The sequence below is a fragment of the Kitasatospora sp. NPDC059160 genome, assembly GCF_042755465.1.
Taxonomy (GTDB): Bacteria; Actinomycetota; Actinomycetes; order Streptomycetales; family Streptomycetaceae; genus Kitasatospora.
On record NZ_JBHZCN010000019.1, the window covers coordinates 1 to 57,671 of the forward strand.

The 57,671-nt window shown below is 76.4% G+C and carries 28 protein-coding genes and 1 pseudogene (1 of these 29 running past the window's edge); 19 read left to right on the top strand and 10 right to left on the bottom strand.

Annotated features, from left to right (window positions below):
- The 3 genes and pseudogenes from ACFXOZ_RS10690 to ACFXOZ_RS10700 form a co-directional block, all read left to right on the top strand.
- A pseudogene (locus tag ACFXOZ_RS10690) lies at positions 1 to 1,210 on the top strand (hypothetical protein); the annotation flags it as partial.
- The gene (locus tag ACFXOZ_RS10695) at positions 1,207 to 1,389 is read left to right on the top strand and encodes a hypothetical protein (protein WP_380589331.1); all 183 of its coding nucleotides are present in this window, start codon (positions 1,207 to 1,209) and stop codon (positions 1,387 to 1,389) included. The pseudogene ACFXOZ_RS10690 and the gene ACFXOZ_RS10695, both read left to right, overlap by 4 nt.
- Positions 1,386 to 2,375, top strand: a complete 990-nt coding sequence (locus tag ACFXOZ_RS10700) for an ABC transporter ATP-binding protein (RefSeq protein ID WP_380526129.1) — start codon at positions 1,386 to 1,388, stop codon at positions 2,373 to 2,375. Before ACFXOZ_RS10695 ends, ACFXOZ_RS10700 begins: the two co-directional genes overlap by 4 nt.
- A 12-nt stretch (positions 2,376 to 2,387) precedes the next feature.
- Here the strand turns inward: ACFXOZ_RS10700 and ACFXOZ_RS10705 are convergent, their stop codons facing one another.
- Both ACFXOZ_RS10705 and ACFXOZ_RS10710 read right to left on the bottom strand, forming a co-directional pair.
- Positions 2,388 to 2,570, bottom strand: a complete 183-nt coding sequence (locus ACFXOZ_RS10705; RefSeq protein WP_380399440.1) for a hypothetical protein — start codon at positions 2,568 to 2,570, stop codon at positions 2,388 to 2,390.
- Positions 2,571 to 2,720: 150 nt separating this feature from the next.
- Positions 2,721 to 4,265, bottom strand: a complete 1,545-nt coding sequence (locus tag ACFXOZ_RS10710) for an AMP-binding protein (RefSeq protein WP_380589334.1) — start codon at positions 4,263 to 4,265, stop codon at positions 2,721 to 2,723.
- 184 nt (positions 4,266 to 4,449) lie between these two features.
- On the opposite strand from ACFXOZ_RS10710, the gene ACFXOZ_RS10715 reads away from it, so the two are divergent.
- From ACFXOZ_RS10715 to ACFXOZ_RS10735, 5 genes are all read left to right on the top strand, one after another.
- A complete protein-coding gene (locus ACFXOZ_RS10715; protein WP_380589337.1) occupies positions 4,450 to 5,097 on the top strand; it encodes an AAA family ATPase in 648 nt (215 codons plus the stop codon).
- 11 nt (positions 5,098 to 5,108) lie between these two features.
- The gene (locus ACFXOZ_RS10720) at positions 5,109 to 5,684 is read left to right on the top strand and encodes an O-methyltransferase (protein ID WP_380589340.1); all 576 of its coding nucleotides are present in this window, start codon (positions 5,109 to 5,111) and stop codon (positions 5,682 to 5,684) included.
- A gap of 42 nt (positions 5,685 to 5,726) precedes the next feature.
- A complete protein-coding gene (locus ACFXOZ_RS10725) occupies positions 5,727 to 6,269 on the top strand; it encodes a GNAT family N-acetyltransferase (RefSeq protein ID WP_380589343.1) in 543 nt (180 codons plus the stop codon).
- Between the two features lie 106 nt (positions 6,270 to 6,375).
- The gene (locus tag ACFXOZ_RS10730; RefSeq protein ID WP_380589346.1) at positions 6,376 to 7,617 is read left to right on the top strand and encodes a serpin family protein; all 1,242 of its coding nucleotides are present in this window, start codon (positions 6,376 to 6,378) and stop codon (positions 7,615 to 7,617) included.
- A 132-nt stretch (positions 7,618 to 7,749) separates the two neighbouring features.
- A complete protein-coding gene (locus ACFXOZ_RS10735; protein ID WP_380526117.1) occupies positions 7,750 to 8,502 on the top strand; it encodes a thioesterase II family protein in 753 nt (250 codons plus the stop codon).
- 72 nt (positions 8,503 to 8,574) lie between these two features.
- On the opposite strand, the gene argJ is transcribed toward ACFXOZ_RS10735, so the two are convergent.
- The gene (gene argJ, locus ACFXOZ_RS10740; RefSeq protein ID WP_380589349.1) at positions 8,575 to 9,729 is read right to left on the bottom strand and encodes a bifunctional glutamate N-acetyltransferase/amino-acid acetyltransferase ArgJ; all 1,155 of its coding nucleotides are present in this window, start codon (positions 9,727 to 9,729) and stop codon (positions 8,575 to 8,577) included.
- A gap of 299 nt (positions 9,730 to 10,028) precedes the next feature.
- On the opposite strand from argJ, the gene ACFXOZ_RS10745 reads away from it, so the two are divergent.
- Positions 10,029 to 11,267 (top strand): styrene monooxygenase/indole monooxygenase family protein, encoded by a 1,239-nt coding sequence (locus ACFXOZ_RS10745; RefSeq protein WP_380589352.1) that lies wholly within the window; start codon positions 10,029 to 10,031, stop codon positions 11,265 to 11,267.
- 46 nt (positions 11,268 to 11,313) lie between these two features.
- Here the strand turns inward: ACFXOZ_RS10745 and ACFXOZ_RS10750 are convergent, their stop codons facing one another.
- Positions 11,314 to 12,804 carry a carboxylesterase/lipase family protein gene (locus tag ACFXOZ_RS10750; protein ID WP_380589354.1) on the bottom strand — a complete coding sequence of 497 codons (1,491 nt, stop codon included), beginning with the start codon at positions 12,802 to 12,804 and terminating at the stop codon, positions 11,314 to 11,316.
- Positions 12,805 to 12,919: 115 nt separating this feature from the next.
- Here ACFXOZ_RS10750 and ACFXOZ_RS10755 point away from each other — a divergent pair, with 115 nt between their 5' ends.
- The 6 genes from ACFXOZ_RS10755 (at position 12,920) to ACFXOZ_RS10780 (ending at position 18,496) form a co-directional block, all read left to right on the top strand.
- On the top strand, positions 12,920 to 13,537 hold the full coding sequence (locus tag ACFXOZ_RS10755; protein WP_380589357.1) for a TetR/AcrR family transcriptional regulator: 618 nt from the start codon (positions 12,920 to 12,922) through the stop codon (positions 13,535 to 13,537).
- Between the two features lie 102 nt (positions 13,538 to 13,639).
- Positions 13,640 to 14,686 (top strand): TIGR03617 family F420-dependent LLM class oxidoreductase, encoded by a 1,047-nt coding sequence (locus ACFXOZ_RS10760; protein ID WP_380526108.1) that lies wholly within the window; start codon positions 13,640 to 13,642, stop codon positions 14,684 to 14,686.
- A gap of 212 nt (positions 14,687 to 14,898) precedes the next feature.
- Positions 14,899 to 15,327 carry a hypothetical protein gene (locus tag ACFXOZ_RS10765; protein WP_380589360.1) on the top strand — a complete coding sequence of 143 codons (429 nt, stop codon included), beginning with the start codon at positions 14,899 to 14,901 and terminating at the stop codon, positions 15,325 to 15,327.
- Positions 15,324 to 17,114, top strand: a complete 1,791-nt coding sequence (locus ACFXOZ_RS10770) for a GMC family oxidoreductase (RefSeq protein WP_380589363.1) — start codon at positions 15,324 to 15,326, stop codon at positions 17,112 to 17,114. The genes ACFXOZ_RS10765 and ACFXOZ_RS10770 overlap by 4 nt, the downstream gene beginning before the upstream one ends.
- On the top strand, positions 17,111 to 17,953 hold the full coding sequence (locus tag ACFXOZ_RS10775) for a hypothetical protein (protein ID WP_380589366.1): 843 nt from the start codon (positions 17,111 to 17,113) through the stop codon (positions 17,951 to 17,953). The genes ACFXOZ_RS10770 and ACFXOZ_RS10775 overlap by 4 nt, the downstream gene beginning before the upstream one ends.
- A gap of 69 nt (positions 17,954 to 18,022) precedes the next feature.
- A complete protein-coding gene (locus ACFXOZ_RS10780) occupies positions 18,023 to 18,496 on the top strand; it encodes a hypothetical protein (protein ID WP_380526100.1) in 474 nt (157 codons plus the stop codon).
- On the opposite strand, the gene ACFXOZ_RS10785 is transcribed toward ACFXOZ_RS10780, so the two are convergent.
- The 5 genes from ACFXOZ_RS10785 to ACFXOZ_RS10805 form a co-directional block, all read right to left on the bottom strand.
- Positions 18,462 to 19,505, bottom strand: coding sequence for a bile acid:sodium symporter family protein (locus tag ACFXOZ_RS10785; RefSeq protein WP_380589369.1), 1,044 nt, complete (start codon positions 19,503 to 19,505; stop codon positions 18,462 to 18,464). The two genes, ACFXOZ_RS10780 and ACFXOZ_RS10785, sit on opposite strands and share 35 nt — an antisense overlap.
- Entirely contained in the window at positions 19,502 to 19,819 is a 318-nt protein-coding gene (locus tag ACFXOZ_RS10790) for a hypothetical protein (RefSeq protein ID WP_380589372.1), read from the bottom strand. The genes ACFXOZ_RS10785 and ACFXOZ_RS10790 overlap by 4 nt, the downstream gene beginning before the upstream one ends.
- Positions 19,816 to 20,700: an oxaloacetate decarboxylase gene (locus ACFXOZ_RS10795; RefSeq protein WP_380526094.1), complete on the bottom strand. Its 885-nt coding sequence runs from the start codon at positions 20,698 to 20,700 to the stop codon at positions 19,816 to 19,818. The genes ACFXOZ_RS10790 and ACFXOZ_RS10795 overlap by 4 nt, the downstream gene beginning before the upstream one ends.
- 414 nt (positions 20,701 to 21,114) lie before the next feature.
- Positions 21,115 to 21,990: a class I SAM-dependent methyltransferase gene (locus ACFXOZ_RS10800; RefSeq protein ID WP_380526092.1), complete on the bottom strand. Its 876-nt coding sequence runs from the start codon at positions 21,988 to 21,990 to the stop codon at positions 21,115 to 21,117.
- 236 nt (positions 21,991 to 22,226) lie between these two features.
- Positions 22,227 to 22,778 (bottom strand): PadR family transcriptional regulator, encoded by a 552-nt coding sequence (locus ACFXOZ_RS10805; RefSeq protein ID WP_380589375.1) that lies wholly within the window; start codon positions 22,776 to 22,778, stop codon positions 22,227 to 22,229.
- 147 nt (positions 22,779 to 22,925) lie between these two features.
- Here ACFXOZ_RS10805 and ACFXOZ_RS10810 point away from each other — a divergent pair, with 147 nt between their 5' ends.
- Positions 22,926 to 24,263 (top strand): MATE family efflux transporter, encoded by a 1,338-nt coding sequence (locus ACFXOZ_RS10810; RefSeq protein WP_380589378.1) that lies wholly within the window; start codon positions 22,926 to 22,928, stop codon positions 24,261 to 24,263.
- 65 nt (positions 24,264 to 24,328) lie between these two features.
- Here ACFXOZ_RS10810 and ACFXOZ_RS10815 read toward each other — a convergent pair whose 3' ends face one another.
- Positions 24,329 to 24,817 (bottom strand): flavodoxin family protein, encoded by a 489-nt coding sequence (locus tag ACFXOZ_RS10815; protein WP_380589381.1) that lies wholly within the window; start codon positions 24,815 to 24,817, stop codon positions 24,329 to 24,331.
- Between the two features lie 1,074 nt (positions 24,818 to 25,891).
- Here ACFXOZ_RS10815 and ACFXOZ_RS10820 point away from each other — a divergent pair.
- The 3 genes from ACFXOZ_RS10820 to ACFXOZ_RS10830 form a co-directional block, all read left to right on the top strand.
- Entirely contained in the window at positions 25,892 to 27,274 is a 1,383-nt protein-coding gene (locus ACFXOZ_RS10820) for a serine hydrolase domain-containing protein (protein WP_380589384.1), read from the top strand.
- Between the two features lie 165 nt (positions 27,275 to 27,439).
- The gene (locus ACFXOZ_RS10825) at positions 27,440 to 46,240 is read left to right on the top strand and encodes a non-ribosomal peptide synthase/polyketide synthase (protein ID WP_380589387.1); all 18,801 of its coding nucleotides are present in this window, start codon (positions 27,440 to 27,442) and stop codon (positions 46,238 to 46,240) included.
- A 13-nt stretch (positions 46,241 to 46,253) separates the two neighbouring features.
- Positions 46,254 to 57,671 carry the 5' portion of a non-ribosomal peptide synthase/polyketide synthase gene (locus ACFXOZ_RS10830; RefSeq protein ID WP_380589389.1) on the top strand. 8,700 nt of this gene lie beyond the right edge of the window, so 11,418 of the gene's 20,118 nt are visible here — the first part of the coding sequence; it begins with the start codon at positions 46,254 to 46,256; its stop codon lies off the right edge, out of view.

A 57,671-nucleotide genomic window follows, 5' to 3' on the forward strand; every position in this document is an offset into this window, starting at 1 on the left:
GCTGCCGCTGCTCGCGCTGCTGATCGCCGTGACCACCACCGGTTTCGGTGCCACCGTGCTCGACACCGTCGACCACGTCCGCACCCGGGCCGCGCAGATCGCCACCGGCGGGGACATCGGCGTCTCCCTGCCCGACTACGCGACCCTCACCGAGTCCTTCACCAAGGCCGCCGACGCCCTGCCCGGCGTCCACGCCTCCACCGGTGCGTGGGTCGAGCCCAAGGCCCGCTTCGTCGGCGCCGACCAGGACTACACCGAGGCCTACCTGGTGGTGGTGGATCCGGCGGCCTACGCCGAGATCTCCCGCACGGTCGGGGTCGGCGAGTTCGACGCGGCGAAACTGGCCGGCACGTCGGGCGGCCGGGACACCCCGGTGCCCGCCCTGGTCAGCCGTGACCTGGCCAAGCGGCTGGCCGCCGGGCCGCCCCAGGTGCGCACGCCCAACGGCAACGCCCTGCGCCTGAGCGTCGTCGCGACCGTCGCGGCGACCCCGGCCCTGCCGGACCCGGGCAAGCCCTTCGTCGTGGTTCCGGCCGGTCCCGCCTGGGAGCGGCTGCCGGACGCGAAGCGGGTGAACAAGTGGTTCGCCGTCGGGGACATCGACCCCGAACGGGTCAGGTCGACCCTGCGGGACAACGGCGGCGCCCAGCCGACGGGTCTGGCCAAGCTGGTCGCGGACGACGCTGCGGCCGCCGGCAAGGGCACCCACGGCCTGCCCGTGGGGTACACGGTGCACAGCAGCGCGGAGACGGTCACCGTGCTCGCCGACGATCCGTTGCAGCACGCCGCCGAGCGGCTGTTCTGGTACGCGGCCGCCGCCGGAGCCGGCTACGCCCTGCTCGCCGTCCTGCTGACGCTGTTCCGCGCCGCACCCGACCGCACCGCCGTCCTCGCCCGCCTGCGCACCATGGGCCTGCGCCCCCGCCAAGGACTCGCACTGATCATCACCGAGGCACTGCCGCAGACCCTCGCCGCCGCCGTCGGCGGCGGCCTGGCCGCCCTCGCGGCCGTCGCCCTCCTCGGCGGCGCCTTCGACATCTCCACCCTCGTCGGCGCCAAGGTCGGCGACGCCATCACCCCCGTCCTGCTCCCCGTCCTGCTGCCCACCACCGGCCTCGCCCTGCTGGTCGGCCTCGGCATCGTCCTGGAGACCCTCATCGCCGGCCGACGCCAGATCGCCACCGAACTCCGCGCCGGGGAGCAGGCATGAAGCCGCGAGGGCCGGCCCGCGCCGCCGCCGCGGGAACCATCGGCACCGGCCGCGGCGTTCGGAGCTGCCGGACCATCGGCACCGGACCGACCGACCGGGCCGCACACGCCGACCGGACCGCACAGACAGACCGCACCGACCGGGCCGACCGGACCGTCGAGACAGGAGAGCAGCCGTGAAGAGCACCCCCCAGGAGCGGCCGGCGGTCGAGGCCCCCAGCCTCCAGGAGCTCCGGCAGCGGGCCCTGGCCGCCGCCTCGCCCAAGGCCTACGGAGCGGGCTCGGCCATCGTCTGCGACCGGCTGGTCCGGATCTTCAGCGCCGAGGGCATCGAGGTCCAGGCGCTGCAGGGTCTGGAACTGACCATCCAGCAGGGCGACCTGGTGGGCCTGGTCGGTGCCTCCGGCAGCGGCAAGTCGACCCTGCTGACCATCCTCGCCGGACTCGACGTGCCGACCGCGGGCACCGCCACCGTCGCGGGCTGCGACCTGCTGGAGATGTCCGCCAAGGAACGGCTGCGCTACCGCCGCGAGGTGGTCGGCTTCATCTGGCAGCAGACGGCCCGCAACCTGCTGCCGTTCCTGACCGCCGCCGAGAACATCGCCCTGCCGATGCAGTTGCGCGGCCGCCGGAGCGGGGGGACCGGCCCGAAGCAGCAGGCCGCCCGGGTGGCCGAGCTGATGGAGGCCCTGGAGATCGGGGAACTCGCCCACCGGCGCCCCAACGAGCTCTCCGGCGGCCAGCAGCAGCGGGTCGCCATCGCGGTGGCGATGGCCAACAACCCGCCGGTGCTGCTCGCCGACGAGCCGACCGGTGAGCTGGACTCCGAGACCGCGGGGGTGATCTTCGAGTCCTTCCGCACCGTCAATCGGGAGCTCGGCACCACCGTCGTGATCGTCACCCACGACCCGATGGTCGCGGGCGAGGTCCGCCGCACGGTGGCCATCCGGGACGGGCGGACCAGCAGCGAGGTGCTGCGCCGCACCGTGACGGACGAGCACGGCGAGGAGTCGGTCAGCGAGCGCGAGTACGTGATGCTCGACCGCGCCGGCCGGGTCCAACTGCCCGTCAAGTTCCTGGAGTCGCTCGGCATGGAGCACCGGGTGGCGGTCGACCTCGCGGCCGACCACATCGAGGTCCGTCCGGACGACCTCGCGGGGAGCTGAGGGGGCGGTTCCTCAGCCGTCGCCGCCCGTCCGCTGGAAGAGGCCGCTGCCCTCGGCCTCCTGCCGGAGGTCGGGTGGCGCGGCTCCGCCGGTGCGCTCCCCCCGGGAGGGGGCGGTGCAGCGGGCGAAGAGGAACAGGGCACCGGCCGCCGCGGCGAGGATGCCGAGTGCGGTCAGGACGCGTAGCCAGGTCAAGGGGTGCCTCCTGGGGGCGGTGCGAGGGAGCGCCGCCGGGGTGTATCGGCAGCTCGGCCCGCACGGTCGAGTGCCCACCGTGGGGTTCTTCCCGTCGGCTGGTGCGCAACAGGTGGCCTACGCGGGCGCTCGAAGCACCGGAGGGGCGCGTCACATGGTTTCGCGCGCCCCTGTGGCGATGACGGTCCGCCCGCGCCGCTCCTCGGCCAGCGTGCGCAGGGCCGGCAGGTCGGGCTTGCCCAGCCCGGTCAGCGGGATCGCGGGGAGCAGCAGGACGGTGTCCGGGACGCACCGGGCGTCCCCGCGCTCCCGGACCCAGCGGCGCAGCTGGTCCGCCGTCACCCGGGCGCGCGGAGCCACCGCGACGGCGGCGTGGACGCGCTCCAGGCGGTCCGGGTCGGTGCTGGTGAACATCACCGCCTCGTGCACGTCCGGATGGCTGCGCAGCGGCTCCTCGACCTGGTGGGGGAACACATTGTGCCCCTCGACAACGGCCATCGCGTCCCGTCGGCCCGCCACCGTCAGATAGCCCGCCGCGTCCAGGCTGCCCAGGTCCCCGGTGTGCAGCCAGCCCTCCCGCAGCACCCGCGCGGTCAGCTCCGGGTCCCGCCAGTACCCGGCCATCGCGGTCGGGGTGCGGACGCAGATCTCCCCGGTCCGGCCCGGCGGCAGCGGCGCGCCCTCCTCGTCCAGGATCCGCACCCCGGTGTCCGGGTACGGGCGCCCGGCGGTGCTCAGCAGCCTCGGGTCCAGGTGCTCGTCCGGACTCAGCCGGGAGACCGGCCCGCACTCCGTCAGGCTGTACGTCTGGTGCAGCACCCGGCCCAGCCGCCGGGTCGCCTCCGCCAGCCGGCGCGGCGAGGGCGGACAGCCGGTGTAGCCGACCCGGCGCAGGCTGCCGGTGTCCGTCCCGGCCAGCAACGGGTGGTCCAGCAGCCGGTAGAGCAGGTGCGGCGGCAGGTACACCCGGGACACCCGGTGCCGCTCCACGGCCGCGAGCACCTCCTCGGCCGCGAAGCCCTCCTGCAGCACCACCGTGCCCCCGGCCGCCAGGGCGAGGTCCGCACTCGTGCCGCCGCCGTGCGCGAGCGGGGTGCAGAGCAGGAAGGACGCCCCGGACAGCAGCGCGGGCCGGGGCGGACGGGCGAAGCGGCGCAGCACGCCCTTCGGCCGGCCGGTGGTGCCACTGGTGAACCGGATCGCCATCACGTCCTCGGGGCGGCAGCGCGGCTCCAGCGGGGCGGCGGAGCAGGCCGCGGCGAGCTCGACGAGGTCCGTGCCGAAGGCCGTCGGGCCGAGGGCGAACACCCCCGCGGCGGGCAGCGCCCGCGCCACCGCCCCGGCCGCCGCGGCGTACCGGAGGGGGTCGAAGACCAGCGCCGCGGTCTCGGCGAACCCGGCCAGCGCCACCACGTCGGCGACCGGGAGGTCCGGGCCGGGCATCGCCACCCGGCAGCCCAGCAGGTTGGCCGCCAGCCGGACCAGCACCGCCTCCGGGGTGTTCCCGGCGAGCACGGTGACGCCGTCCCCGCGCCCGAGCCCGGCCCGGTCCAGCGCGCGGGCCGTCCGGAACACCGCGTCCAGGCACTCCCGGGCGGTCAGCGCCGTGGTGCCGCGGGACAGGGCCGTCCGCCCCGGATCCCGCGCGAGTCCGTCCAGCACCAGCCCGGTGTACGTCCCGCCGGCCTCTGTCATGCCCACCCTTCCGCCGTCTGACGAGGCGTCAGTCTAGGGTGCGGCGCCACCACGGGTGCCCGGTGGGTGGGGCCCGCTCCGTACGACGGTGCGGGCGCCCGGCTTGTTAGGGTCGGCGGTCGATCGGACAGGGAACAGGGGAGCGGTGGACAGCGGCGAGTCGGGGACGACAGGGACGGCGGAGATGACGGGGGCGGCGGTGCTGGCGCCGCGTGGGGTGCTGGACCTGCGGGGTGCGGCCGGGGAGCGGTTCGTCGTGGAGTACCCGGCCGGGGCCGTGGTGGTGGTCTCGGGCCTGCCCGGGGCCGGCAAGAGCACGCTGCTGCGCCGCTGGTCGGCCGGCGGCGGGGCCGCGACGGTGGACCCGCGGACGGTGCACGAGGCCTGCGAGGCGGTGATGCCCGCGCGCCTGCCGTACGCCGTCTACCGGCCGTGGGCGCGACTGGAGCACGTCCGGCTGCTGCGGAGCTCGGTGCGGCGCGGTGGACCGCTGCTGGTGCACGACTGCGGCAGCCGCGCCTGGATGCGACGCTGGCTCGCCCGGGAGGCCGGCCGGCAGGGCCGCGAACTGCACCTGGTGCTGCTCGACGTCGGCGCCGCCACCGCCCTCGACGGCCAGCGGGCCCGCGGACGGCACGCCTCCGCCCGGGTGTTCGCCCGGCACCACCAGGGCCTGGCACGGCTGTCGGCGGCGTTCACCCGGCACACCCGGTCCGGCGGACCGCCGCCGACCCCGGAGGCGGCCTCCGTCCTGCTGCTGGACGCCGTCTCCCGGTCGAGGGCGGAGACGGTCGCCTTCGGGACGGGCGGCATGATGGCCCGGAACCGGTGAAGGGGTGGCGGATGGTGGACGACGGGGAACGGGGCGTTCCCGAGCGGGTGTTGGCGGCCGAGCGGGGCGCCGCCCGGCTGGGGTTCGGGAAGAGCTGCACCCGGGAGGTCGGCCGGCTGCTGGCGTTCGCCGCGGCGGCCAAGCCGGGCGGGACGGTCGCCGAGAGCGGCACGGGTGCGGGCGTCGGTACGGCCTGGCTGCGCAGCGGGCTCGGGCCGGGCGGGCGGCTGGTCACGGTCGAGCGGGACGGGCGACTGGCCCGGGAGGCCGCGGCGCTGTTCGCGGGGGACGAACGGGTGCGGGTGCTGCACGGGGACTGGCGGCTGCTGGCGGAACACGCGCCGTTCGACGTGTTCTTCTGCGACGGCGGCGGCAAGCGCGACGACCCCGACCGCGTGGTCGACCTGCTCGCCCCCGGCGGCCTGCTGCTGATGGACGACTTCACGCCCTCGCCGCACTGGCCGCCCCGCTACGGCGGTGAGGTCGACCGGCTGCGCCTGCACTACCTGACGCATCCGGCGCTGGCGGCGAGCGAAGTGCTGACCACGCCCGGCAGTTCGGCCGTGCTGGCGGTGCGACGGGCCTGACCCCGGCCCGGTGGCGGGGATGAACGGGGGGATGATGGGCGGATGGTGACGATCGAGACCTCCCGGCTGGTCCTGCGGCGCTGGCGCGAGAGCGACGTGCCGGTGATGGCCGAGGTGCACGCGGACCCCGAGGTGATGCGGTGGATCGGCGACCGGCGCGTTCTCGGCCCGGAGCTGAGCCGGGCGGCGGTCGAGCGGTGGGAACGGGCCTGGGAGGACGAGGGGTTCGGCCTGTTCGCGGTGGAGCTGCGCGAGACCGGTGAACTCGCCGGGTTCGCCGGCCTGGCGGTGCCGCTGTTCCTGCCCGAGGTGCTGCCCGCCGTCGAGATCGGCTGGCGGCTCGGCCGGTCGTTCTGGGGCCGGGGCATCGCCACCGAGGCGGCGACGGCGGCGCTGCGGTTCGGCTTCGAGGACTGCGGGTTGGAGCGGGTCGTCAGCATCGCCCAGATCGGCAACACCGCCTCCGAGCGGGTGATGGCCAAGCTCGGTCTGCGGGTCGAGCGGGAGACCACCGTCCCCGGCAACGGCAACGCCGTCCGGGTCCACGAACTGACCCGTGCGCGGTACCTGGGCCGGGAGTCCTGACCGGGAGTCCTGACCGGAGAGCCCCGGCCGGGAAAACCGCTGGCCCTGCCCGGTGCGACGGTCCTAGAGTCTGCGCGCACCGGAACCAGCGAGCACGGGGGAGCAGATGAGCAGGGCCGAGGCCGTACGGGCCGCGAACGCGTTGGGGGAGCGCTGGGTCGGGGAGGCCGGTCTGCGGCAGGGGTCCGTCCTGATGCCGGCCGGCGTCTGGCCGCTGCTCGGGCTGCTGGCCCCGGCCGGAAGCGCCCCCGTCCAAGGCGAGTTGGCGCAGGCGCTCGGGGTGCCGGCCGCGGCCGCCGCCGAGCGCGCCCGCGAACTGCTCGGCCTGTTGCGGGACATCCCCGCGGTGCGCTCCGCGCTGGGGGTCTGGACCGACGACCGGCTGCGGCTGCGCCCGGAGTGGCGGGCCTCCGTCCCGGCGGACCTGGTCGGGCGGTTGAGCGGTGACACGGAGCAGGACAAGAAGCTGCTGGACGCCTGGGCGAGCGAGCAGACCGACGGAGCGATCGACGAGATGCCGGTCGGGTTGAACCCGGACAGCCGGCTGGTGCTGGCCTCGGCGCTCACCCTGCGGACGGACTGGATCCGGCCGTTCCAGGACTTGGGGGGAATCGGCGGGAACCACACGGACGACTGGGGCCGGCCTGTCCGCTACCTGACCGGGGCGACGCGCCTGCTGGACCGTGCAGCCCTGCTGGAGACGCCCGCGGGCCCGGTCACCGAGTTCCAGGTGCTGGGGTACGGCGACATCACCGTGCACCTGCTGCTCGGCGAGCCGACGGCCGATCCCGGCAGCGTGCTGGCCGCCGGGATCGGGTCGCTCTCGCAGCGCCACCGCCGCACCACCGCCGACCGGTTGCCGGTCGGCACCACCGGCCCCGGGCTCTCGGTCGGGGCGCTGGCGCGGTACGAGCCGGAGGACCTGCTGACCGTGGGCGTCCCGCAGTTCACCGTGGCGGCCGAGCACGATCTGCTGGCCCGCAAGGAACTCTTCGGGCTGACGACGCTCAGCACCCCGTCCGCGACGGAGGACCGGCTGCCCGGCCTCCAGGTCGGCGGGCTGCCGCTGTTCGCCGACAGCGCGCGCCAGAAGGCCACCGCGACCTTCGGCGCCCGCGGGTTCCGGGCTTCCGCGGTGACGGCGATCGGGATCATGGCGGGCGGCGCCGCGGCCGTGTCGCGGCCGCCGTTCCTGCAGCGCCACGTCAGCGTGGAGTTCGGCGGCCCGTTCGGCTTCCTCGCCGTCCACCGGCTCTCCCGGCTGGTGCTGGCGGCGGGCTGGGTGACCGAACCGGACGCGGCCGTGGACCCCAGGGGAGACTGGTCGGAGGAGGACGAGGACTGGTGAGGACGGGCAGGTGTCGGCGCGGTGTCCGGAGCGCCGGAATCCGGGTCGCCCACCGTAACCGCCCCCGGTGGCGCGGGTGCACTGCGAGACTGGGGTGAGCAGAGTCCGTCACGGAGAGAGGTCACACCCCGCATGCCCAGCAGCGCAGCCGTCGACAACCCGTGGTTCCGCCGGTTCAACCCGTCCGACTTCGCTCCCGCCCGGATCGTGATCTTCCCGCACGCCGGCGGATCGGCCAGCTACTACATGGACTACACCAACGCGCTGGCGCCGTACGCCGACGTGCTGGCCGTCCAGTACCCGGGCCGGCAGAACCGCTACGCGGAGCCGACGATCGACTCGGTGCCGGAACTCGCCGAGCAGGTCTACCAGGAGCTGCGCGGCTGGATGGACCGCCCGGTCGTGTTCTTCGGGCACAGCATGGGCGCGGCGGTCGCCTTCGAGGTCACCCGCCGCTTCGCCCGGGACGGCCTGGCCGGGCCGGAGCGGCTGTTCGTCTCGGCCGGCCGCGCGCCGTCGCTGCCCCGGGACAGCGCGGTGCACCTGAGGTCGGACGACGGCATGCTGGAGGAGATCGTCCGGCTCGGCGGTACGGACGAGCGGATCCTCGACGTGCCGGCCCTGCGCGAGCTGATCCTCCCGGCGCTGCGGGCCGACTACACCGCCATCGAGACCTACCTCGCCGCGCCGGACGCCGTCGTCCCGCAGCCGATCACCGCCCTGGTGGGGGAGAGCGACGCCAACGCCACGGTGGAGCAGGTCGCCCAGTGGGAGCGGCACACCACCGGGGGGTTCAGCCTGCGGGTCTTCCCGGGCGGGCACTTCTACCTGGCGGAGCAGATCGACGCCGTGGTGCGGCTGCTCACCGCGCACCTGCGGGGCTGACGGTACGTCCCGGCCCCGCCCCGGCCCGGGTTCCGGCCCCGTCCCGACGGGGAGCGGGGCCGGGCCGGGGCGTCAGGTGGTGTAGGCGGAGTTGAGCCGGACGTACTCCTCGGTGAGGTCGCAGCCGTAGACGGTGAAGGCGCCGTCGGCGATGCCCAGGTCGATCCGGATCACCACCTCGTCGCCGCCGAGGTAGCGGCGGGCCTGGTCGAGCAGGGCCTCGCCCGGCTCCTCCGGGTACATCGGGAGCTCGTCGAAGCCGATCCGGACGGCGGCCGGGTCGATGTCGGTCTCGTCCCGGAGCTTGCCGACGGCCATGGTGATGCGGCCCCAGTTCGGGTCGGCCCCGTGCACGGCGGCCTTGACCAGCGGGGAGTTGACCACGCTCTTGCCGACGCGCTTCGCCTGGGCGGCGTCACGGGCACCGGTCACCCGGACCTCGATCAGCTTGGACGCGCCCTCGCCGTCCGAGGCGATCTCCCGTACGAGGTGCAACGCGCACTCGTCCAGGGCCTGTTCGAAGGCGGCCGGGTCGACCGGGCCGGCCAGTCCGTTGGCGAAGAGCGCCGCGGTGTCGCTGGTGGAGGTGTCGGTGTCGATGCTGAGTGCGTTGAAGGTCCGGTCCATGACGCGCCGGAACAGGGTGTCGAGCCGGTCGGCGGGAAGGTCGGCGTCGGTGAAGAAGAAGGTCAGCAGGGTCGCCATGTCGGGTTCGATCATGCCGACGCCCTTGGCGATGCCGACCAGGACGGCGTCGCCGCAGCGGACCCGGACCTCCTTGTGGCGGGTGTCCGTGGTCATGATGGCCTTGGCCGCCGCGGTGTAATCGGCCGCCGGGAAGGGCCAGTTCAGGGCGGAGAGCCCGGCGCGGATGCCGTCCATGGGGTACGGGCGACCGATCACGCCGGTGGAGGCGATGACGAGTTCCTCCGGGGGGATCCCGACGATCCCGGCGACCCGGTCGCGCACCTCGGCGGCGCTGTCCGCCCCGGTGCGCCCGGTGGCGACGTTGGCGTTGCGGGACAGCACGACCATCCCGCGACAGGCCCCGAGGGCGGCCGCCCCGCGGCTGAGCAGGACGCTGGGGCCGGCGAAGCGGGAGCGGGTGAACACCGCGGCCGACCGGCAGGGGACTTCGGAGACGACGGCCGCGAAGTCGTCCTCGACGTCCTTGAGGCCCATGTTGGTCGTGACGGCGCGGAAGCCGCGGGGTGCGACGGGCTGCATGGTGGATCGATCCCTCTCCGAGTGGTCCCGGTGCGGGGCGCGGTGGGCGGCCTCGAACCGGGAGTCGGTGAATAGATTTGCGGAGAACTGAATACATCAAACATCTCGGCGTGGTCAATGAGTTGTCTCACTGCATGACTATGCGAACGGGTTCGACGGTCGGAGCAGCTCGGGAGAGGGCTCGGGGTTCCGTCGCGTCCGGCCCCTGCCGGTGGCCCGGCGGCTCGACTACTGTGCCTGGTTGATGGACCGTCAACGGATCGTCAACGGATCGTCGACAGAGCCCGGGAGGCCGCCGCATGCGCCGGATCGCCGTCGTCGGAGCGGGCCAGGCCGGCCTCCAGCTCGCGCTCGGGCTGCTGGCCGACGGCTGCGAGGTGACACTGGTCGCCGAGCGCACCCCGGACCAGCTGCGGGACGGGCGGGTGCTGTCCACCCAGGCGATGTTCGGCCCGGCGCTGCGGATCGAGGCGGCGGCCGGGCTGGACCTGTGGGCGGCCGAGGCCCCGGCGGTGCACTCGGTGGACGCGGCGCTGGTGGTGCCGCCGGGCGTCCGCGCGCTGGAGTTCACCATGACCCTCGACGAGCCGGCCCGGTCCGTCGACCAGCGGATCAAACTGTCCCGCTGGCTGGAGCTGTTCGCCGAGCGCGGAGGCTCGGTCGAGTACCGCTCCCTGGACCGCGCCGGACTGCACGAACTGGCCCGCCGGCACCAGCTGACCGTGGTCGCGACCGGGCGCGGCGAGCTCGCCGGGATCTTCCAGCGCGACCCCCGTCGCTCGCCGTTCGACCGGCCGCAGCGCGCCCTGTCCTGCCTCTACGCGCACGGCGTCGGGGCGCCCGACCCGGCCGCCGGGCCCAGGGCCCGGATGCACGCCCTGCCCGGCCTGGGCGAGCTCTACCTCCAGCCGGCCCTGACCCTGACCGGCCCGTGCGACATCCTGCTCTGGGAGGCGCTGCCCGGCGGCCCGCTGGACGTGTTCGGCGACGGGCCCGCGCCCGACGTCCACCTCGACCGGATCCGCGCCCTGCTGGCCGAGCACCTGCCCTGGGAGGCGGAGCTGTGGCGGGAGGCCGAACCCACCGACGCCGGGGCCGGGCTGTCGGGTGCGGTCACCCCGACCGTCCGCCGGCCGGTGGCCGAACTGGGCTCGGGCGTCGACGCCGTGCACGTGCTGGGCATGGGCGACGCGGCGGTGGTCAACGACCCGATCACCGGTCAGGGCGCCAACGGCGCCGCCCGCGCGGCGCAGGCGTACCGGCGGGCGATCCGCGAGCACGGCGACGCCCCGTTCACCGCGGACTGGATGTGCCGCACCGCCGAAGGGTTCTGGCAGCGGCACGCCCGCCACGCCGTCGACTTCACCACGGCCCTGCTGACCATGCCGGACCACCTCCAGGGCGTCTTCGCGGCCGCGGCGGAGCACCCGGAGGTCGCCCGTCGGCTGGCCAACACCTACGCCGAGCCGAGCGACCACGCCGCCTGGCTGGCCACGCCCGAGCTGACCGCCGGGTACCTGGCCTCGGTCGGGCGCTGAACGTCCATACGGGCGGGGGGAGGACCCCGCCCGGGCCGGGGGAGCGTCAGAGCAGGTCGAAGCGGGTCGGACCGCCCTGCGCCCAGATGCCGCGGGAGGCCTGGTCCGGGTAGCGGACGGTCTCCGAACGGGCGCTGAGGACCCGGGTGAGCTGCTGCTCCGGCTCGTGGGCGGCCCAGCCCGGGTCGCCGGTGCCGACGAAGCGGACCCAGGCCTGCTGGAGCTCCCGGGAGACCGCGACGGCCTCCGGGGCGGGCGGGTCGCCGAGGAAGTGCCGGCCCATCGGGCTGTCCAGGGAGCCGAAGGCCAGCGGGACGTCCAGGCCGTGGCAGGCGCCGAACGCCCCGTCCAGGGCCGGGGCCGGGTAGGCGAGTTGGAAGAGGTGGGAGGTGCCGCCGGCCGCCGTGTTGCCCTCGGCGAGGTGGAGCGAGGGGATCCGGAACAGCGCGTCGGAGAAGACGGCCCCGACCAGGGTGTCGGGCGTGGCGCCGGGGAAGGCGGCGCGGTAGGCGTCCGGGCCGCCCGGGTGCGGGGCGAGCAGCGCCAGCGCGGTGCGGGCGTCCTCCTCGGTGAAGGCGCCGTGCCGGCCGGCCAGGACGGCGAACAGCCGGAACTCCTCCCGGGCGTGACCGACCAGCAGCTCGATGCCCTCGGCCCGTCCGGCGGCCAGTGCCGTCCAGGGCTCCTCGGTGAGGAGCTCGCCGTCGACCACCGGCACGGTGGGGACGCCGGTCTGGGCGAGCCGGCCCCAGCGCGCGAGGTGCCCGGGGAGGGCGGCGCCGAGCCCGGTGACGGCCTCGGCCAGCTGCCAGGGGTCGGTGCCGGCGAGGCCGGCCGCGGTGGGGGCGGCGCCGAGCCGCTCCGCCAGGGCGGCGGTGATCTCGGCGGCCAGCGCGGGGGTGGCGAGGTTGCCGCCGACGGAGTGGGCGATCGCCCGGTGGAACAGGCCGCGGGCCCGCGGCACGGCCAGCAGCGCGGCCACCGAGGAGGCCCCGGCCGACTGGCCGGCGACGGTGACCCGGGCGGGATCGCCGCCGAACGCGGCGATGTTGTGCCGCACCCACTCCAGGGCCGCGATCTGGTCGAGGAAGGCGCGGTTGGCCGGGGCGCCGTCGAGGAGGGCGAAACCCTCGGCGCCCACCCGGTAGTTGACGGTCACCACGACCAGGCCGGCCCGGGCCAGCTCGGTCGGGTCGTACAGCGGGTCGCCCGCGGTGCCGGAGATGAAGCCGCCGCCGTGCAGCCAGACCAGCACCGGCAGCCCGGCCGAGTCCGGGTGCGGGGTGCAGACGTTGAGCGTCAACCAGTCGGTGCCGGTGGTCGGTTCGGCCTGGAGGGGGCCGGACTGGGGGACGACGGGGCCGTACGCGACGGCCTCGCGGACGCCGTCCCAGGGCTCGGGCGGTACGGGGGCGGCGAAGCGGAGCGGGCCGACCGGGGGCCGGCCGTAGGGGATGCCGCGGAAGGCGGCGAGGCCGCGGTCCACGAAGCCGCGGACGGCTCCTGCGGTGGTGCGGGCGACGGGCTGCACGAGCACGGGACGCTCCTCCCTCGGAATGCCTCCAGCGTTGTCGGTCAGTTGTATTATGTCAAGCGTATGGAAAAAGCCGGTCGGAACGGGCCGGGCGGGAGCCGTCGAGGAGTGCCGGGACATGCCCAAGCAGGTGGACCACCGGCAGCGCCGCGAGACCATCGCCCGCGCGCTGTGGCGGATCGTGGAGCAGCGCGGCACCACCCAGCTGACCCTGCGCGAGGTAGCCCGGGAGGCCGGGATCTCGCTCGGGCAGCTCCAGCACTACTTCGCCTCCCGGGCGGAGCTGCTCGGCTTCGCGATGGACCTCGCCGGGGAGCAGAGCGGCCTGCGGGTCGCCCGGGCGCTGGCCGGGCTGGGCGAACGGCCGCACCCGCGCGCGGTGCTGCGGGCGATGCTGGTCGAACTGCTGCCGCTGCGGCCGGACTCGCGGGTCACCAGCCGGATGGGCGCCGCGTACGTCCTGGAGGCGCTGCACGACGAGGAGGTCCGGGCCCGGGTGCGGGGCGGGCTGGTGCAGGGGCGCGCGGAGGTCGAGCGGGTGGTGCGGCAGGCGATCGCCGACGGGTCGGTGGCGGCCGACCGTGACCCGGCGGTGGAGACGGACCTGCTGCTCGCACTGACCGGGTTCACCACCCTGCTGGAGCTGGGCGTGGTCGAGCCGGACGCCGTGCTCACCGCCGTCGACCGGCACCTGGACCGGCTGTTCGCCGGGGAGGGCCGACCGGCCGGCCCGTGACGGCGTGGCAGGCTGGGCGGGTACCGCCGCCGCGCGGCACCGCACCAGCCCGGCACCGCACGGCGCGAGCCGGACCCCAGCCCCGCGACCAGGAGCACCCGCATGGACCGACCCGCCTCCCTCCGCCTCGACGCCACCGCCTCCGGGCACCCGGCCGGCATCCTCGACGCCGCCGAACAGGCCGAACGCCGGGGCATGGACCGGCTGGTGGTCGCCGAGACCGCGTACGACCCGTTCCTGCAGCTCGCCCGCGCGGCCGACCGCACCGCGTCGATCGAGCTGGCCACCGGCATCGCGGTGGCCTTCGCCCGCACCCCGATGACGCTGGCCTACCAGGCTTGGGGACTGCACGCGGCCTCCGGCGGACGGGCCGTCATCGGGCTGGGCTCGCAGGTCAAGCCGCACATCGAGAAGCGCTTCGGGATGCCCTGGGACCGGCCGGCCGCCCGGATGCGGGAGTACGTGCACGCGGTGCGGGCGATCTGGCACAGCTGGCAGACCGGTGAACGGCTGCGGTTCCGGGGCGAGTTCTACACCCACACGGTGATGACGCCGGTGTTCTCGCCCGACCCGGTCCCCTCCGGGGTGCCCCGGATCCTGCTCGCGGGCGTCGGGCCGCTGATGACCCGCACCGCCGGGGCGGTGGCGGACGGCTTCCTCGCGCACCCGTTCTCCTCCACCGCCTACCTGACCGAGCAGGTACTGCCCGGGCTGGTCGAGGCGCGGGCACGGGCGGAGGCCGAGGGGGCGGAGTGGACCGGGCGGCCGTTCGAGACGGTCGGCAATGTGCTCACCGCCACCGGCCGGACCGAGGAGGAGCTGGCGGCCAACCGGGCGGGGGTGCGCGAGCGGCTGGCCTTCTACGCCTCCACCCCGGCCTACCGCCCGGTGCTGGCGCAGCACGGCTGGGAGGGGTTGCAGGAGGAGCTGCACACCCACTCGGTGCGCGGGCGCTGGGCCGAGATGACGGCGCTGGTCTCCGACGAGGTGTTCGACGCCTTCGCGGTCTCCGGCACGGTCGAGGAGGCCGCCCGGGAGATCCACCGCCGGTACGCGGGGCTGGTCACCCGGCTGTCCGTCAACCTGCCCGAGGACGCGGATCCGGCGCTCGGCCTGGACGTGCTGGCGGCGGTGCGCGCGCTGGGCTGAGCGGAAACGGTCCAGGAACTGCCGTGCAGGGATGGTGATCGGTCGTGAACTGATCAAGATGCGTCACATTCGGGCAAGCCGCCCTCGGTGGTCCGCCCGGGAGGGAGGATCACGCTGAGCAGGCGGACCGTGCCCGGTGGGCAGCGGCCTGTCATGTCTTGGCCATCCGCTCCTGGCCGTCCGCCGACGATCCCGGGGGTGCCCGCGTGTCCGTGTCCGACGATCGCACCGCAGCCGACGACCCGTACGGGCCCTGGGGGCCCGTCGAGGAGGACGAACTCGCCGACCTCGACGAGTTCCTGCGCGTCAGCGCCGAACTCACCGGCTTCGACGTCCCCGAACTCCGCGCCACCGGCATGGCCGACGAGCACCACCGCACCACCCTGGCCCACCGGGTCCGCGACGAGCACGCCCTGGTCCACCTCTGGTACGTCGGCGCCTGGCCCGGCGAGGCCCCGAGCTCCACCCGCGCCCACGACCACGGACTGGTCTGGCGGACCTTCCGGGGCAGCCCGCCCGGCGCCGCCGCCCCCGGGTACGGCAGCTGGGCCGAGGCCCCGTCCGGCAGTGCCGTGCCCAGCAGTGCCCCGTCCAGCAGTGCTCCGTTCGGCGGCGCGTCGTCCGGAGGTGAGCAGCAGTGAGCGCCCACTGGGACGCCGTCGTGGTCGGGGCCGGCTTCGCCGGCAGCCTGGTCGCCCAGCGCCTCGGCGCCCGGGGATGGCGGGTCCTCGTCCTGGAAGCCGGCCGGCCCGCACCGGGCAGCGCCGAGACCTCCGCCGCCCACCGCGCGGCCGGCGGCGGCCCGCCCACCTCGCCCTACCCGCACAACCCCGACGCCCCCTCACCCGACGTCACCGACCTCACCGGCCACCCGGACGGCGGCTACACCGCCGACGGGCACCTGCGCCAGTACGGCCCGCTGCCCTACGCCAGCGGCTACCTGCGCGCCAACGGCGGCACCGGACTGCTCTGGACCGGCCTCACCCCGCGCATGCACCCCGAGGACTTCCGCACCGGCGACCTCGGCCACGGCCGCAGCTGGCCGATCGGCTACCACGACCTGGAACCCCACTACCGCGACGCCGAACAGGAACTCGGCGTCGCCGCCGACGCCGAGGAACAGCGCCGCGCCGTCGGCCTGCCCCTCCCCGCGGGCTACGCCTACCCGATGCGGGCGATCCCGGCCAGCCACCTCGACCGGCAGCTGGCCCGCGCCCTCGACGGCCGGACGGTGCGCGACCCCGCCATGACCGACCCGGCCCGGCTCGCCGTCACCCGCACCCCGCACGCCCGCAACGGCCTGCCCACCCGGCCCGGCACCGGCCACGGCGCGCCCTGCGCCGGGAGCGCGAGCTGCGTCCCCGCCTGCCCGGGCGGCGCCAAGTACACCCCGCTGCGCACCCAGGCCCGCTGGGCGCCCGCCGTCGAACTGCGCACCGAGGCCGTGGTCAGCCGGGTGCTCGCCGACCCGGGGACCGGACGGGCCACCGGGGTCGAGTACCTGGCCGGCGGCACGGCGCACCGGGTGACCGCCGACCTGGTGGTGATCGCCGCGCACGCGATCGAGAACGCCCGGCTGCTGCTGCTGTCCGGCCTGGCCAACCGCAGCGACCAGGTCGGCCGGAACCTGATGGACCACCCCGCGCTGCTCACCTGGGGGCTGATGCCCGGCCAGGTCGGCCCCTACCGGGGGCCCGGCTCCACCAGCGGACTGGAGGCCTTCCGCTTCGGCGGGGCCCGCCGGCACCGGGCGCCGTTCCGGATCGAGATCGGCAACTGGGGCTGGTCCTGGGCCGGCGGCGACCCGGCGACCGAGGCCGCCGCGCTGCTCGCCGCCGGGCTGCGCGGCAAGGAGCTGCGCGAACGCCTCGGCGACCGGCTCGGGCGGCAGTTCTCGCTCCAGTTCGAACTGGAGCAGCCCGCCGACCCGGCCAACCGGGTCACCCTCGACCCGCAGCGGCGCGACCCGCTCGGCCTGCCCGCCCCCGCGATCCACTACGACCTGGACGGCTACGTCCGCGAGGGCATGGCCTCCGCCCGGGCCGTCTCCGACCAGCTCTTCGCCCTGCTGGGCGCCGAGGACCACACCGCCTACCCGGGCGCGGGCTGGCCCGGCCGGCTGGAGCACCGCGGCGCCGTCCACGGCTACCGGGGAGCCGGCCACGCCGGCGGCACCCACCTGATGGGCGATTCCCCCGGCAACTCCGTGGTCGACCAGTGGCAGCGCTGCTGGGACCACCCCAACCTGTACGCCGTCGGCTGCGGCTCGATGCCCTCGCTCGGCACCTCCAACCCCTCGCTCACCATGGTTGCCCTCGCGCTGCGCAGCGCCGAGCGGATGCACCAGGACCTGCTGGAGCTGCGGCGGCCGGCCGCCCTCTCCCCGCCCCGCACGCCCGTACCCCCCTCGTTCTCGGAGCCCTCATGACCGGCCTGCCGCTGCCGCCCGTCCCGGAGCCGTACCACCTGCCCTTCCACTACGGCGCGCTGCACAACATCGGCGTCGACTACCTGGTGGACCCGGAACGGGCCCGCCGGCTGCTCGACAAGCGCCACCCCGGGCTGAGCGCCGCGACCTTCGACGGCGGGGCCTGCGTCTCGCTCAACTACCAGCTGTACTTCGCCCAGTACCCGAACGGCGGCGGCAGCACCGAGGAGCTGGAGATCAACCTGATCGCCCACCCGGTGTTCGCCGAGGACCGCATCCCGGTGGTCAACTACGGCCAGTACGCCCGGGGTTACGACCAGACCAAGCTGCTCGGCATCGCCCGGCTGCACGTGCTGTGCGACAACCCGCTCGCCATCGACGCCGGGCGCCGGCTGTACGCCGAACCCAAGCACCCCGGCTGGTTCGAGACCACCCTGCCCTCCCTCAACGCGGCCGCCGTGCGCGAACGGTGGAGCATCTCCTGCCGCCGGGGCGAACTCGGTCCGGAGGGGCTGCGCCGCCACCAGGAGGAGATCCTCGCCCTGGACGTCGACCTGGTCGGCCTCACCCCCGAGCCGGTGAACAACACCCCGATCACCGGCTACGGCACCGACGACGAGGGCCGACTGCTCGCCGGACCGCTCAACGTCCACCAGCCGTACCGCTACTACGCCCTGGACGACCGCACCGCCGACCGGGTCCGGCTCGACCTCGGCAACCCGGCCGAGGAGGCCGCCCGCGACCTCGCCCAGCTGATCGGCGAGGCCCCGGCGGCCGGCGTCTGGACCTACCAGTCCGCGCCGGTGGCCGCCCACCACCGCGCCTACTACGTCCGGTGACGGCACGCCCCTCTCCGGAGTGAAACCGCGTCGCCGAGGAGGACGGGCCCCGCTAGTCTCGCGTCCGACATGGACGACACCCACGAGATCGACGGGCTGAGCGACTTCGAGGCGCTCGACCACCTGCACGAGCCCGGGGCCTACCTGCGGCTGGCCCGACGGACCGCCCAGCCCGGGGTGCTGCGCGTGCTGGCCCGGTGCGAGTACTCCTTCGTCTGGCACGAGATCGCCCGTAACTCCGCTGCGCCCGTCGATGTGCTGGTCGCCCTCGCACCCCGGCGGCACGACAGTTGGGACGACAACTGCCTGCTGCGGTTGTTAGCCGCCCGCCCAGAGCTCACCGGCGAGGCCCTGGACGGGGTGGTCGAGCTGGTGGCCGAGCGGCTGCGGGAGGGCGAGCGGCCGTACGCCGCGGTGCTGCTGCTGGCCCGGCGGCCGGGTGTGACGGAGGAACGGCTGAGCCGGCTGGGGCACCTGCCCGGTGCCTCCAGCCGGCTCCGCCGGGGGATCAGCCGTGCGCTGGCGGCCCGCCCGCCGGGCTGAGTTCGGCCGCGGGCTGCCCGCCGGTCGCGGCCGGCTCGGGTGCCCGGGCGGCCCAGCGCCCGGCCAGGACGGTGCCGACCACCAGTTGGAGCTGGTGGTAGGCCATCAGCGGCAGCACCATCACCCCCGCCTCCGACCCGAACAGCACGGTGGCCATCGGCAGCCCGTTGGCCAGGCTCTTCTGCGAACCGCACAGCATCGCCGCGATCGCGGCCGGGCGGTCCAGCCCCAGCCCGCGCGCCCCGAGCCCGGTCGCCGCCAGGGTGGCGGCGAGCAGGGCCATCAGCACCACGACCATGCCGAGCAGGGCGAACGGCGTCGCCTGGTGCCAGATGCCCTGGGCCACCGCCGCGCTGAACGCCGTGTAGACGACCAGCAGGATCGAGCCGCGGTCCACCGGGGTCAGCAGCCGTTTGTGACGGGCCACCAGGCCGCCGATCCACGGCCGCAACACCTGCCCCAGCAGGAACGGCGCCAGCAGCTGGAGCCCGATCCGCAGCAGCCCGTCCGCCGACAGCCCGGCGTGCGAGCCGAGCAGTCCGGCGACCAGCAGCGGGGTGAGCACCAGCCCGGCCAGGCTGGAGTACGTCCCCGCGCAGATCGCCGCCGGGACGTCGCCCCCGGCGGCGCCGGTCAGCGCCACCGAGGACTGCACCGTGGACGGTACCAGGCAGAGGAACAGCACCCCGGCCTGCAGCTGTTCGGTCAGCGGAACCGGCGTCAGCAGCGCGGTGGCCAGGCCGAGCAGCGGGAAGAGACCGAAGGTGGCGGCGAGCACCAGGCCGTGCAGTCTCAGGTGGCGCAGCCCGGCCAAGGTCTCCCGGGTGGACAGCCGGGCGCCGTACAGGAAGAACAGCAGGGCCACGGCGAGGTCGCAGGCCGTCGCGGCGAACCGGGCCCCGGCGCCGGAGGCCGGGAACAGCGCGGCCAGGCCCACCGTGCCCGCCAGCGCCAGCAGGTACGGGTCGAACCTGCGCCACCACGGCGGGCGTCGGGCGCGGGCCGTCACGGCCCGGCTCCGCCGCCGACCGGGCTCCTGGTCAGACCCCCGGTCAAGCTTCCGTCCAGGCCTCCGACCAGGGACCCGGCGCCGTCGTGGTCGCTGCCCGCGGAGCCGCCGCCCTGTTGGAGGTTGGCCGTGCGGTCGACCTCCAGCCAGGAGTCGGCGTGCGAGTTGTCGACGACCGTGATCAGGCTGCCGCCCGCGGCGGCCGGGGCCGCGCCGACCGCGAGCAGGGCGCACGCCCCGGTCAGCCCCAGGACGGTGGCCCGCAGCGCGGCGGCCGCCGAGGACGGGGCGGGCCGGCGCGGCCCGGGGCTCAAGCCGTCACGTCCGCGAGCCGCCGGGAGCGCGTGATGTTGCGCTCCAGCAGTTCGGTGGACTCCCGCACGCCGACCGGCTTGGCCAGCTCGGCCTGGGAGGGCAGGCGCCCGTCGGCGCTCTTGAGGCCGGTGAGCGCCTCGTCGATCGCCCGGTGGGCGGCGAACAGGCACGGCGTGCTGTAGATCGCGACATCCACCCCGAGCTCGGTGAGCTCGGTGAGGGACAGCCGGGGGGACTTGCCGCCCGCGATCTGGTTGAACAGCAGGGGCTTGTCGCCGACCTCCTTGCGGATCCGGCGGATCCACTCCTCGCTGCGCACGCCGTCCACCAGGACCACGTCGGCGTCCGTCTCGGCGAGCGCGCGGGCGCGGCGCAGGATGTCCGCCTCCTCGGTGGCGTCGGTGCGGGCGACCACCAGGAGGTCGGTGCGGTCGGCGAGGACGAGTTCGAGCTTCGTCAGGTACTCCTCCAGCGGGAGGACCTGCTTGCCGTCGGCGTGCCCGCAGCGGCGCGGGCGCTTCTGGTCCTCCAGGATCACGCCGGAGGCGCCGATGGCCTCCAGCCGGCGCACCACGTGGCAGGCGACCTCGGGATCGACGTAGCCGTCGTCGATGTCGACCAGCAGGTGGTGCGTGGGGAACGCGCCGCGCAGCCGTTCGACGAAGGCGACCATGTCGGGCCAGGCGATGAAGCCGATGTCCGGCAGGCCGTAGTACGAGGCGGCGAAGCCGAAGCCGGAGACGAACATGCCGTCGTAGTGCTCGGCCGCGATGGAGGCCGAGTACATGTCGTGGACGCCGATCAGGGGCGTGGTGCCCTGGTCCGCGATCGCCGCGCGGAGCCGCTGCCCGGGGCCCGCGGAGGTGGAAGCGTGGAACATGGGTCTCTCCTGACTCGCAAGGATTTTGCCTGAACTTGGCTTTCTCAAGACCAAATCGAGGTGCCATCACTATGCGGTCTTTAAGGGTCCATGGGCAAACCTTTAATAGAGATTCACCCATGTGAGTGAACGAATTTTCGACAATGCGTCAGTCATATGAAGTAAACATTCCGGGTCCGATCTGAGTGCGATACGAGTCCGGGATGACGGCCGGGTGACGGCGGTGCCACGGCCCGCTCAACGGCGCGGAGCGGCGCCGCAACGCGGACCGCCGCCGCAGCGGACGCTGCGACGGCGGTGGTGGCGGAGGTGCTGGTGGGGCTCCGGCGGGCCCCCGGGACGGTGTCCGGGGGCGCGTCGGATCTGTCGGGATCGCGCCGGAGCGGGGCCGGGGCCGGGGCTGCTCCGGTGGGGTCAGGCGCTCGGGGTGGGGCGCACGGCGCGGCGTTCGCGCAGGGTGCGCAGGACCCGGCGGGTGGCGCGGGTGGCGACCGGGGGGAGGAGGTCCAGGGCGATCCGGCGGGAGGCCGAGCGCTGGAGCTGGGCGGGCGTCTTGACCTGGTAGTTGAGGCGGAGGACCTGGTGGCCGGCGATGCTGTCCTCGTCGACGGCGTAGTCCTCGGCCCGCCAGTCGCGGGCCAGCAGGGTCCGGCGGGCGGCGGCGGCGTCCCCCCAGGTGCCGTAGAACTTCATCGGGGTGAGCAGCACCGGCTGGAGTCCGCCGGTGAAGACGGCCTCCCAGACGGCGGCCGAGACGCCCGGGGTGTGCTCCGAGCGGTAGTCGTCCAGCGAGATCAGACCGTCCTCGGCGAGCGCGGCCCGGGCCACCAGGATGTCCCCGCTGACGTGCTCGTACAGGTGCGAGGCGTCGACGTGGACGAAGCGGCAGCTGCCCGCCGGGATCCGGCCGTCGGCCAGCACCGAGGTGGGGGCCTGGACGATCTCGGGCAACTCGGCGTGGAAGGCGAGGTAGTTGGACTCGAAGGCGCTGCGGGTGAGGGTCTTGCGGTAGGACATGGACATCTCGGCGGCGTTCTCCGCGTCGGAGGCCTCGGAGTCGAAGAGGTCGCAGACGGTCAGCCGCTCGCCCGGCCGGAGGTGGTCCCCGAGCAGGACGGCGCTGCGGCCGAGGTAGCTGCCCAGCTCCAGGATGTCCCCGCTGACCCCGGCGGCCGTCTGGGCGGACAGCAGATGGGAGAACGCGGCCCGGTCCAGGCCGAAGAACCAGCCCGGGATGTCGTCCCGCCGGAGCGGGGCGGGGCCGGTGGCTGCGGTCTCTTCACTGGGCACGGCTGCCTCCAGGGGGCGGGCGGGGCGCGGTGGTGGATCACGCCGGCGGAGGGTCGCCGTGGTCGTGAGGCAGGCCATCATAGCCACGCCCGGGCTGCCCCGGGGCGGGTTCGGAGGGCGTGGTTCCGCGCCGGGGCGGGGCCGTTCGACGTGCCGTTCGGGCCGCTGGTCCGCGCCCCTTGGGGCGCCCGGGCGGTTCGGGCGCCACCGGTTCGCGGTGAGGCGCTGTCAGGGGGTCACCGCGGACCGGCGGCGCCCGCGGCGCCCTCCAGCCCGGCGATGGTCTCGGTCAGCCAGGCGCGCTCGGCGGCGCCGGAGGCCCGGGCGACCAGCAGCATGCCGCGCCGGAACGGGTTCGGCTCCCGCTCGGCGGTGACCGGTCGGCCGTCCCCGTCGTAGAAGAAGCTGCTCGGCGCCTCCAGGAAGTCCAGTCGGCGCCGGAGCACGGCGGCCTGCCGGTCCGGGTCGGCCAGGTGGTGGAGGAAGGCGGCGAGGGTGAAGAAGCGGATCTGGTCGGTGATCTCGGCCTGTTCGGGGTCGGCCAGTCGCCGCAGCAGCTCCGCCCGGCCCTCCGGGGAGAGTTCCAGGGTCTGGCGCGGTGCGGCGCCGCTGCCGGGTTCGGTGCGGCGGTGCAGCAGGGCGGCCTTCTCCAGCCGGGTGATCGCGGGGTAGAGCGCGCCGTCGCTGACCGGACGGACGTGACCGGCCAGCCCGGTGATCCGGGACTTGAGTTCGTAGCCGTGCAGGGGCTGGTCGTACAGGAAGCCGAGGATCGCGAGGGTCAGCACGGTCGGAGCCCTTTCGTCGGAGTGCGCCCCATGATGCGCCCCGTACCGCGGATGATGCTACCTCTTGTCGAGGTGCCTCGATTCGATGTATATCCATTCGAGGCAGTCGCCCGCTCCGGTGCGGGTGGCGCGACGATGGGGGAACCCGTGCGTGAACAGTCCGTCCGGCTGGCCTTGTTGGCCGGACCGGTCTACGCGGAACTGCTGTCCGGAGTGGTCGCCACGGTGATCGGGACGCTCTGGGTGGCCGGGCTCGGCGGGGCCGCCGTCGCCGCCGTCACCCTGGCCGGAACCCTGGAGAACCTGCTGCTCGGACTCGTCCTGGTGGTGTCCTCCGGCGTCAGCGTCCGGCTCGCCCGGGCCCTCGGCGCCGGGGACCGGGACGGGGCCGGGCGGATCACCCACGCCGCCTGGCGGCTCTGCGCGCTCGGCACCCTCGCCCTCGCCGCCCCCGGCTTCCTGCTCCGGGACCGGATCGCGGAGGCCTTCCTCGACGGCGAGGCCGCCGTCAGGGCCGCCGAATACCTCACCGTCGCCTTCCCGGCCTTCGGGCTCTTCTTCGCCCAGCGGGTCGCCGACGAACTCTTCAAGGGCGCCGGCGACACCCGCACCCCGATGCGGATCGCGCTGCTCTCCAACGCCCTGCTGCTGGTCCTCGACCCGCTGCTGATCCTCGGCGCCGGCCCGCTGCCCGCCCTCGGCGTGACCGGCGCGGCGCTCGCCCTGACCGTCTCCCGGGCGATCGCCCTCGCCGTCACCCTGCGCCTGCGGCCCCGGGCCGGCGGGCCGGTCCGGGGCGTCGGCCCGGCGGCCGTCGGCATCCTGCGGGCCGGTGCGCCGTTCGGACTGGACTTCACCGCCCGGATGGCCGTCGGCACGGCCCAACTCGCCCTGGTCGCGGGCTTCGGGGTGGCGGCGGTGGCCGGGTACGGCATCGGCTACCGGCTGCTGCTCCTGCTCACCATGGCCTTCTACGCGCTGCGCCAGGCCGCCGCCCTCCGGGCCGCCCACCTCGCCGGGGCCGGCGTGCCCGAGCCGCTGCGCGACCTCCGGAGCGCCACCGCCCGGCTCGCCGTCGGGCTGGGCGCCGCGGCGGCGCTGCTGGCGGCGGGCGCGGCCGGCCCGCTCACCGCGCTGTTCACCGACGACCCGGCGGTGGCCGCCCAGGCCACGGGGTTCCTCCACCTGACGGCCCTCTACCTGCTGCCGTACGCCCCGGCGGTCGCCCTCGGCGGCTACCACCAGGCGACCGGGGCCGGGCGGGCGTTGGTGGTGTCGGCGGTGTGCGGGCTCGGTGGGCAGTTGGGGGCGGCGGTGGTGCTGTCGCACTGGTGGGGGGTGGACGGGGTGTGGGTCGGCCAGGGGGTCGGTGCGGTGGTGCAGTTGGTGCTGTTGGTGGTGCTCACCCGGCGTGGGGACGGTGGCGGAGGGGATCCGGGGCTGGGCGTGGCGCGGGCCCGGGTGGCGGGCCTCCGGGGCAGGTAGGCGGTCCGGTGGTCGGGCGGGGGCCCGGCCACCGGACCCGGGGTGCGGGGTTCGGGACGTCGGGCTCAGGACGTCGGCGTGGTCGCGCTCCGCAGGCGCTCGGCGAAGGTGTGGGCGGCCGCGAGGTCGCGGCTGTCGGGGCGGTGCTTGTTGATCCCGCCGACCAGGCGGAACGGGAGCCAGGTGTCGTGGCCGCGGGCCGTGAAGCCGTCGACGATCCGGAAGCCCTTCACCGCCAGGGCGCGCTCCGTCGGCCGGGTGAAGGGGCGGAAGCCGGGTTCGGGCAGGCCGCTGGTGGCGAACACGAAGGCCCGGCAGGGGTGTTCGGCGGACGGGAGGACGGACGGAACGGTGCTCACGAAGCGCCGTAGGCGCGGGTGGAGGCGGCCGGTGAAGACGCCCGAGCCGAACCCGACCAGGTCGTAGCCGGTGAGATCGGCCGGGTCCAGCTCCTCCGGTGCGACCACCGGCGCGGCCAGCGGCCGGGCGATCGCCTCGGCGATCCGGCGGGTGTTGCCGTGGGACACCGAGACACACACGATGACGGCCTTCATGGTGAGGACGCTCCCTTCGTTCTTCGTCGTGCAGGTACCGGATGGACCGGGCAGCGCGGCGGAACGTGACATCGGGGGTCGTGGCATCGCGGGTCGTGGCATCGCGGGTCGTGCGCCGCCGAGCGGCGCGCGGCCCGGGCCCCGTGCGCCGCTGATCCCCGCGAGCCGTCCCGAGCCGCCGTGCGCCGTTGCGGAACGCGAGTCCCCCGGTACGGCGCACCACGGTGCGCCGCCGGCTCCGGGAACACCGCACGGCACGTCCGAACCACGGGCCCTCCCCTTTCACCCCCGATATCCTCCGTCGCATTTCCGCACAGCCGTCCCGAGCGTCATTGTGGCCACTCTGCGGTGTCGGTGAAAATCTGGTTCCGGCCCGTCGGGATCCGACGGCCACGGTTTCGGCCAACCAATTCACAGGCGTCATCAGGCGTTCCGTCCGTGGTCGGGAGCCACACCAGGGATTTCGTCGGTCCGTTTCCCATGAGAATTGCTTTCCGTTCAATCGGAAGGGGTTGCGAGCGGGTGATCCGCCGTGAAGACTGTTCCGCGTTCGTCTTTCGAACGTTCGGTCCGTCAAGGATTGCGCTGTCTCCCGGGGCCGTTGCGGAGAGGGTTCCGCACGGTGGTCGCGGGGGAGGGGCGCAGGGGGGATTGCGATGCCGGGTGGGGCGACCCTGCGGGGTGCGGGCCGACGGGCCCGCAGGCCGGAGTGTCCGGGGTGCCAGTCCGGTCCCGTCGGCCCGGGCCGGGTATTCGGCCGCGCGGGGCTTTCCGCGTAGCGGGAAAAACGGGTCGTATTCGTGCCGTCCGGCCGCCGCGCGCCGTCGTGGCCCGGAGCGCCCCGTGTGCGCCGTCGTCGCGCCGTGCCGCGCCGGGAGGCGCCTCCATTCCCGTTCGTGTCGGGCCGGTTGCTGCCGGACGGCGTTCGGTCGATCGCGTTGTGCGCGCGGTACTTCGCGCTGCGCTGCGCCGCCGGCCGTGAATCCGGCAGAGCGTTCCTCGGCAATCCGTAATTCCTTCACGGGCGCGCCGTCGCGTCCGCACCCGAGAACCAGTCAACGGGAGCCACCGCCCATGCCGTACCCCGTTTCCGCGCCGGTCCGCGAGCGCGTTCCGCAGCTGCTGCGGCGCGAGTTGCAGCACCGGCTCGACACGCTCGCGCGCCGCCACCGGGTGCCCGGGGCCCAACTGGTCCTGGACACCGGGGCGGAGGTCGTCGCCCTGCACACCGGCGTGGCCGACGCCGCCACCGGCGCGCCGCTCACCGGGGACACCGCCGTACCGGTCGGGTCGCTCACCAAGCCGTACACCGCGGCCCTGGTGGTGCTGCTCGCCGACGACGGGGACCTCGACCTCGACGACCGGGTCGCCGCGCACCTCCCCGAGTTCCGCCCGCTCCGCGAGGTGACGATCCGTCAACTCCTCGGCCACACCGGCGGACTGCCCACCGGGCCGGACTCCGACACGGCCGCCCGGAGCACCGCGGCGCACTACCTGGCCGAGGTCTGCACCGCCCGGGACGCGCTGTTCCCGCCCGGGACGGGCTTCTCCTACTCCAACGCCGGCTACGTCGCCGCCGGGCGCCTGGTGGAGACGGTGACCGGGATGCCCTGGCCGGAGGCCGTCGCGACCCTGCTGCTGGAACCGCTGGACACCGTGCCCGCCTTCCTCGGTCCGCTGCCGGCCGGCCCGGCCGCGGCGGGGCGCCCGCTCGCCGCCGGGCACGCCTTCAACGCCGCGACCGGCCGGGTCCGGCCGGTCCGGCAGAACCTGGCCCCGGTGGAGGCGCCCGCCGGGGCGCTGCTGCTGAGCGCCGCCGACCTGGCCGCCTTCGGCGCCGCCGCGATCGGCCGGGCCAAGGCACTGCCCGCGGACGTCGCCGACGAACTGCGCCGCCCCCAGCCCGGGGCCCGCCCGGGCGCGCTCGCGGACGGCTGGGGCGCGGGCCTGGCGCTCTACCGGCAGGACGGGCGGCTCTGGTGCGGCCACGACGGCAACGCCATGGGCACCTCCTGCCACCTGCGGGCCGAACCGGACGGCGGGACGGTGGTCGCCTTCACCGGCAACGCGGGCAGCGCCACCGCACTCTGGCGGGAACTCGCGGCAGAAATGGCCGAGTTGACCGGAATCGCGGTGCCCGCCGCGATCGCCCCGGTGGCCGCGGGGGAGCAGGAGCCCCGGGGTGTCCCGGCCGAACTGCCGGAGTGCGCGGGCGACTACCGCAACGGCGGGATCCGGTACCGCGTCGAGGCGGCGCACGACGGAGGGCTCACCCTCTCCGTGGACGGCGACCTGCCGCTCCCGCTGCGCTGCTACGCCGACCTGCGCTACGACCTGATCGCGCCCGACACCGGCCGGCCCGAGCCGGGCGGGTGGTTCCACCGCGACCCGGCCACCGGGGTGGTCGACCTGGTGCAGGTGTCCGGGCGCACCGCGCGGCGGACCGGGCCCGCCTGAGCCGCCGCAGGCGGCGCCTGCCGTCGCACCGCCGCCGTACCACCGTCGTACCGCCGTGCACCCCCACGCTCGTGCACTGCCGCCACACCGTTCCCGCAGCACCGAGGGCCGGCCTCCGCCCGGGTGCCCGCGCAGCCTCCTCCCCGTCCGGAAGGACCTCCCGCCATGGCCGAGTGGCCCGCCCAGCCCGTGCGTCCGTCCGCTCCGCCGTCGGCCCGCGACACCGCCGGGGCGCCGGACGGCGTCACCGACCCGCGCCCGGCGGGCCGTACCCTCGACGGGCTGTTCGCCGCCCGGGTGGCCGAGGCGCCGCACGCCCCGGCGCTGACCGACGGCTCGCGCACCTGGAGCTACCGGGAGCTGTCCGACCGGGTCGACCGGCTGGCCCGCGCGCTGAGACGGCGCGGCGCGGGCACGGACCGCACGGTGGCGCTGGTCCTGCCGCGCTCGATGGAACTGGTCGCCGCCGAGCTGGCCGTCGCCCGCTCCGGCGCCGCCTTCCTGCCGGTGGACCCGGACTACCCGGCCGAGCGGCGGGCGCTGATGCTCGCCGACGCCGCGCCCGCCGTGGTGCTGGACGACCCGGACCGGGTCGCCGCGGCGCTGGAGGCGGAAACAGAAGGAGCCGTGGAAGCCGAAGCCGGAGCCGCAGCCGCCGGGCCCGGCACCGACCACGCGGCGTACGTCATCTACACCTCGGGCTCCACCGGGACCCCCAAGGGCGTGGTGGTCACCCACCGGGGCATCGCCGGGTTCACCGCCGCGGCCGTCGAGCGCTACGCGGTGCGCCCCGGCGACCGGGTGCTGCAGTTCTCCTCGCCCAGCTTCGACGCCTCCGTGCTGGAACTGTTCATCTCCGTCCTGGCCGGTGCCACCCTGGTCGTCCCGCCGGACGGCCCCTGGCTGGGCGCGGAGCTCGCCGCCGTGCTGGACGAGCACCGGATCACCCACGCGCTCGTCCCGCCCGCCGCGCTGGCCACCGTGCCCGCCGGGGCCGGGCGCCACCTGCGCACCCTGATCGTCGGCGCCGAGGCCTGCCCCGCCGAGCTGGTCGACCGCTGGGCACCCGGCCGCCGCATGATCAACTCCTACGGCCCGACCGAGGCCACCATCGTCGCCACCTGGACCGGACCGCTCGCCGCCGGCAGCGGCACCCCGAGTATCGGCGCGGCGCTGCCGCACGCCCGGGCGTACGTGCTCGACGGACGGATGCGCCCCCGGCCGGCCGGCACCGACGGCGAGCTGTACCTCGGCGGCGAGGGCGTGGCCCGCGGCTACCTGGGCCGCCCCGGCCTGACCGCCGCGCGTTTCCTGCCCGACCCCTTCGGGTCGCCCGGCGCCCGGCTCTACCGCACCGGCGACCGCGCCCGGTGGACCGCCGACGGACAGCTGGAGTTCCTCGGCCGGCTCGACCGGCAGGTGAAGGTCCGCGGCTTCCGGATCGAACCGGGCGAGATCGAGGCCGCGCTGCGCGCCCACCCGGCCGTCGACCAGGCCGTCGTGGTGGTCCGGGAGGACGAGCCGGGCCGGACCCGGCTGGTCGGCTACGCCACCCCCGCCGACCCGCAGCACGCCCCCGACCCGGCCGGCCTGCGGTCCGCCCTGGCCGCGGCCCTGCCGGCCCACCTGGTGCCCTCCGCCGTGGTCGTCCTGCCCGCCCTGCCGCTCACCCCGCAGCTCAAGGTCGACCAGCGCGCCCTGCCCGCCCCCGCCCGCCCCGACACCGCCGAACCGCTCGCCCCGCGCACCGGCCGGGAACGCGCCCTCGCCGCCATCTGGGCGGAGGCCCTCGGCCTCGACGCGGTCGGCGTCGGCGAGGACTTCTTCGAGCTGGGCGGCGACTCGATCCTCGCCGCCCGCACCCTGGCCCGGATCGCCGAGCGGCTCGGCGCCCGGCTCACCCTCCGGGACGTCTTCACCGCCCGCACCGTCGCCGCCCTGGCCCCGCTGCTGGACGACCGGCCGGCGGACGCGGCGCCGGAGCCGATCCCGCCCGCCCCGCGCGGCGGTCCGCTGCCCGCCTCCAGCGCCCAGCGCCGGCTCTGGTTCCTCGACGACCTCGACGCCGGCGGCACCGAGTACAACACCGGCGCGGCGCTGCGGCTGCGCGGGGCGCCCGACGTCGAGGCGCTGCGCCGCGCCCTGCACCGGCTGGCCGGCCGCCACGACGCGCTGCGCACCACCTTCGCCACCCTCGACGGCCGGCTCGTCCAGCACGTCGCCGGGACGGCCGAACTGCCGCTGCGCACCGCCGACCTGGCCGCGCTGCCCGCCGAGGAGCGCACGGCGGCCGCCGAACGGCTGCTGACCGAGGAGCTCGGCCGCCCGTACGACCTGGCGCAGGGGCCGCTCACCCGGGCGCTGCTGGTCCGGCTCGCCGCGGAGGACCACCTGCTGCTGCTCGGCCAGCACCACATCGTCACCGACGGCCGCTCGGTCGCCGTGCTCACCCGCGACCTCGCCGCGCTCTACCGGGCCGAGGCCACCGGCGCACCGGACGGGCTGCCCGAACCCGCCCTCCAGTACCCCGACTTCGCGCACTGGGAGCAGCACCGCCGGGGCACGGACCCAACCGCCGACCTCGCCCACTGGAAGCGCTGCCTGGCGGACCTCCAGCCGCTCCAACTGCCCACCGACCGGCCCCGGCCCGCGCTGCGCGGCACCGCCGGGGCGGCGCACCGCCACCATCTCCCGGCCGAACTGGTGGCCCGGCTGCGGAACCTCGCGACGGGTCGCGGCACCACCCTGTTCACCCTGTTCGCCGGGGCGTCCGCGCTGCTGTTCTCGCGCTACTCCGGCCAACGGGACGTCGCCTTCGGCACCGTCACCACCGGGCGCGACCGGCGGGAGCTGGAGGACGTCACCGGCTTCTTCGTCAACACCGTGGTGCTGCGCGCCGACGTGGACGGCAAGGCCACCGTCGACCGGTACGTGGAGGACCTGCGCGCCGTGCTGCTGGACGCCTTCGCGCACGCCGCCGCGCCGTTCGACCGGGTGGTCGAGGAACTCGCCCCGCCCCGGGACCCGAGCCGGACCCCGCTGGTGCAGGTGCTGGTCGTCCAGCAGAGCCCCACCGCCCCGGCCACCGCCGGCGGCCTGCGCTTCGCCGACCACCCGCTGCCCCGCCCGGCCGCCCGGTTCGACCTGGTGCTGGAGTTCACCCCCGACGGGGCCGGCGGCTGCACGCTGACCGTCGAGTACAGCACCGACCTGTACGACGGGCGCACGGTGGCCCGGATGAGCCGGCACCTGCACCGCCTGCTGGCCGGCATGGCGGACGGTCCGCAGCGTGTCCTCGACGAACTGCCCATGCTCTCCGAGGAGGAGCAGCGCACCCTGCTCGACTCCTGGAACCCGCCGGCCACCGGCCGGACCGGGGCGCCGGGCGCCGTCCTGCCCGCCCTGTTCGAGGCGAGGGCCGCCGAGGCCCCCGGGCGGACCGCCGTGGTGCACGGACCGGTGCGGCTGGACTACGCGGAGGTGAACCGGCGCGCCAACCGGCTCGCCCGGCTGCTGGTCTCCCGGGGCGCGGGCCCGGAGCGGCTGGTCGCGCTCTGCCTGCCGCGCTCGGCGGAACTTCCGGCGGCGGTGTGGGCGGTGCTGAAATCCGGTGCGGCGTACCTGCCGGTGGACCCGGCGTACCCGGCCGAGCGGATCCGGCTGCTGCTGGCGGACGCCCGGCCCGCGCTGGTCCTCGCCACCCGGGAGACGGCGGCCGCGCTGCCCGGGGGGTGCCCGGTGCTGCTGCTGGAGGACTGCGCCGCTGCTCCCGGTGCCGACGCCTCAGGGGTTGACGCCGACCTGACCGACGCCGACCGGCTCGGCCCGCTGCTGCCGGACCACCCCGCGTACGTCATCCACACCTCCGGCTCGACCGGCCGCCCCAAGGGCGTCGTGGTCACCCACCGCAGCGTCGCCGCGCTCGCGGACTGGGCGGCGGAGCGGTTCGGGGCCGACGGGCTGGCGCACGTGGTCGCCGCGACCTCGCTCAGCTTCGACGTCTCGGTCTTCGAACTGCTCTGCCCGCTGCTGGTGGGCGGGTCCGTCGAGGTGGTCGCGGACCTCACCGTCCTCGCCGAGGCCGGAGCCGAGGCCGAGGCCGACGCCGGGGGCCCGCGCTCGGTCGGCCTGCTCAGCGGCGTGCCCTCGGCGCTCTCCCGGCTGATCGCCGGGGGCACCGCCCCGGTCGCCCCGGACACCGTGGTGCTGGCCGGCGAGGCGCTCTCCGCCCGCGCGGTGCGCGACCTGCGGCGGGCCCTGCCCGGCAGCGCCGTCGCCAACCTCTACGGCCCCACCGAGGCCACCGTCTACGCCACCGCCTGGTTCGCCGGTGACCGGCTGCCGGACCGGGCGCCGCCGATCGGCCGCCCGCTGGGACTGACCAGGGCGTACGTCCTGGACGCCGGGCTGCGCCCGCAACCCCCGGGAGTGGTCGGCGAGTTGTACCTCGGCGGGGGCGGCCTGGCCCGCGGCTACCTGGGGCGCGGCGGGCTGACCGCGGCCCGCTTCGTGGCCGACCCGTACGGCGGGCCCGGGACGCGGATGTACCGCACCGGGGACCTGGTGCGGTGGAACGCCGACGGGGACCTGGAGTACCTCGGCCGGATCGACCAGCAGGTCAAGGTCCGCGGCTTCCGGATCGAACTGGGCGAGGTGGAGGAGGCGCTGCGGCGCTGCCCCGGCGTGGTCGAGGCGGCCGCCGCCGTCGCGGAGAGCGGCGGCCACCGGCGCCTGGTCGGCTACGTGGTGCCGGGCCCGGCGGGCGGGGTGGAGCCCGAGGCGGTGCGGCGCGCGCTCGCGCTGACCCTGCCGGACCACCTGGTGCCCGCGGTCGTCGTCCTGCTGCCCGCCCTGCCGCTCAACCCCAACGGGAAGCTCGACCGCGGCCGGCTGCCCGACCCGGGGCCGCTCGCCCGGACCGTCCGCCACGTCGCCCCCCGCACCCCCGCCGAGCAGGCGCTCGCCGCCATCTGGACGGATGTGCTGCGGCTGGAGCGGGTCGGCGCGGACGACAACTTCTTCGACCTCGGCGGCGACTCCATCCTCGGCATCCAGGTGGTCGCCCGGGCCCGGCAGGAGGGCCTGCCGCTGACCTCCCGGGACCTCTACCGGCACCAGACCGTCGCCGCGCTGGCCCGCTGCGCGGACGCGGCCGAACGGCCCGCCGCCGTCGCCCCGGTGGCCGCCACCGGGACGGCGGTGCCGACCCCGATCCAGCGCTGGTGGCTGGAACGTTCCGCCGGACGGGCCGGGCACTTCAACCAGGCGCTGTCACTGCTGCTGCCCGCGGAGGTGGATCCGGCGGCGCTGGAGGAGGCGCTGAACGACCTGGTCGCGCACCACGACGCCCTGCGGTCCTCGTTCGTGACGGCCGGTGGGGCGGAGGCCGCGCACTGGCGGGTCGAGGAGCGCACGCCCCGGCTGCGGCTGGGCCGGCACACCGGGCCCGACGGTGACACCCCCCACTTCGGACCTTTCGCGCTGCACGGCGCCGGACACCGCCCGCTGCTGCGCGCCGTACTGCACGACCGGGGCGCCGGGCGGCCGCCCGTGCTGCACCTCGCCGTCCACCACCTGGTGGTCGACGGGGTGTCCTGGCGGGTGCTGCTGGAGGACCTCGACACCGCCTACCGGGCCCGCCGCGCGGGCCGGGACGGCGCGGCCGCCCTGCCGCCGAAGTCCACCCCGCTGCGGCAGTGGGCCGAGCGGCTGGCCGGGTTCGCCGCCGCAGGAGGCTTCGAGGACGAGACGGAGTACTGGGCGCACGCCTTCCCCTCGCCGTCCGCGGACGGCCAGGACCCCGAGCCCTTCCCGGCCGAGGACCGGACGGCCCCCGACGACTACGCCTCGGCCCGCTCGGTGACCGTACGGCTCGACCCCGCCGCCACCGCCGCCCTGCTGCGCACCCTGCCCGAGACCTACCGCACCCGGGCCAACGACGTGCTGCTGTCCGCCCTCGGGCGGGCGCTGCGCGGGGCGGGCGGGCCGACGCAGGTGCTGGTGGACGTGGAGGGGCACGGGCGCGAGGAGCTCTTCGCCGAGCTCGAACTCGGCCGGACCGTCGGCTGGTTCACCACTCGGCACCCGGTCGCGCTGGCCGTGCCGTCCGAGGCCGGCTGGGACGCCGTGCTCAAGCAGGTCAAGGAGCAGCTGCGGGCCGTCCCCCGGCGCGGGCTCGGCTTCGACGCCCTGCGCCACCTGGGCCGCCCCGGCACGGCCCCGGCCGCGCCCACCGCCCGGATCAGCTTCAACTACCTGGGCCGGATGGACGTTTCGGGCGGAGGTGGCAGCGGTGACGACCGTGCGGACGACGGGGCCGGGCTGCTGCGCGGCACCTTCCGCCCGCTGGAGCTGGACGCCGACCCGGGGGTCGAGCGCCCGCACCCCCTGGAGATCGTCGGCCGACTCGTCGACGAGGCGCTGGAGTTCACCTTCCACTACGCCGAACCCCGGCACCGGCGGGCCACCGTCGAGGCGCTCGCCCGGCGCTACGCCGAGGAGCTCGCCGACCTCGCCCGCTTCGCGGTCAGCCCCGGCGCCGCCGGGCGGACCCCGTCCGACTTCCCGCTGGCCCGGCTCGACCAGGCGGCCGTGGACCGGATCATCGGCGAGGACCCGGGCGCGGTCGCGGACGTCCTCCCGCTGACGCCCACCCAGGCCGGCATGCTCTTCCACGACCTCGCGGACGACGGCGGCGGCGCCTACTTCCAGCAGCTGGACTTCGTCCTGGACGGCGTGCCCGACCCCGGCCGGCTGGCCGCGGCCTGGCAGTGGGTCTCCGACCGGACCGAGGTGCTGCGCGCCCGGGTCCGCTGGCAGGACGTCCCCGAGCCGCTGCTGGTGGTGCACCGCCGGGCGGAGCTGCCGGTCACCGAACTGGACTGGCGCGAGGTCCCCGAGCCCGAGCGCGCCACGCGGCTGGCCGACCTGCTGGACCGCGACCGGGCCCGCGGCCTCGACCTCGACCGGGCCCCGCTCCAGCGGCTGGCGCTGATCCGGCTCGGTGAGGACCGGGTGCGGGTGCTGTGGTCCTTCCACCACCTGGTGCTGGACGGCTGGAGCCTGTTCCAGGTGCTCACGGACGTCTTCGCGGCCCACGCCGCCCTGGCCCGGTCCGGCCCGGAGGGAGGCGCACCGTCCGGCACCGTCCCGCCTGGCACCGTCCCGCCCGGCACCGTCCCCGACCGCCGCCCCTACCGTGACTACCTCGCCTGGCTGGCCGGGCGCGACACCGCCGAGGCGGAGCGGCACTGGCGCACCCGGCTGGCCGGGGTCACCGAGCCGACCCCGCTGCCCTACGACCGCGAGCCGCGCGGCAGCCACCGCGCCGAGTCCAGCCGGGCCCTGCCGTTCACCCTGCCCGCCGCCGCGACCCGGGCCCTGGAGGAGCTGGCCCGCGGCGCCGGCCTGACCCTGAACACCCTGGTCCAGGGCGCCTGGGCGATCCTGCTCGGCCGCGGCGCGCACCGCGGCGACGTGCTGTTCGGCACCACCTCCTCGGGCCGCCCGCCCGAGCTGCCCGGGGTGGAGTCGATGACCGGGCTGTTCATCACCACCCTGCCCACCCGGACCGCGGTGCCCGCCGACGGCACCCTGCTGGACTGGCTGCGCGGGCTCCAACGGGAGCAGAGCGAGGACCGCCGGCACGGCTTCCTGCCGCTCACCCGGCTCCGGGAGGCCACCGGACTCCCCGAGCAGGCCGCCCTGTTCGACAGCATCGTGGTCTTCGAGAACTACCCGGTCGACGACGGTGCGGCGGCCGCCCACGGCCTGCGGCTGCGCGAGCTGGACGGGATCGAGACCACCAACTACCCGCTCGCCCTGCTGGCCCACCCGGGGCCGGAGCTGTCCCTGCGGCTGTGCTACGACCCGCGGCTGTTCGACCCCGGCACGATCCGGCGCACCGCCCGGCAGCTCACCGCCCTGCTGACCGCGCTGCCCGAGGGCGCCGACCGCCCGCCCGCGCGGATCCCGCTGCTGTCCGCGGGGGAGCGCCGGAAGGTCCTGGTCGACTGGAACGCCACCGCGGTCGAGCGGCCGGAGCGGGACGTCGCCGAGCTGTTCGCCGAGCAGGTGCGGCGGTCGCCCGGGGCGGTCGCCCTGGAAGCGGGCGAGGAGCGCCTGAGCTACCGCGAACTCGACGCCCGCGCGGCCGCCCTGGCCGCCCGGCTGGCGGCGCTCGGGGTCGGCCCGGAGCGCCCGGTCGGGGTCCTGATGGATCGTTCCGTCGCCCTGGTCGTCGCCCAGCTGGCGCTGGTCCGCACCGGCGGGGTGTACGTCCCGCTGGACGGCCGGGCCCCGCGCGAGCGGCTGCACGGGATGCTCACCGCCGCCGGTGCCGACCTGCTGCTCACCGACGCCGACCGGGCCGGCACCGCGGCCGGACTGCGCCCGGACGAGCGGGTGCTGCTGGTCGACGGCGGCCCCGCCGGCCCGGAGCCGGAGCGCTTCGAGCCGACGCCCGTCCACCCCGACCACCTCCAGTACCTGATGTTCACCTCCGGCTCCACCGGCACCCCCAAGGGCGTCGCCGTGCGCCGCCGGGACGTCGCCGCGCTCGCCCTGGACGGCGCCTTCGCCGGGCACGACCGGGTGCTGGTGCACTCCCCGCACGCCTTCGACGCCTCCACCTACGAGCTGTGGGTGCCGCTGCTGCGCGGCGGCACCGCCGTCCTGGCCCCGCCCGGGGACGTGGACGCCGCCGTGGTCCGCCGCGCCGTCACCGAACAGGGCGTGCGCTGCCTGTTCCTGACCATCGGCCTGTTCCGGGTGCTCGCCCAGGAGGACCCGGGCTGCCTGCGCGGCGCCCGCGAGGTGTGGACCGGCGGCGAGGCGGTGCCGGGCGCCGTGGTGCGCCGGGTGCTGGAGGCCTGCCCCGGACTCACCGTGGTCGACGTCTACGGCCCGACCGAGACCACCACCTTCGCCACCCGCCGGGCCTTCCGCACCGGCGACCCGCTGCCCGCCGTGCTGCCGATCGGCCGCCCGCTGGACAACACCCGGGCGTACGTCCTGGACGGCGCGCTCCAGCCACAACCCCCGGGCACCACCGGCGAGTTGTACCTGGCCGGGGCCGGCCTCGCCCGGGGCTACACCGGGCGGCCGGGGGAGACCGCCGCCCGCTACCTCGCCGACCCGTACGGCCCGCCCGGCGGCCGGATGTACCGCACCGGGGACACCGTGCGCTGGAGCGAGGACGGCGACCTGGAGTTCGTCGGCCGCGCGGACGACCAGATCAAGATCCGCGGGTTCCGGATCGAACCCGCCGAGATCGAGGCCCGGCTGACCGCCCACCCGGCCGTCGCCGAGGCCGTGGTCGGCCTGCACCAGGACGGCAGCGGGCGCAAGCGGCTGGTCGCCCACCTGGTGCTCACCGAGAGCGCCGAGAGCGCCGAGAGCGCCGAGCATGCCGATACCGCCGATACCGCCGCGAACGCCGAACCCCCCACCGCCGCCGCCCTGCGCGCCCACCTGGCCGCCGAGCTGCCCGACTACATGCTGCCCACCGCCTTCGTCACGGTCCCCGCACTCCCGCTGACCGCCAACGGCAAGGTCGACCGCCGCCGGCTGCCCGCCCCCGACCGCGCCCCGGCCGGCGGCGCCGCCCACCGCGCCCCGCGCACCGACGCCGAACGCGCCCTGGCCGGGATCTGGGCGGAGCTGCTCGGGGTCGAGCGGGTCGGCCTCGACGACGACTTCTTCCTGCTCGGCGGCGACTCCATCCTCAGCATCCAGGTGGTCTCCCGCGCCCGCGCCGCCGGCCTCGCGCTCTCCCCGCGCGACCTCTTCCGGCACCCCACCGTCGCCGCGCTGGCCGCGGCCGCCGGCACCACCGTGACCGTGGTCGGCACCGAACCGGTCGGCGGCGAGGTCGGCCTGACCCCCATCCAGCACTGGTTCCTCGACGCCGCCCCGGCCGAGGCCCACCACTTCAACCAGTCCGTGGTGGTGGAGACGCCCGGCACGGTCGACCAGGACGCCCTGCGCCGTGCCCTGGCCGCCCTCCGGGCGCACCACGACGCCCTGCGCTGCCGCTTCACCCCCGGCCCGGACGGCACCTGGCAGCAGCACTGCGAACCCGCCGACACCACCGCCCCCGAGCTGCTGACGGTCCACCACCGGGACGAGGAGGCGGCCGTGACCGCGGCCGCCCAGGCCGGCTTCCGGCTGGACACCGGCCCGCTGCTCACCGCCCGGCTGTTCCGGCCCGGCACCGCCGGCCCGGCCCGGCTGCTGCTCGTCGTCCACCACCTGGTGGTCGACGGCGTCTCCTGGCGGGTGCTGCTGGAGGACCTGGAGACCGCCTACCGGCAGGCCGTCGAGGGCCGCCCGCTGCGGCTGCCCGCCCGCACCACCTCCGTCCGGGAGTGGGCCCGCCTGCTGCGCGCCCGCGCCGAGTCCGGCGGCTTCGCCGGGCAGCGCGCCCACTGGGCCGAGGCCGCCCGGGCGTGCGCCGCCCCGCTGCCGGTGGACGGCGAGGGCGCCGACACCGCCGCCGAACTGCGCTCGGTGACCGTCCGGTTGGACCGCGAACGCACCGACCGGCTGCTGCGCCAGGTGCCCGCCGTCTACCGCACCCGGATCGACGACGTGCTGCTCACCGCGCTCGGCCGGGTGCTGGCGGACTGGACCGGGCGGCGCACGGTGGCGATCGGCCTGGAGGGCCACGGCCGGGAGGACGGCCTGTTCGAGGGCGTCGACCTGTCCCGTACGGTCGGCTGGTTCACCTCGCTGTACCCCGTCGCCCTGGACGTCCCCGACGCCCCCGGCGGGGACTGGGGCGCCGCGCTCAAGTCCGTCAAGGAGCAGCTGCGCGCGGTGCCGGACCACGGCCTCGGCTACGGCGCGCTGCGCCACCTGGCGCCCGACGGCGGACTCGCCGACGCCCCCGCGCCCGGCATCAGCTTCAACTACCTCGGCCGCTTCGACTGGTCCGCCGAGGGCGCCGCCCTGGTGCGCGCCGTCCCCGGAGGCCTGGGCGGTTCGGAGGCGCCCGGCACCGAGCGGCCCCACCTGCTGGACGTGGTCGCCCGGGTCGAGGGCGAGGAGCTGGAGATCGCCTGGTACTACGGCGCCGGCCGGCACCGCGCGGACACCGTCACCGCCCTCGCCGAGGCGATGCTGCGCGCGCTGGAGGGGATCCTCGCGCACTGCGCCGCACCGGGCGCCGGCGGGCGCACCCCCGCCGACTTCCCGCTGGCCCGGCTGGACCAGGCGGCGGTGGACCGGATCGTCGGGGACGGGCGCGAGGTCGCCGACGTCCTCCCGCTGACGCCGATGCAGGCGGGCATGCTGTTCCACAGCCTGCTGGAGCCGGCCGGGCGCACCTACGTCAACCAGGTGCAGCTGGTGCTCACCGGGGTCACCGACCCGGGGGCGCTCGCCGAGGCCTGGCAGCGGACCGCGGACGCCAACCCGGTGCTGCGCACCCGGCTCAGCTGGCAGGACACCGCCGAGCCGGTCCAGGTCGTGCGGCGCCGGGCGGCCCTGCCGATCGCCCACCACGACTGGTCGGACCGGCCCGCCGAGCGGGTCGCCCGGGACACCGCCCGGCTGCTCGCCGCCGACCGGGAGGCCGGGATCGACCTGGCCACCGGGCCGCTGCTGCGGCTCTCCCTGGTCCGGCTGGGCGCCGACCGGGTGCGGGTGGTGTGGACCTTCCACCACGTGCTGCTCGACGGCTGGAGCGCGGCCCAGGTCTTCGACGAGGTCTGCGAGCGCTACGCCGCGCTGACCGAGGGCCGGCCGCCGCAGCTCGTCGAACGCGCCCCCTTCGCCGACCACCTGCGCTGGCTCGCCGCCCAGGACGGGGCGCGGGCCGAACGGTACTGGCGCGACACCCTGGCCGGCTTCCCCGCGCCCACCGAACTGCCCCGGGACCGGCGCCCCGCCGGGGCCCACCGGGCCAGCTCCGGTGCCAAGGTGCGGATCGGCCTCGGCGCCGAACTCTCCGAGCGGCTGCGCGACACCGCCCGGCAGGCCGGGCTGACCGTCAACACCGTCCTCCAGGGCGCCTGGGCGCTGCTGCTCTCCCGCTACGGCGGCGGGGACGACGTGGTGTTCGGCACCGTCGTCTCCGGGCGGCCCGCCGAACTCCCCGGCGTCACCTCGATGGTGGGGCTGTTCATCAACGCGCTGCCGACCCGGGCGCGGATCGACGAGCGCCGCCCGCTGCGGGAGTGGCTGCACGCGCTGCAGGGCGCCCAGTCGGAGGCCCGCCGGTACGACTCCGTCTCGCTGGCCCAGCTCCAGAACTGGAGCGAACTGCCCGGCGGGACGGCCCTGTTCGAGAGCATCGTGGTCTTCGAGAACTACCCCTTCGACGCCGGTGCGCTGAGCCGGCACGGCCTGGCGGTGGAGACCGAGAGCGTCCAGGAGCCGACCAGCTACCCGCTCAGCGTGGTGGTCGCCCCCGGCGATTCGGTCGTGATCGACCTCGACCACGACCCGGCCGCCTTCGACACCGCGACCGTCGAGGGCCTCGGGGCGAGCCTGCGCACGCTGCTGGCCGGGTTGGCGGCGGGCCTCGACCGGACCGCCGCCGAACTGCCGCTGCTGGCACCGGAGTCGGGTCGCGAGCTGGTCCGACGCCTCGGCGGCGCGGTGGTCGAGCCACCGGAGCGCACCCTGCCCGAGGCCTTCGCCCGGCAGGCCGCCCGCACCCCCGACGCCCCGGCCGTCCGCTCCGGCGGCACCGTGCTGAGCTACCGGGAGCTGGACGAGCGCTCCAACCGGCTGGCCCGGCTGCTGATCGCGGCCGGGGCCGGCCCCGAGCGCTTCGTCGCGCTCGCGCTGCCCCGCACCGCGGAGCTGGTGGTGGCCCTGCTGGCGGTGCTCAAGAGCGGCGCCGGCTACCTCCCGGTCGACCCCGGGTACCCGGCCGAGCGGATCGCGTACCTGTTCGAGGACGTCCGGCCCGAGGCCGTGATCACCGACTCCGGCGCCGGGCGGCGCCTCCCCGCGGGCGGGTTCACCCGGATCCTGCTCGACGACCCGGACTGCGCCGCCCGGCTCGCCGCCGCGCCCGCCGAGGCGCTGGACGTGCAGGAACGATCCGCCCCGCTGCTGCCCGGGCACCCGGCCTACGTCATCCACACCTCCGGCTCCACCGGCCGCCCCAAGGGCGTGGTGGTCGCCCAGGCCTCCGTGCTGGCCCTGACCGACTGGGCGGCAAGGGAGTTCACCGGCCGCGGCCTGGACCACGTGCTGGCCGCCACCTCGCTCAACTTCGACGTCTCGGTGTTCGAGATCTTCTCGCCGCTGCTCGCCGGCGGCTGCGTGGAGCTCGTCCGGGACCTCCTCGCCCTCACCGAGGGCTCCGGGCCCCGGCGGGCCGGGCTGGTCAGCGCGGTGCCCTCCGCCCTCGGCGGACTGCTGGCCGGGAACGCCGTCCGCCTCACCGCCGACACCGTGGTGCTGGCCGGCGAGGCGCTGCCCGCCCGCACCGTACGTCTGGTCCGGGAGGCCGTCCCCGGCTGCCGGGTCCTCAACGTCTACGGCCCCACCGAGGCCACCGTCTACGCCACCGCCGCCGTCTGCGACCCCGCCGACCCGGCCGACCCCGCTCGTCCCGCCGATCCCGCTGGCCCTGCCGACCCCGACCGCGACCCGCCGATCGGCCGCCCGGCCGGCGGCGCCCGGGCCTACGTGCTGGACGGGCGGCTGCGCCCGGTGCCGGTCGGCGCCCCCGGGGAGCTGTACCTGGCCGGCACCGGCGTGGCCCGCGGCTACCTGCGCCGCCCCGGCCTCACCGCCGCCCGCTTCCTGCCCGACCCCTTCGGCCCGGCCGGCGCCCGGATGTACCGCACCGGCGACCTGGTGCGCTGGGGCGCCGACGGCCGACTGCGCTACCTCGGCCGCGCCGACGACCAGGTCAAGGTGCGCGGCTTCCGGATCGAACTCGGCGAGCTGGAAGCCGCGTTGGCCCGCCACCCGGAGGTGGCGGCGGCCGCCGCCCGGGTGGTCGAACAGGACGGCCACAAGCGGCTGGTCGGCTACGCCGTCCCCCGCGACGGCCGGCTGCCCGACCCCGTCGAGTGGCGGGACTTCCTCGGCCGGAGCCTGCCCGACCACCTGGTGCCCGCCCTCGTGGTGCCGCTGGAGCGGCTGCCGCTCGGCGCCACCGGCAAACTGGACCGGCGCGCCCTGCCCGTACCGCAGTGGCACACCCCGGCCGACGCCGCCGCGCGGCCGCCCCGCACCGCCGCCGAACGCACCCTCGCCGCGATCTGGTCCGAGGTCCTCGGCGTGCCCGAAGTCGGCGCCGACGACAACTACTTCGCCCTCGGCGGCGACTCCATCCTGGGCATCCGGATCGTCTCCGCCGCCCGCCGGGCCGGCCTCGCCCTGACCCCCCGCCACCTGTTCGCCCACCAGACCCTGGCCGAACTCGCCCGCGCCGCCGAGGAGTCGCCGAACCCGGGCGGCACCGCCGAACAGGGCCCGGTGACCGGCGACGCCCCGCTCACCCCCGTCCAGCACTGGCTGTTCGACACCCTCGACGGGGACCCGGCCCGGCTCACCCAGTCGCTCGCCTTCCGGCTCGCCCCCGACACCGACGAACACCTGCTCCGGGCGGCGCTGGCCGCCGTCCTGGCACAGCACGACGCGCTCCGGCTGCGCTACCGGCGCCGGCCGGACGGCGGGTGGCGGCAGTACGGCAGCGCGCCCGGGCCGGACCCGGAGCTGCGCACCCACTACCTGCCGGGCGCACCGGAGTTCGAGGCGCTGCGCCGGGAGCTGACCGAGGGCTTCGACCTGGCCGCCGGACCGCTGCTGCGCGCCGCCCTCTGCCACCTCGCCGACGAACCCCACCCCGTCCTGCTGCTGGCCGCGCACCACCTGGTGGTGGACGCGGTGTCCTGGCGGCTGATCCTGGAGGACCTGGACACCGCCCACCGCGCCCTGCGCGCGGGGCAGCGGCCCGACCTCGGCCCCAAGACCACCTCCTTCCGCGCCTGGGCCGAACGGCTCGCCGCACACACCGCCGTCGGCGGCTTCGACGGCGAACTCGCCCACTGGCAAAGCCCGGAGGGCGAGGCCGGGGCCGTCCTGCCGACCGACCTGGACGGCGCCGACACCGCCGCCGTCGAGGAGTCGCTGACCGTCGCCCTGGACGCCGAGCGGACTGCCCGACTGCTCCAGGACGTCCCCGCGGCCTACCGCACCCGGATCGACGACGTACTGCTCTGCGCCCTCGGCCGGGTGCTGGCCCGCTGGACCGGACGCGACCGGGTGAGCGTCGCCCTGGAGGGCCACGGCCGGGCGGAACTCCTCGACGGCGTCGACCTCTCCCGCACCGTCGGCTGGTTCACCACGATGTACCCCGTCACCCTGGACGTCCCCCGGGCCGCCGACACCGGCACCGTGCTCAAGGCCGTCAAGGAGAACCTGCGCGCCGTCCCGCACGGCGGCCTCGGCCACGGCGCCCTGCGCCACCTGCGCAAGGCCCCCGGCCTCGCCGGAACCCCGCAGCTCGGCTTCAACTACCTGGGCCGGCAGGACTGGACGCCCGCCCCCGGCGGCCTGCTGCACACCCCGTACGGCGCGCTCACCGGCGGGCTCGACCGCACCGCCCGGCGCCCCCACCTGCTCGACGTGCTCGGCCGGGTGGCGGACGGGCGGCTGGAGTTCACCTGGTCCTACTCCCGCGAACGGCACCACCGGGCCACCGTCGACCGGCTCGCCGCCGAACTCCTCGACGAACTGCGGGAGATCGTCCGCCACTGCGCCGAACCCGGCGCCGGCGGCCGCACCCCGTCCGACTTCCCGCTCGCCCCGCTGGACCAGGCCGCCGTCGACCGGCTGGTCGGCACCGGACGGGAGGTGACCGGGATCCAGCCGCTCACCCCCACCCAGACCGGCATGGTGCTGCACGGCCTGGACGAGGCCGAACACGGCCTGTACGTCGAGCAGCTCACCTTCGTGCTGGACGGCGCCCGCGACCCGGAGCCGCTGGCCGCCGCCTGGCAGCTGGTCGTCGACCGCACGCCCGTGCTGCGCACCGCCGTCGCCCTCCACGACGTGCCCGTCCCGCTGCAACTGGTGCACCGGCACGCCACCCTGCCGGTCACCCGGCACGACTGGAGCGGGCACACCGAGCGCGAGCGCACCCGGCGGCTGGAGGCGCTGCTCGCCGACCGGCGCTCCCGCCCGATGGCGCTGGACCGCGCCCCGCTGCTCCGGCTCGACCTGGTCCGGCTCGGGCCGGACAGCATCCGGGTGGTGTGGACCTTCCACCACGTGCTGCTGGACGGCTGGAGCGTCTTCCACGTGCTCGCCGACGTGCTGGCCGCGCACGCCGCACTCCTCGCCGGGAGGGCGCCGGAGCTGCCCGAACGCCGCCCCTTCGCGGACTACGTGAGCTGGCTCGCGGCCCGCGACACCGGCGCCGCCGCCGAGCACTGGCGCACCGCCCTGGCGGGCCTCACCGCGCCCACCGCCCTGCCCTACCACCGCAGGCCCGCCCCCGGCGACACCGCCCGCTCCGGGCAGTGGCTCTCGCACCGGCTGACCGCGGCCGACACGGCGCTGCTCCAGGCCTTCGCCCGCCGCCACCGGCTCACCCTCAACACCCTGGTGCAGGGCGCCTGGGCACTGCTGCTCGCCCACCGCAGCGGCGACGCCCGGGTGTGCTTCGGCACCACCGTCTCCGGGCGCCCCGCCGACCTGGTCGGCGCGGACGACATCGTCGGCCTGTTCATCACCACCCTGCCCGCCCTGGTCACCGTGGACGGCACCCGGCCCTGCGCCGACTGGCTGCGCGGCCTCCAGGAGGAGCGGGCCGAGGACCGCCGGTTCGAGCACCTGCCGCTCGCCGCGATCCGGGCGCTGAGCGAACTCCCGCCCGGCACCCCGCTGTTCGACAGCCTGGTGGTGCTGGAGAACTACCCCGTCAGCGCGGCCTCGGCCGGCGCCCACGGGCTGCGGATCCGCGACCTGGACGCCCGGGAGGCCACCAACTACCCGCTCACCGTGGTCGTCTCGCCGGGCGAGCGGCTCGCCGTGGAGCTCGGCCACGACCCCCGCCACCTCGACCGCGCGACCGCCGAGAGCCTGGCCGACCAACTGCTGCACATCCTCACCGCGCTGGCCGGCAGCGACGGCGCCGCCAGGCTGGACGACCTCGACCTGCTGCCGCCCCGGGAACGGCGGAGGCTGCTGCACGGACCGGCCCGCCCGGCCCTCGACCCGGTCACCCCGGCCACCCTGCCCGCCCTGGTCGAGGCCGCCGTCGACCGCCGGCCGGACGCGGTGGCCCTGAGCGCCGACGGCTCGGAACTGACCTACGCCCAACTGGAGGCCCACGCCAACCGGCTGGCGCACCGGCTGATCGCCCGCGGCGCCGGCCCCGGCACCCTGGTCGCCCTGCTGCTGCCGCGCTCGGCGGACATGCTGCTCGCCGAACTCGCCGTCGCCAAGACCGGTGCCGCCTTCCTCCCCGTCGACCCCGCCTACCCGGACGAGCGGGTGGAGGCGATGCTGCGCGACGCGGCCCCCGCGCTCACCCTGGACGCCAAGGAGACCGCCGCCCTGCTCGCCGCCGGACCGGACGGCGGCCCCGAGCACCGCCCCACCGACACCGACCGGACCCGCCCGCTCGACCTCGACGACCCCGCCTACGTCATCTACACCTCCGGCTCCACCGGCACCCCCAAGGGCGTCGTGCTCACCCACCGCGGCCTGGCCGCCTTCGCCGCCGCCGAGGCCGCCCACTACCGGATCGCCCCCGGCGACCGGGTGCTGGCCTTCGCCACCCCCAGCTTCGACGCCTCCGTGCTGGAACTCTGCCTGGCCCTGCCGCACGGCGCCCGCCTGGTGGTGCCCGCCCCCGGGCCGCTGCTCGGCGACCGGCTCGCCGGCCTGCTGCGCGCCGAGCGGATCACCCACACCCTGCTGCCGCCCGCCGCCCTGGCCACCCTGCCCGCCGACACCCCCGGTACCCTGCCGGACCTCAGGACCCTGATCGTCGGCGCCGAGGCCTGCGGCCCCGAGCTGGTCGCCCGCTGGGCCCCGCACCACCGCATGGTCAACTCCTACGGCCCGACCGAGGCCACCGTGGTCGCCACCTGGTCCGCGCCGCTGACGGCGGACGGCGCCGCACCGCCGATCGGCCGCCCGCTGCCCGGCACCGGAGCCCGCGTCCTGGACGCCCGGCTGCGGCCGGTGCCCGACGGCACGCCGGGCGAACTGTGGCTGAGCGGGCCCGGGTTGGCCCGCGGCTACCTCGGCCGGCCCGGACTGACCGCCGCCCGGTTCACCGCCGACCCGTACGGACCGCCCGGCAGCCGGATGTACCGCACCGGCGACCTGGTGCGCCGCGACCACCGGGGCGAACTGCACTTCCTGAGCCGCACCGACCACCAGCTCAAGCTGCGCGGCCACCGGATCGAGGCCGGCGAGGTCGAGGCCGTCCTGGTGCGCCACCCCGCGGTGCTGGACGCGGTGGTGAGCATCCGCGAGGACGAGCCCGGACTGCCCCGGCTGGTCGCCCACGTGCTCGCCTCGCCCGGCGAGCCACCGACCGGTGCGGAACTGCGGGCGCTGGCCGCCCGCTCACTGCCCGGCCACATGGTCCCCACCGCCTTCGCCGTCCTCGACCGCTTCCCGCTCACCCCCGGCGGCAAGACCGACCGCGCCGCGCTGCCCGCACCCCGGCCGGTCGAACCGGGCCCCGCCGAGCGGGTGGCACCCCGCACGCCCACCGAGGAGGCGCTCGCCGCGATCTGGGGCGACACCCTGGGCACCGCCGTCGGCGTCACCGACGACTTCTTCCTGCTCGGCGGCGACTCCGTGCGGGCCCTGCTGATCGCCTCCCGCGCCAACGATGCCTTCGGCGTCACGCTCACCCCCCGCGACGTGCTGGTCTCCCGCACCGTGGCCGACCTGGCCGACCTGGTGGAGGACCAGGTGCTGAGCGAACTCGAAGCCGCCGCGTCCGGCGGCCCCGACGATGACGAACGGTGAGGATCCGACGACCATGACGCCTTCGACGCCTTCGACACCCCCGGGGCCCGCCCGGCGGGACCGCGCGGCCGCCCTCCCCGCCGACCTGCGGGAAGCGCTCCGGCTCCGGCTGGCCGGGAAGTCCGCCGCCGCCCCGGCGGGCATCCCGCGCGCCGACCGCGACCGGCCGCTGCCGCCGTCCTCCGTCCAGCAGCGGCTCTGGTTCCTGGACCGGCTGCGGCCCGGCGACCCGCGCTACAACAGCGCGCTCGCCGTCCGGTTCACCGGGCCGCTGGACGCCACGGCGCTCCGCGGGGCGCTGGCCGCCGTGGTCGCCCGGCACGAGGCGCTGCGGACCGTCTTCGAGGAGGCCGACGGCCGCCCGGTGCCGACCGTACGGCCGGCCGGGCCGGTGCCGCTGCCGGTCCACGAGGTCGACGGCTCCGACCTCGACGCCCTGCTCCTCGCCGAGTACTCCCGCCCGTTCGACCTGCGGCACGGCCCGCTGCTGCGCGCCCTGCTGCTGCGCGAGTCCGCGCACTCCCACGTGCTCCAGCTGACCGCCCACCACATCGTCACCGACGGCTGGTCGATGGGCGTGGTCCTGGACGAACTGTGCACCGGCTACGCGGCGCTGGCCCGCGACGAGGCCCCGCAGCTGCCGCCCGTCGCCGTCCAGTACCCGGACTACGCGGCCTGGCAGCGCGAGCAGCAGACCGGGGCCCGGGCGGACAGACAGCTGGCCCACTGGAAGGAACGCCTGACCGGAGCGGTGCCCCCCGAACTGCCGCTGGACCACCCCCGGCGCGGCGAGGAGGCCGGCCCCGGCGCCGTCCACCCCTTCACCGTCCCCGCCGCGCTCACCGCCCGGCTGCGCGCGCTCGCCGCCGAGCGGCAGGGCACCCTGAACACCGCCCTGACGGCCGGCGTCCAAGCGCTGCTGGCCCGCTGGTCCGGGCAACCGGACGTCACCGTCGGCTCGCTGACGCCCGGGCGCACCCGCACCGAACTGGAGCGGGCCGTCGGCTGCTTCGTCAACACGGTCGTGCTGCGCACCAGGGTCGACCCGGCCGGCTCCTTCCGCGACCTGCTGACGGCCGCCACCGGGACCGGCAACGACGCCCTCGCGCACGGCGACACACCCTTCGAGCGGGTGGTCGAGGCGGTGGCCGCGCCCCGCGAGGCCGGCCGCAACCCGCTGTTCGACGTCCTGGTGCTGCTGCACCCCGCACCGCCCGCGGCCACCGCCCCGGCCGGTACCGCGATCACCCCGGTGGACGTGCCCCGGCAGGCCGCCACCTTCGACCTCAGCGTGGAGTTCGTCCCCGACGGCGAGGCGCTCACCGGCCTGCTGGAGTACCGCGCCGACCTCATCGACCCGGCCACCGCCCGCCGCACCGCCGACCAGCTGCTGCGCCTGCTGGCCGGCGCCGCCGCCGAACCGGACCGCCCGCTCGGCACCCTGCCGCTGCTCTCCCCGGCGCAGACCCGGCAGCTCCTCCACGACTGGAGCGGCACCGGGCTGCCCGTCGAACCCGCCACCCACCCCGACCTGCTGGCGCGCCGGGCGGCCCTGACGCCCGACGCCCCGGCCCTGGTCGCCGGGGGCGAGGCGCTCGGCTACGCGGAGCTCAACACCCGCGCCAACCGGCTCGCCCACCAGCTGATCGCCCGCGGCATCGGCCCCGAACAGCTGGTCGCGCTGCACCTGCCGCGCACCGCCGACATGATCACCGCGATCCTGGCCGTCTGGAAGACCGGCGCCGGCTACCTGCCGCTGGACCGCGCGCTGCCCGCCGAACGCGTCGCGTTCCTGCTCGCGGACGCCCGCCCGGCGCTCGTCCTGGACGAGGCGGCGCTGCGCGCGCTGCCCGCCGACGGCCCCGCCACCGACCCCGGCGACGCCGACCGCACCGCCCCGCTCGACCCCGCCAACACCGCCTACGTGCTGTACACCTCCGGCTCCACCGGCCGCCCCAAGGGCGTCGCCGTGCCGCACCGCGGGCTGGCCAACCTGCTCGCCGCCCACCGGGCCGGGTTCGTCGCCGAGGCCGGCGGCGGCCCGCTGCGGGTCGCGCTGACCGCCTCGTTCTCCTTCGACACCTCCCTGGAGGGCGTGCTGCTGCTGGCCGACGGCCACCCGCTGCACCTGGTCGACGAGACCACCCGGACCGACCCGGCCGCGCTGGTCGAGTACGTGGTCCGCCACCGCATCGACTTCCTCGACCTCACCCCCTCCTACCTGCGCCAACTGCTGCCCGCCGGGCTGCTCGACGACCCCCGGCACCGCCCCCGGGTGCTGATGCTCGGCGGCGAGGCGGTCGGGCCCCGGCTCTGGCGCGAACTCGCCGCCCACCCGGACGTCGCCGCGTACAACTACTACGGCCCCACCGAGTGCACCGTCGACGCGCTGGCCTGCCGGATCGCCGCCGAGGACCGCCCGCTGATCGGGCGTCCGCTGCCCAACCTGCGGGCGTACGTCCTGGACGACCGGCTCCGGCCGGTGCCGCCCGGGGTCGGCGGCCAGCTCCACCTGGCCGGCGAGCAGCTCGCCCGCGGCTACGCCGGCCGCCCCGGGCTGACCGCCGCCCGGTTCACCGCCGACCCGTACGGGCCGCCCGGCGCCCGGATGTACCGCACCGGCGACCTGGCCCGCTGGACGGCCGACGGACGGCTGGAGTACCTGGGGCGCGCCGACGACCAGGTCAAGGTGCGCGGCCACCGGATCGAGCCCGGCGAGGTCGAGGCGGCCCTGCTGGACCTGCCCGGGGTCGCCGCGGCCGCCGTCGCCGCCGTACCCGACGGGCACGGCCACACCCGGCTGGCCGCCTACCTGGTGTTCGCCGACGGCGCCGCCCGGACCGCCGCCGACCTGCGGGCGGCGCTGCGCCGCACCCTGCCCGACCACCTGGTGCCCTCCTCGTACACCGCCCTGGAGGCGCTGCCGCTCAGCACCAGCGGCAAGCTGGACCGCCGGGCCCTGCCCGCCCCCGAAGTCCACGTCACGGAACGGGAGTTCGTCGCCCCGCGGACCCCCGAGGAGCAGACCCTGGCGGCGATCTGGGCCGAGGTGCTCGGCCTGCCCCGGGTCGGCGCCACCGACAACTTCTTCGAACTCGGCGGCGACTCCATCCTGAGCATCCAGGCCGTCTCCCGGGCCCGCGCGGCCGGGCTGCTGATCGGCTCCCAGGACGTCTTCCGCCACCAGAGCGTCGCCGACCTGGCCGCCGCCTGCCTGGCCGCCGCCGCCCGCCCGGCCGCCGCCACCGCACCGGCGCAGCGCGGTCCGGACGGACCCGCCCCGCTCACCCCGGTGCAGGACTGGTTCCTCGCCGACCACGGCCCGCTGCGGCACTTCACCATGTCGCTGCTGCTCGACCTGCCGCACCGGATCGACCGCCCCGCCCTGGAGGCCGCCCTGCGGGCCCTGGTCACCGCCCACCCGGCGCTGCGCACCCGCTTCACCGACGGCCCCGGCGGCCGACGGCAACAGCCCGTGGACACCCCGCCGGACGCCGCCCTGCTGAGCACGGCCGACCCGGTCGGAGACCGGGCCGAGGCCGCCGACGCCGCCCGCGCCCGCCTCGACCCGGCCACCGGCGCCCTGCTGGGCGCCGTGCTGTTCCCTCCGGCCGACGACGGCGCCCGCCCCCAACTCCTGCTGACCGCCCACCACCTGGCCGTGGACAGCGTCTCCTGGCGGGTGCTGCTCGCCGACCTCGAACGGGCCTACCGGCAGGCCGAGTCCGGCGCCACGCCCGAGCTGGAGCCCGAGCCGGTCCCGTTCACCGACTGGGCCCACCGGCTCGCCGGACACGTCCGCGCGGGCGCCCTCGACCCGGCCCTCCCGTACTGGACGGACCAGGCCGGGCAGCCGGCCCACCCGCTGCCCGTCGACCACCCCGGCACCCCGACCGCCGGCTCCGTCCGCACCCTGCGCACCCGACTGGACGCCGCCACCACCGCGGCCCTGCTGCGCAGCGTCCCCGAGGTCTACCGCACCCAGGTCAACGACGTGCTGCTGAGCGCCCTCGGCCGGGCCCTCGCCGACTGGACCGGCCGGGCGGAGGTCACCGTCGCCCTGGAGGGCCACGGCCGCGAGGACCTCTTCGACGGCCTCGACCTCAGCCGTACGGTCGGCTGGTTCACCACCCGGTACCCCGTCACCCTCGCCCCCGCCGGGACGGCCGACGCCCCCGACTGGGGCGCCACCCTCAAGCGGGTCAAGGAGCGGCTGCGCTCCCTCCCGCACCGGGGCCTGAGCTTCGAGGCACTGGCCAGGCTGCGCCGGGACGACCCGGCGGCCCGCGCCCTCCGGGACGTCCCGCTGCCGCAGGTCTGCTTCAACTACCACGGCCAGTGGACCGCGCCCGCCGGCGGCGACTTCGCCCCGGCCGGCCCGGCGCCCGGCCGGGAGCTCGCCCCCGGCGAGCCGCTGGACCACCTGCTGGACGTCTCCGCCGTGGTCGCCGACGGCGAGCTGGAACTCACCTGGCACTACAGCGACCAGGTGCACGCGAGCGCCACCGTCCGCGCCCTCGCCGACGCCACCGCGGCCGCGCTGACCGCCGTCGTCGAGCACTGCGCCCGCCCCGGCGCGGGCGGCCGCACCCCCTCCGACTTCCCGCTCGCCGGGCTGGACCAGGCCGCCCTGGACCGGACCGTCGGCGACGGCCGGGACGTCGAGGACCTGCTGCCGCTCACCCCGCTCCAGGAGGGCATGCTCTTCCACCGCCTGGTCGGCGGCCCCGACGACGTCTACCTCGACCAGGCCGCCCTGCTGCTGGAGGGCGTCACCGACCCGCAGGCCTTCGCCCTGGCCTGGCAGCGGGTCACCGACCGCACGCCCGCCCTGCGCACCTCGGTGGTCTGGGAGGGCGTCCCCGCCCCGCTCCAGCTGGTGCGCCGCGGCGTCCGGCTGCCCGTCACGGTGCACGACCTGCGGGCCCTGGACCCGGCGCGGCGCGCCGAACGCCTGGAGCGGCTGCGCGCCGATGACCTCGCCCTGGGCCTGGACATCGCCACCGCCCCGCTGACCAGGCTCACCCTGGTCCGGCTGCCGGAGGCCCGGCTGCAGCTGCTCTGGACCTCCCACCACCTGATCCTGGACGGCTGGAGCCTCGCCCAGGTGCTCACCGAGGTGTTCGAGGAGTACGCCGCCGTCACCACCGGCACCGCCCCCGCCCCCGTGGTGCGCCGCCCCTTCGGCGACTACGTCCGCTGGCTGGCCGCCCAGGACGCCGCCGCCGCCCGGGCCCACTGGCGCGGCGTGCTGGCGGGCTTCGCCGGCGCCACCCCGCTGCCCGTCGACCGGGCCCGGCGCGAGGCCCACCGGGCCCGCTCGGCGCAGAGCCACCGCGCGGGCCTGTCCGAGGAGGTCTCCGGACGGCTCGCCGACACGGCCCGCCGGGCCGGGCTCACCCTCGGCACCGTGGTGCAGGGCGCCTGGGCGCTGCTGCTGGCCCGGTACGCCGGTGAGCCGGAGGTGCTGTTCGGCACCACGGTCTCCGGCCGCCCCGAGGACCTGCCCGGCGTGGAGTCGATGATCGGCCTGTTCATCAACACCCTGCCCACCCGGGTCCGGGTGGAGAGCGGGCGCACCGCCGCCGACTGGCTGCGCGCCCTCCAGGAGGCCCAGGCCGAGGCCCGGCGGCACGCCGCCGTCTCGCTCGCCGAACTCACCGGGTACAGCGACCTGCCCCCCGGCGGCGCGCTGTTCGACAGCATCGTCGCCTTCGAGAACTACCCCTTCGACGACGCCCGCGCGGCCGGCGCCGGGGTGCGGCTGGCCGAGGTCTCCTCCCGGGACGCCACCAACTTCCCGCTGGTGCTGCGCGCCCACCAGGGGGAGCGGCTCGGCCTCGACCTCGGGTACGACCCGGAGCTGTTCGACGCCGACACCGTCCGCGCGCTCGCCGGGCGGCTCTGCCTGCTGCTCGCCGGGCTGGCCGACGGCCTGGACCGGCCGCTGCGCGAACTCGCCTGGACCACGCCCGAGGAGCGCCGCCGGGCGACCGGGCCGGTCACCCTCCCGGCCCGGCCCCGGAACACCCTGGTGGACCTCTTCGAGGCCCAGGCCGCCCGCACCCCGCACGCCCGGGCCGTCAGCCACGGCACCGAGCACCTCGACTACGCCGAACTGGACGCCCGGGCCTCCCGGTTGGCCCACCGGCTGGCCGAACTCGGCGCCGGGCCCGAGCGGTTCGTCGCCCTGGCGCTGCCCCGGACGGCCGACCTGGTGGTGGCCGTGCTCGCCGTGCTCAAGGCCGGTGCGGCCTACCTGCCGCTCGACCCGGACCTGCCCGCCGAACGCCGGGCCGAACTGCTCGGCGACGCCGCCCCGGTGGCCCTGGTGACGCTCGACCGCACCGACGCGGACGTCCCCGTCCTGGCACTGGCCGACCCGGCCGTGCGCGCCGACCTGGAGCGCCGCCCGGCCGCCCCGCTCGGCCCCCGCCACCGCCCGCTGCCCGACAACCCCGCCTACGCCATCTACACCTCCGGCTCCACCGGCCGCCCCAAGGGCGTCGTGGTGCCGCACGCCAACGTGGTCCGGCTGTTCGACCACACCCGGGAACTCCTCGGCTTCGGCCCGCAGGACGTCTGGACGCTGTTCCACTCCTACACCTTCGACTTCTCGGTCTGGGAGCTCTGGGGCCCGCTGCTGCACGGCGGCCGACTGGTCGTGGTGCCCGCCGACACCGCCCGCGACCCGGAGGCGTTCCTGCGGCTGCTCGCCGACGAGGGCGTCACCGTGCTCAACCAGACCCCGTCCGCGTTCCTGCCGCTGGTCCGCGCCGACGCCGAACACCCCGAACTCTCCCGGCGGTCGGCGCTGCGCACGGTCGTCTTCGGCGGCGAGGCGCTGGACGTCACCCGGCTCGCCGACTGGTACGCCCGCCACCCCCAGGACGCCCCGCGCCTGGTCAACATGTACGGCATCACCGAGACCACCGTGCACGTCACCCACGCCCCGCTAAACGCCGCCACCGCCGCCGCGGGCGGCCCGGCCCCGCTCGGCGACGGCCTGGCCGACCTGCGGCTGTACCTGTTGGACGCCGACCTCGCAGCCGTCCCCCCGGGCGCGGTCGGCGAGCTGTACGTGGCGGGGGAGGGGCTGGCCCGCGGCTACCTCGACCGGCCCGGGCTGACCGCCACCCGCTTCCTCGCCGACCCCTTCGGCGCCCCCGGCACCCGGATGTACCGCACCGGCGACCGGGCCCGCCGCTCGGCCGACGGCAGCACCCTGCACTACCTGGGCCGGTCCGACCAGCAGGTCAAGATCCGCGGCTTCCGGATCGAGCCCGGCGAGGTCGAGGCCGCCCTGCTCACCCACCCCGGCGTCGGCCAGGCCGCCGTGGGGGTGCACCAGGACGCCGCCGGCACCCGCCGGCTGGTCGCCCACGTCGTCGCCGGGGAGGGCGCGACCGAGCCGCCGTCCGCCGCCGACCTGCGCGCCCACCTGGAGCGGCTGCTGCCCGCCTACCTGGTGCCCGCCGGCTACGTCCCGATGGCGGCGCTGCCGCTCACCCCCAACGGCAAGCTCGACCGGCGCGCGCTGCCCGCCCCCGGCCCGGACGGCTACCCGGGCACGGCCGGCCGGGACCGCACCGCACCGCGCACCCCGGCCGAGCAGCTGGTGGCGCGGGCCTGGGCGGCCGTGCTGGACACCGGCGAGGTCGCCGCCGAGGACGACTTCTTCGCGCTCGGCGGCGACTCCATCCTCGCCGTCCGGGCCACCGCCCGGCTGCGCGAGGCCTTCGGGCGGGCGGACCTGTCCCCCCGGGTGCTGTTCGACCACCCGGTGCTGGCCCGGCTCGCCGAGGCCCTCAGCGCCGGGGGAGGGCAGCCCGCCGGATCCCGCCCCGCCGACGGCCCCGTCATCCCGGCCGTCATCCCGGTCCTCGCGGACGCCGACGCCGCCGAACCGCCGCTGTCGTACGCCCAGCAGCGGCTCTGGTTCCTCGACCGCTTCCAGCCGGGCGGCACCGACTGGACCACGCTGTCCGTGCTGCGGCTGCGCGGCACGCTCGACCGGGGCGCGCTGGGCGCGGCCCTGGACGCCCTGGTCGCCCGGCACCCGGCGCTGCGCACCACCTTCGCCGAACGGGACGGCGTGGCCCGGCAGGTGGTCCACCCGCCGTACCCCGTCGAGCTGCCCTGCGAGGACCTCGACCCGGCCGCCCTGGACGCGCTGCTGGAGCGGATCGCCGCGACCCCCTTCGACCTGGCCGCCGGCCCGCTGCTGCGCGCCCGGCTGGCCCGGACGGCGGCGGAGGAGCACGTGCTGGTCCTGGCGGTGCACCACATCGTCACCGACGGCTGGTCGATCGGCGTGCTCGGCCGCGACCTCGCCGAGCTGTACGCCGCCGCGCTCACCGGCCGCCGCCCCGAACTGCCCGAACTGCCCGTCCGCTACGCCGACTTCGCCGCCTGGCAACGCGGCCGCGGCGACCGGGCCGAGGCGGAGCTCGACCACTGGCGGGAGACCCTGGCCGGGCTGCCGCCGCTGGAGCTGCCCACCGACCGTCCGCGTCCGGCCGTCCGCGGCACCGAGGGCGCGCTGGTCAGCTTCACCCTGCCCGCCGAGCTGACCGGGCGGCTGCGCGAGCGCGGCCGGGAGGCCGACGGCACCCTGTACACCGTGCTGCTGGCGGCCTGCCAGGTGCTGCTGGCCCGCTGGTCCGGTCAGCGGGACTTCGCCGTCGGCACCGTCACCTCCGGCCGCGAGCACGGCGAACTCCACGACGTGGTCGGCATGTTCGTCAACACCCTGGTGCTGCGCGGCAGCGTCCGCCCGGAGGAGCCGTTCCGGGCGCTGCTGGCCCGCGCCCGGGGCACCCTGCTCGACGCCCTGGCCCACCAGGAGGTGCCCTTCGAACGACTGGTGGACGCCCTCCAGCCGGAGCGGGACACCAGCCGCACCCCGCTGTTCCAGGTCATGGTGGCCCTGCACAACCTCGGCGCCGAGGCGCCCCGGCTGCCCGGGCTGACGGCGGAGCCGCTGACCCCGCCGGTGCGCACCGCCGGCTTCGACCTCTCCTTCGACTTCGTCGAACGCGACGGCGGCCTCACCGGCCACCTGGAGTACAGCACCGGGCTGTTCGACGCCCGCACCGCCGAACTGCTGGCCGAGCGGCTGACCGTGCTGCTGACGGCCGTCGCCGACGGCCCGGACACCCCCGTCGGCGACCTGCCGCTGATGACCGCCCAGGAGCGCGAGCGCACCCTGCGGCAGGGGCGCGGCGAACCGCTGCCGCAGGCACCCGACACCACCTTCACCGCCCTGTTCGAGGCCCAGGCCGCCCGCACCCCGCACGCCACCGCCCTGGTCGCCCGGGACACCACCCTCGACTACGCCGCGCTCAACGCCCGGGCCAACCGGCTGGCCCGCCACCTGGTCGCCCTCGGGGCCGGCCCCGAACAGCTGGTCGCGGTCCGGCTGCCCCGCACCTCCGCGCTGGTGGTCGCCCTGTTCGCGGTGCTCAAGACCGGCGCCGCGGTGCTCTTCGTCGACCCGGAGCTGCCCGAGGAACGTGCCGCCCTGCTGCTCGACGACGCCCGGCCACGGGCCGTGCTGACCGAACGGACCCTGCGCGACACGGCCTGGCAGGCCCTGCCCGACCACGACCTGACCGACGCCGACCGGACGTCGCCGCTGCACCCGGCGGGCACGGCGTACGTGGTCTTCACCTCCGGCTCCACCGGCCGCCCCAAGGGCGTCGCCGTCGAACACCGCCAACTGGTCAACCTCTGCCGGGACCACCGGCTCGGCCTGGTCGACCCGCACACCGCCGACGGCGAGCGGCTGCGGGTCGCACTCAGCGCCTCCTTCTCCTTCGACACCAGCTGGGAGGGCCCGCTGCTGCTCGCCCTCGGCCAGGAGATCCACCTGATCGACGAGGACGTCCGGCTGGACCCGCAGGCCTTCTGCGCGCTGGTCGCCGACCGCCGCCTCGACCTGGTCAACGTCACCCCGTCCTTCCTGCGCGAACTCACCGCCGCCGGGCTGCTCGCCCCCGGCCGCCACCACCCCCGGCTGCTGCTGGTCGGCGGCGAGGCCGTCCCCGCCACCACCTGGCGGCAACTCGCCGCCGCCCGCGCCGACTTCGGCGTCACCGCCTACAACGTGTACGGGCCCACCGAGTGCACCGTCGACGCCACCTGGGCCCGCTGCGCCGACCACCCCGAGCACCCCGTCATCGGCCGCCCCGGCCGGGGCCTGAGCGCCCACGTACTGGACGGCGCCCTGCGCCCGGTGCCGCCCGGCATGCCGGGGGAGCTCTACCTGGCCGGCGCCCAGGTCGCCCGCGGCTACCTGAACCGGCCGGGCCTGACCGCCGCCCGCTTCCTCGCCGACCCGTACGGCCCGCCCGGCTCCCGGATGTACCGCACCGGCGACCTGGCCCGCCGCAATGCCCGCGGCCAGCTGGAGTTCCTCGGCCGGGCCGACGAACAGGTCAAGATCCGCGGCTTCCGGATCGAACCCGGCGAGGTGGAGGCCGCCCTGCTGGCCCACCCGGACCTCGCCGACTGCGCGGTCGCCGCCCGCGAGCACGCCGGACGCACCGTGCTGGTCGGCTACCCGGTCCCGGCCGCCGACCGGGTGCCACCCGCCGACGAGCTGCGGACCTGGCTGCGCCGCACCCTGCCCGACCACCTGGTGCCCGCCGCCTTCGTCCCGCTGGCCCGGATCCCGCGCACCGTCAGCGGCAAGACCGACCGCCGCGCCCTGCCCGCACCGCCCGCCCAGCCCGACCGCTCCACCCCGTACGTCGCCCCGGCGCCCGGCACCGAGCAGCGGCTCGCCGAGATCTGGGCCCGGGTGCTCGGCGTCGAACGGGTCGGCGCCCGGGACAACTTCTTCGCGCTCGGCGGCGACTCCATCCTGAGCATCCAGATCGTCTCCCGCGCCAGGTCCGCCGGGCTGGCGCTGACCACCAAGGACGTCTTCCGGCACCAGAGCGTGGCCGAACTCGCCCTGATCACCGAAGAGGTGATTGAACGTCAGGAGACCGAGCCGGAGCCCGCCGAGGCGCCGCTCACCCCGATCCAGCGCTGGTACCTGGACGCCCGCCGCCCCGGCGAGCCGCTGCGCTTCACCATGACCCAGCGCCTGGAACTCGCCCCCGGTACCGACCCGACGGCCCTGCGCGAAGCCGTCCACGCCCTGGTCCGGCACCACCCGGCGCTGCGCACCCGCTTCCGCCCCGGCCCGGACGGCTGGCGCCAGGAGGTGGCCGAGCAGCCGCCCGGCGGCCTGTTCGCCCACCACCCGGCCGCCGGCCTCGACCCCGCCGCCCTGGAGGCCGAGGTCCAGCAGGCCACCGACGCCGCCCAGCGCTCGCTCGACCCGGTCGAGGGCCGCACCGTGCGCGCCCTGTTCTTCGACCGCGGCGAGCGGCAGCCCGGCCAACTCGTCCTCACCGTCCACCACCTGGCCGTCGACGGG

Excerpts from the sequence above, each read along its gene's own strand:
- ACFXOZ_RS10730 (WP_380589346.1), top strand. The coding sequence starts at position 6,376 with ATGAGCAGGGCCGAGGCCGTACGGGCCGCGAACGCGTTGGGGGAGCGC.
- ACFXOZ_RS10820 (WP_380589384.1), top strand. The coding sequence starts at position 25,892 with ATGCCGTACCCCGTTTCCGCGCCGGTCCGCGAGCGCGTTCCGCAGCTG.
- ACFXOZ_RS10825 (WP_380589387.1), top strand. The coding sequence starts at position 27,440 with ATGGCCGAGTGGCCCGCCCAGCCCGTGCGTCCGTCCGCTCCGCCGTCG.
- ACFXOZ_RS10775 (WP_380589366.1), top strand. The coding sequence starts at position 17,111 with ATGACCGGCCTGCCGCTGCCGCCCGTCCCGGAGCCGTACCACCTGCCC.
- ACFXOZ_RS10745 (WP_380589352.1), top strand. The coding sequence starts at position 10,029 with ATGCGCCGGATCGCCGTCGTCGGAGCGGGCCAGGCCGGCCTCCAGCTC.
- ACFXOZ_RS10755 (WP_380589357.1), top strand. The coding sequence starts at position 12,920 with ATGCCCAAGCAGGTGGACCACCGGCAGCGCCGCGAGACCATCGCCCGC.
- ACFXOZ_RS10735 (WP_380526117.1), top strand. The coding sequence starts at position 7,750 with ATGCCCAGCAGCGCAGCCGTCGACAACCCGTGGTTCCGCCGGTTCAAC.
- ACFXOZ_RS10725 (WP_380589343.1), top strand. The coding sequence starts at position 5,727 with ATGGTGACGATCGAGACCTCCCGGCTGGTCCTGCGGCGCTGGCGCGAG.
- ACFXOZ_RS10715 (WP_380589337.1), top strand. The coding sequence starts at position 4,450 with ATGACGGGGGCGGCGGTGCTGGCGCCGCGTGGGGTGCTGGACCTGCGG.
- ACFXOZ_RS10795 (WP_380526094.1), bottom strand. The coding sequence starts at position 20,700 with ATGTTCCACGCTTCCACCTCCGCGGGCCCCGGGCAGCGGCTCCGCGCG.
- ACFXOZ_RS10815 (WP_380589381.1), bottom strand. The coding sequence starts at position 24,817 with ATGAAGGCCGTCATCGTGTGTGTCTCGGTGTCCCACGGCAACACCCGC.
- ACFXOZ_RS10720 (WP_380589340.1), top strand. The coding sequence starts at position 5,109 with ATGGTGGACGACGGGGAACGGGGCGTTCCCGAGCGGGTGTTGGCGGCC.
- ACFXOZ_RS10760 (WP_380526108.1), top strand. The coding sequence starts at position 13,640 with ATGGACCGACCCGCCTCCCTCCGCCTCGACGCCACCGCCTCCGGGCAC.
- ACFXOZ_RS10695 (WP_380589331.1), top strand. The coding sequence starts at position 1,207 with ATGAAGCCGCGAGGGCCGGCCCGCGCCGCCGCCGCGGGAACCATCGGC.
- argJ (WP_380589349.1), bottom strand. The coding sequence starts at position 9,729 with ATGCAGCCCGTCGCACCCCGCGGCTTCCGCGCCGTCACGACCAACATG.
- ACFXOZ_RS10710 (WP_380589334.1), bottom strand. The coding sequence starts at position 4,265 with ATGACAGAGGCCGGCGGGACGTACACCGGGCTGGTGCTGGACGGACTC.
- ACFXOZ_RS10780 (WP_380526100.1), top strand. The coding sequence starts at position 18,023 with ATGGACGACACCCACGAGATCGACGGGCTGAGCGACTTCGAGGCGCTC.